This window comes from Enterococcus sp. FZMF, assembly GCF_030263915.1.
In the GTDB taxonomy this organism is placed as follows: Bacteria; Bacillota; Bacilli; order Lactobacillales; family Enterococcaceae; genus Enterococcus_D; species Enterococcus_D casseliflavus.
In genome coordinates this window covers 807,402-865,072 of record NZ_CP127160.1, presented here as the reverse complement: position 1 = coordinate 865,072, position 57,671 = coordinate 807,402, and the positions used below count along the sequence as shown (strand labels likewise).

Annotated in this window: 51 protein-coding genes, 1 tRNA gene and 2 pseudogenes (2 of these 54 cut by a window edge); 12 read left to right on the top strand and 42 right to left on the bottom strand. The window is 41.5% G+C overall.

The window, feature by feature from the left end; translation table 11 throughout:
* Nucleotides 1-336 carry the final stretch of a metallophosphoesterase gene (locus QN079_RS04230; protein ID WP_289230424.1) on the top strand. 1,065 nt of this gene lie to the left of the window's left edge, so the window shows 336 of its 1,401 coding nt (coding positions 1,066-1,401); its start codon lies beyond the left edge, outside the window; its stop codon occupies nt 334-336.
* Between the two features lie 451 nt (nt 337-787).
* Here QN079_RS04230 and QN079_RS04225 read toward each other — a convergent pair whose 3' ends face one another.
* From QN079_RS04225 to QN079_RS04205, 5 genes are all read right to left on the bottom strand, one after another.
* The gene (locus tag QN079_RS04225; RefSeq protein WP_060792883.1) at nt 788-1,141 is read right to left on the bottom strand and encodes a nuclear transport factor 2 family protein; all 354 of its coding nucleotides are present in this window, start codon (nt 1,139-1,141) and stop codon (nt 788-790) included.
* A gap of 496 nt (nt 1,142-1,637) precedes the next feature.
* Complete coding sequence (locus QN079_RS04220) at nt 1,638-1,838, bottom strand: cold-shock protein (RefSeq protein ID WP_005225331.1); 201 nt, start codon at nt 1,836-1,838, stop codon at nt 1,638-1,640.
* Between the two features lie 247 nt (nt 1,839-2,085).
* Nucleotides 2,086-3,546 carry a glycoside hydrolase family 1 protein gene (locus QN079_RS04215; RefSeq protein ID WP_015509156.1) on the bottom strand — a complete coding sequence of 487 codons (1,461 nt, stop codon included), beginning with the start codon at nt 3,544-3,546 and terminating at the stop codon, nt 2,086-2,088.
* 1 nt (nt 3,547) lies between these two features.
* Nucleotides 3,548-4,990 carry a glycoside hydrolase family 1 protein gene (locus QN079_RS04210; RefSeq protein ID WP_060792884.1) on the bottom strand — a complete coding sequence of 481 codons (1,443 nt, stop codon included), beginning with the start codon at nt 4,988-4,990 and terminating at the stop codon, nt 3,548-3,550.
* On the bottom strand, nt 4,987-6,858 hold the full coding sequence (locus tag QN079_RS04205) for a beta-glucoside-specific PTS transporter subunit IIABC (RefSeq protein ID WP_081091758.1): 1,872 nt from the start codon (nt 6,856-6,858) through the stop codon (nt 4,987-4,989). Before QN079_RS04205 ends, QN079_RS04210 begins: the two co-directional genes overlap by 4 nt.
* Nucleotides 6,859-6,965: 107 nt before the next feature.
* Between QN079_RS04205 and QN079_RS04200 the strand changes: the two genes are divergently transcribed.
* On the top strand, nt 6,966-7,775 hold the full coding sequence (locus QN079_RS04200; protein WP_015509153.1) for a MurR/RpiR family transcriptional regulator: 810 nt from the start codon (nt 6,966-6,968) through the stop codon (nt 7,773-7,775).
* Nucleotides 7,776-8,020: 245 nt separating this feature from the next.
* The gene (locus tag QN079_RS04195; RefSeq protein ID WP_010747631.1) at nt 8,021-8,605 is read left to right on the top strand and encodes a polymer-forming cytoskeletal protein; all 585 of its coding nucleotides are present in this window, start codon (nt 8,021-8,023) and stop codon (nt 8,603-8,605) included.
* A gap of 194 nt (nt 8,606-8,799) precedes the next feature.
* Here the strand turns inward: QN079_RS04195 and QN079_RS04190 are convergent, their stop codons facing one another.
* The 4 genes from QN079_RS04190 to QN079_RS04175 all read right to left on the bottom strand — a co-directional run bounded on the left by QN079_RS04190 (nt 8,800) and on the right by QN079_RS04175 (nt 13,367).
* Nucleotides 8,800-10,464 carry a peptide ABC transporter substrate-binding protein gene (locus tag QN079_RS04190; RefSeq protein ID WP_289230423.1) on the bottom strand — a complete coding sequence of 555 codons (1,665 nt, stop codon included), beginning with the start codon at nt 10,462-10,464 and terminating at the stop codon, nt 8,800-8,802.
* A gap of 228 nt (nt 10,465-10,692) precedes the next feature.
* Complete coding sequence (locus QN079_RS04185) at nt 10,693-11,640, bottom strand: hypothetical protein (RefSeq protein ID WP_289230422.1); 948 nt, start codon at nt 11,638-11,640, stop codon at nt 10,693-10,695.
* Nucleotides 11,641-11,735: 95 nt separating this feature from the next.
* Nucleotides 11,736-12,587, bottom strand: a complete 852-nt coding sequence (locus QN079_RS04180; protein ID WP_289230421.1) for a Cof-type HAD-IIB family hydrolase — start codon at nt 12,585-12,587, stop codon at nt 11,736-11,738.
* 156 nt (nt 12,588-12,743) lie between these two features.
* Entirely contained in the window at nt 12,744-13,367 is a 624-nt protein-coding gene (locus QN079_RS04175) for an N-acetyltransferase (protein ID WP_289230420.1), read from the bottom strand.
* A gap of 73 nt (nt 13,368-13,440) precedes the next feature.
* On the opposite strand from QN079_RS04175, the gene QN079_RS04170 reads away from it, so the two are divergent.
* Nucleotides 13,441-14,229 carry a MerR family transcriptional regulator gene (locus QN079_RS04170; RefSeq protein WP_121262067.1) on the top strand — a complete coding sequence of 263 codons (789 nt, stop codon included), beginning with the start codon at nt 13,441-13,443 and terminating at the stop codon, nt 14,227-14,229.
* An 86-nt stretch (nt 14,230-14,315) separates the two neighbouring features.
* Here the strand turns inward: QN079_RS04170 and QN079_RS04165 are convergent, their stop codons facing one another.
* Nucleotides 14,316-16,088, bottom strand: coding sequence for an oleate hydratase (locus QN079_RS04165; RefSeq protein WP_289230419.1), 1,773 nt, complete (start codon nt 16,086-16,088; stop codon nt 14,316-14,318).
* 244 nt (nt 16,089-16,332) lie between these two features.
* A complete protein-coding gene (locus QN079_RS04160; protein WP_289230418.1) occupies nt 16,333-17,973 on the bottom strand; it encodes a C40 family peptidase in 1,641 nt (546 codons plus the stop codon).
* Between the two features lie 612 nt (nt 17,974-18,585).
* Here QN079_RS04160 and QN079_RS04155 point away from each other — a divergent pair.
* Nucleotides 18,586-18,726: a hypothetical protein gene (locus QN079_RS04155; protein ID WP_005237363.1), complete on the top strand. Its 141-nt coding sequence runs from the start codon at nt 18,586-18,588 to the stop codon at nt 18,724-18,726.
* Between the two features lie 74 nt (nt 18,727-18,800).
* Here QN079_RS04155 and QN079_RS04150 read toward each other — a convergent pair whose 3' ends face one another.
* A complete protein-coding gene (locus QN079_RS04150) occupies nt 18,801-19,679 on the bottom strand; it encodes a DMT family transporter (RefSeq protein ID WP_121262071.1) in 879 nt (292 codons plus the stop codon).
* A gap of 114 nt (nt 19,680-19,793) precedes the next feature.
* On the opposite strand from QN079_RS04150, the gene QN079_RS04145 reads away from it, so the two are divergent.
* Nucleotides 19,794-20,633 carry an AraC family transcriptional regulator gene (locus QN079_RS04145; protein ID WP_060792893.1) on the top strand — a complete coding sequence of 280 codons (840 nt, stop codon included), beginning with the start codon at nt 19,794-19,796 and terminating at the stop codon, nt 20,631-20,633.
* 255 nt (nt 20,634-20,888) lie between these two features.
* Here QN079_RS04145 and QN079_RS04140 read toward each other — a convergent pair whose 3' ends face one another.
* The 4 genes from QN079_RS04140 to QN079_RS04125 all read right to left on the bottom strand — a co-directional run bounded on the left by QN079_RS04140 (nt 20,889) and on the right by QN079_RS04125 (nt 24,576).
* Nucleotides 20,889-21,347 carry a GNAT family N-acetyltransferase gene (locus tag QN079_RS04140; protein ID WP_005225310.1) on the bottom strand — a complete coding sequence of 153 codons (459 nt, stop codon included), beginning with the start codon at nt 21,345-21,347 and terminating at the stop codon, nt 20,889-20,891.
* Between the two features lie 72 nt (nt 21,348-21,419).
* Nucleotides 21,420-21,719 carry a MazG-like family protein gene (locus tag QN079_RS04135; RefSeq protein WP_121262073.1) on the bottom strand — a complete coding sequence of 100 codons (300 nt, stop codon included), beginning with the start codon at nt 21,717-21,719 and terminating at the stop codon, nt 21,420-21,422.
* A 152-nt stretch (nt 21,720-21,871) separates the two neighbouring features.
* On the bottom strand, nt 21,872-23,185 hold the full coding sequence (locus QN079_RS04130) for a PTS sugar transporter subunit IIC (RefSeq protein ID WP_016620624.1): 1,314 nt from the start codon (nt 23,183-23,185) through the stop codon (nt 21,872-21,874).
* A gap of 11 nt (nt 23,186-23,196) precedes the next feature.
* On the bottom strand, nt 23,197-24,576 hold the full coding sequence (locus QN079_RS04125) for a glycoside hydrolase family 1 protein (RefSeq protein ID WP_289230417.1): 1,380 nt from the start codon (nt 24,574-24,576) through the stop codon (nt 23,197-23,199).
* A gap of 199 nt (nt 24,577-24,775) precedes the next feature.
* On the opposite strand from QN079_RS04125, the gene QN079_RS04120 reads away from it, so the two are divergent.
* Nucleotides 24,776-25,474 carry a GntR family transcriptional regulator gene (locus QN079_RS04120; protein WP_223080551.1) on the top strand — a complete coding sequence of 233 codons (699 nt, stop codon included), beginning with the start codon at nt 24,776-24,778 and terminating at the stop codon, nt 25,472-25,474.
* A gap of 64 nt (nt 25,475-25,538) precedes the next feature.
* Here QN079_RS04120 and QN079_RS04115 read toward each other — a convergent pair.
* The 5 genes and pseudogenes from QN079_RS04115 to groES form a co-directional block, all read right to left on the bottom strand.
* Nucleotides 25,539-26,858 (bottom strand): annotated as a pseudogene (locus QN079_RS04115) (glycosyltransferase family 2 protein).
* Nucleotides 26,858-27,364 carry a hypothetical protein gene (locus QN079_RS04110; protein WP_060792899.1) on the bottom strand — a complete coding sequence of 169 codons (507 nt, stop codon included), beginning with the start codon at nt 27,362-27,364 and terminating at the stop codon, nt 26,858-26,860. Before QN079_RS04110 ends, QN079_RS04115 begins: the two are co-directional and overlap by 1 nt.
* A 95-nt stretch (nt 27,365-27,459) precedes the next feature.
* Entirely contained in the window at nt 27,460-28,206 is a 747-nt protein-coding gene (locus tag QN079_RS04105; RefSeq protein ID WP_289230416.1) for a YcjF family protein, read from the bottom strand.
* Between the two features lie 803 nt (nt 28,207-29,009).
* The gene (gene groL, locus QN079_RS04100) at nt 29,010-30,638 is read right to left on the bottom strand and encodes a chaperonin GroEL (RefSeq protein ID WP_289230415.1); all 1,629 of its coding nucleotides are present in this window, start codon (nt 30,636-30,638) and stop codon (nt 29,010-29,012) included.
* Nucleotides 30,639-30,670: 32 nt separating this feature from the next.
* Nucleotides 30,671-30,955 (bottom strand): co-chaperone GroES, encoded by a 285-nt coding sequence (gene groES, locus QN079_RS04095; RefSeq protein ID WP_289230414.1) that lies wholly within the window; start codon nt 30,953-30,955, stop codon nt 30,671-30,673.
* Nucleotides 30,956-31,172: 217 nt separating this feature from the next.
* On the opposite strand from groES, the gene QN079_RS04090 reads away from it, so the two are divergent.
* Nucleotides 31,173-31,817 (top strand): CPBP family intramembrane glutamic endopeptidase, encoded by a 645-nt coding sequence (locus tag QN079_RS04090; RefSeq protein WP_005225290.1) that lies wholly within the window; start codon nt 31,173-31,175, stop codon nt 31,815-31,817.
* Between the two features lie 41 nt (nt 31,818-31,858).
* On the opposite strand, the gene QN079_RS04085 is transcribed toward QN079_RS04090, so the two are convergent.
* From QN079_RS04085 to QN079_RS04040, 10 genes are all read right to left on the bottom strand, one after another.
* Entirely contained in the window at nt 31,859-33,289 is a 1,431-nt protein-coding gene (locus QN079_RS04085; RefSeq protein WP_289230413.1) for a 6-phospho-beta-glucosidase, read from the bottom strand.
* 25 nt (nt 33,290-33,314) lie between these two features.
* A complete protein-coding gene (locus QN079_RS04080; RefSeq protein WP_005225288.1) occupies nt 33,315-34,607 on the bottom strand; it encodes a PTS sugar transporter subunit IIC in 1,293 nt (430 codons plus the stop codon).
* Nucleotides 34,608-34,762: 155 nt separating this feature from the next.
* On the bottom strand, nt 34,763-35,500 hold the full coding sequence (locus QN079_RS04075; RefSeq protein WP_289230412.1) for a MurR/RpiR family transcriptional regulator: 738 nt from the start codon (nt 35,498-35,500) through the stop codon (nt 34,763-34,765).
* 42 nt (nt 35,501-35,542) lie between these two features.
* On the bottom strand, nt 35,543-36,349 hold the full coding sequence (locus tag QN079_RS04070; protein WP_005231151.1) for an MBL fold metallo-hydrolase: 807 nt from the start codon (nt 36,347-36,349) through the stop codon (nt 35,543-35,545).
* Between the two features lie 55 nt (nt 36,350-36,404).
* Nucleotides 36,405-37,259, bottom strand: coding sequence for a two-component system regulatory protein YycI (locus QN079_RS04065; protein WP_005225285.1), 855 nt, complete (start codon nt 37,257-37,259; stop codon nt 36,405-36,407).
* Nucleotides 37,260-38,570, bottom strand: coding sequence for a YycH family regulatory protein (locus tag QN079_RS04060; RefSeq protein ID WP_201705810.1), 1,311 nt, complete (start codon nt 38,568-38,570; stop codon nt 37,260-37,262). It lies immediately after the preceding gene.
* The gene (walK, locus tag QN079_RS04055) at nt 38,567-40,408 is read right to left on the bottom strand and encodes a cell wall metabolism sensor histidine kinase WalK (RefSeq protein WP_289230411.1); all 1,842 of its coding nucleotides are present in this window, start codon (nt 40,406-40,408) and stop codon (nt 38,567-38,569) included. The genes QN079_RS04060 and walK overlap by 4 nt, the downstream gene beginning before the upstream one ends.
* 3 nt (nt 40,409-40,411) lie before the next feature.
* The gene (yycF, locus tag QN079_RS04050) at nt 40,412-41,116 is read right to left on the bottom strand and encodes a response regulator YycF (RefSeq protein WP_010747607.1); all 705 of its coding nucleotides are present in this window, start codon (nt 41,114-41,116) and stop codon (nt 40,412-40,414) included.
* A 133-nt stretch (nt 41,117-41,249) separates the two neighbouring features.
* Nucleotides 41,250-42,110, bottom strand: coding sequence for a DegV family protein (locus QN079_RS04045; protein WP_289230410.1), 861 nt, complete (start codon nt 42,108-42,110; stop codon nt 41,250-41,252).
* Nucleotides 42,103-42,669 (bottom strand): DUF1836 domain-containing protein, encoded by a 567-nt coding sequence (locus tag QN079_RS04040; RefSeq protein ID WP_289230409.1) that lies wholly within the window; start codon nt 42,667-42,669, stop codon nt 42,103-42,105. The genes QN079_RS04045 and QN079_RS04040 overlap by 8 nt, the downstream gene beginning before the upstream one ends.
* A 269-nt stretch (nt 42,670-42,938) precedes the next feature.
* On the opposite strand from QN079_RS04040, the gene QN079_RS04035 reads away from it, so the two are divergent.
* Nucleotides 42,939-43,011, top strand: a tRNA-Lys gene (locus tag QN079_RS04035).
* A gap of 421 nt (nt 43,012-43,432) precedes the next feature.
* On the opposite strand, the gene QN079_RS04030 is transcribed toward QN079_RS04035, so the two are convergent.
* The 5 genes from QN079_RS04030 to QN079_RS04010 form a co-directional block, all read right to left on the bottom strand.
* Complete coding sequence (locus QN079_RS04030) at nt 43,433-43,759, bottom strand: type II toxin-antitoxin system PemK/MazF family toxin (protein WP_289230408.1); 327 nt, start codon at nt 43,757-43,759, stop codon at nt 43,433-43,435.
* A complete protein-coding gene (locus QN079_RS04025; RefSeq protein ID WP_005225277.1) occupies nt 43,752-44,027 on the bottom strand; it encodes a type II toxin-antitoxin system RelB/DinJ family antitoxin in 276 nt (91 codons plus the stop codon). Before QN079_RS04025 ends, QN079_RS04030 begins: the two co-directional genes overlap by 8 nt.
* A 929-nt stretch (nt 44,028-44,956) precedes the next feature.
* A complete protein-coding gene (locus QN079_RS04020) occupies nt 44,957-45,445 on the bottom strand; it encodes a P-loop nucleotide/nucleoside kinase family protein (protein ID WP_034868317.1) in 489 nt (162 codons plus the stop codon).
* A 538-nt stretch (nt 45,446-45,983) separates the two neighbouring features.
* Nucleotides 45,984-46,373, bottom strand: coding sequence for a DUF4430 domain-containing protein (locus QN079_RS04015; protein ID WP_016610514.1), 390 nt, complete (start codon nt 46,371-46,373; stop codon nt 45,984-45,986).
* An 87-nt stretch (nt 46,374-46,460) separates the two neighbouring features.
* Complete coding sequence (locus QN079_RS04010; RefSeq protein ID WP_289230407.1) at nt 46,461-48,938, bottom strand: vitamin B12-dependent ribonucleotide reductase; 2,478 nt, start codon at nt 48,936-48,938, stop codon at nt 46,461-46,463.
* Nucleotides 48,939-49,078: 140 nt separating this feature from the next.
* Between QN079_RS04010 and QN079_RS04005 the strand changes: the two genes are divergently transcribed.
* A complete protein-coding gene (locus QN079_RS04005; RefSeq protein ID WP_289230406.1) occupies nt 49,079-49,618 on the top strand; it encodes a hypothetical protein in 540 nt (179 codons plus the stop codon).
* Between the two features lie 558 nt (nt 49,619-50,176).
* On the top strand, nt 50,177-51,604 hold the full coding sequence (locus QN079_RS04000; protein ID WP_289230405.1) for an APC family permease: 1,428 nt from the start codon (nt 50,177-50,179) through the stop codon (nt 51,602-51,604).
* Nucleotides 51,605-51,719: 115 nt separating this feature from the next.
* Here the strand turns inward: QN079_RS04000 and QN079_RS03995 are convergent, their stop codons facing one another.
* The 5 genes from QN079_RS03995 to QN079_RS03975 all read right to left on the bottom strand — a co-directional run bounded on the left by QN079_RS03995 (nt 51,720) and on the right by QN079_RS03975 (nt 56,517).
* Nucleotides 51,720-52,346 (bottom strand): TetR family transcriptional regulator, encoded by a 627-nt coding sequence (locus tag QN079_RS03995; RefSeq protein ID WP_081117236.1) that lies wholly within the window; start codon nt 52,344-52,346, stop codon nt 51,720-51,722.
* Nucleotides 52,347-52,393: 47 nt separating this feature from the next.
* Nucleotides 52,394-53,095, bottom strand: coding sequence for an ABC transporter ATP-binding protein (locus QN079_RS03990; RefSeq protein ID WP_077453594.1), 702 nt, complete (start codon nt 53,093-53,095; stop codon nt 52,394-52,396).
* A gap of 5 nt (nt 53,096-53,100) precedes the next feature.
* Nucleotides 53,101-54,177: an ABC transporter permease gene (locus QN079_RS03985; protein ID WP_289230404.1), complete on the bottom strand. Its 1,077-nt coding sequence runs from the start codon at nt 54,175-54,177 to the stop codon at nt 53,101-53,103.
* Nucleotides 54,178-54,495: 318 nt separating this feature from the next.
* Entirely contained in the window at nt 54,496-55,455 is a 960-nt protein-coding gene (locus QN079_RS03980) for an L-lactate dehydrogenase (protein ID WP_121262190.1), read from the bottom strand.
* A 93-nt stretch (nt 55,456-55,548) separates the two neighbouring features.
* Nucleotides 55,549-56,517, bottom strand: coding sequence for a TDT family transporter (locus QN079_RS03975; RefSeq protein ID WP_121262192.1), 969 nt, complete (start codon nt 56,515-56,517; stop codon nt 55,549-55,551).
* A 150-nt stretch (nt 56,518-56,667) separates the two neighbouring features.
* Here QN079_RS03975 and QN079_RS03970 point away from each other — a divergent pair, with 150 nt between their 5' ends.
* Nucleotides 56,668-57,495 carry a LysR family transcriptional regulator gene (locus QN079_RS03970; RefSeq protein ID WP_081117234.1) on the top strand — a complete coding sequence of 276 codons (828 nt, stop codon included), beginning with the start codon at nt 56,668-56,670 and terminating at the stop codon, nt 57,493-57,495.
* Between the two features lie 84 nt (nt 57,496-57,579).
* Here QN079_RS03970 and QN079_RS03965 read toward each other — a convergent pair.
* Nucleotides 57,580-57,671, bottom strand: a pseudogene (locus tag QN079_RS03965) (GNAT family N-acetyltransferase); its annotated part runs 121 nt beyond the window's last position; the annotation flags it as partial.

Below are 57,671 nucleotides of genomic sequence, written 5' to 3'. Positions count from 1 at the left end.
ACGAAGCAAACTGATGAACAGTTGCTGAACTATCAAAACTATCAGAAAAGTATTTTTGAAAAAGACACCGACCAACTGGTCCGTGACCAATTGTCCGCAGTGTCTGAACTGTCAGATGCCCAGATGACAAAACTTTGTACGTTTGTCACGAAGCTGAACACTGCCCTTTTTACTGGCAATGATACTTACTCAGCCGAAGAAAAAGCTGCTATCAAAGACTCCAAGGAGTATCAGTGGTTAGCGACCTATTCTTACTTTTTGAAGCAATATGTCGATTCAATGCTGGACGATCAAACCGATGATCGCAAGCTGACGATCCCCCTCACAGCAGAATAAAGCCAAAAAGTGTCTTCTTCCTTTCTTTTAGGAAAAAGACACTTTTTCTTTTCTAATGAACGATAGCCCTCTCGTTTGGGTAAACGAGAAGGCTATCTGACGAGTCAATATTTATTCTTTGAAAGTGCAGCATACTATTACTACTATTATTTATTTCTCATTTAAACGATACAATCCCTAACCTCTATTGTATCCTTGTAACTCTGAAGTTACGCCAGGTTTGAATAAATTTCTTCAAAACAAGTAACGTGTGGTACAAAAATATTTGTCGCTTATCAATAACTATACCACGCAACTAGGCGCCGACGGAAGTAAACTAACTTATTCTTAATCATTACTTAAAACAAAAGGTATTGTTTTCAAACAGTGTTGCTCCTTTAAGAATTTTACGTGAAGCGATTAACCTTCCTGTCATGCATATCTGCTAACCATTCCTATAAGGGAATTCCTTTTATTCAATAGGCAAGTCGTGCTGTTTTAAGAAAGATAATTTATCCCAGTAGCCTCTTTGAAATAAAATTTTATCATTTACTATTTGAAAAAAACCGCAACCTCTCAAACCTAAGGGGTCACGCCACTCTAAAATTGCCCATTGTCCATCTTCGAAAATGTTCTCAACGATACAAACCATTTTTGCGTTAGAAAAATCTTGCTCAAACATCTGCTTGATCGCTTGTTTCCCAACAACTGGCTCATTAGCAACCTGGTGGTTTATTGCATTCTCATCATATAATTCTGAAATACATTCTACATCTGCCTGATTAAACGCATCAACCCATTGGCAAAGTATTTCTTTTGGCTTCATATAAATCTCCCTCGAAATGTAATCATCTTTGTTCCCATCTCCAATAAAAAAAGCAGCTAATTTGTACCAATATATTCTACTTTTACAATTCATTCAAGACAATATCGATGAAACGAATAAGAAATATCGATCTTTCACATCGATTACTCTTGTATAAGTACGGGGTACCATATATTGAATCGTAGCATGTTTCGCTTTAATGGTAGCAACGCCACTAAACCTATTCAACCACTTTATTAATTTATTGAATACGGTATACAGCCCCTCTTTCTTTTTATACGCTTATCATCGAATGAGAAATCATAGGTAAGTAAACCGCAACGCTTAGGGCTAGTTGAATAGTGAAATCAAAGATGTACTATTTACCATGTCAGGTCCTCAAAACCTGCAACTATTCTCTTGTAGCAGATCATCAAAACCCTATCCATTTCAATAATTATGTAAATTAAAGCAAAAAAAAGCGAGAACCCAATGGATTCTCGCTTGTTAACGTCAATTAACCTTTAACGATGTTTGTTGCTTGTAAGCCACGTTGGCCTTCTTCAACGTCGAAAGTCACTGCTTGACCTTCTTCTAAAGTTTTGAAGCCGTCGCCTTGGATAGCTGAGAAGTGAGCAAATACATCATTGCCGTCTTCACCTGTAATAAATCCAAAACCTTTATCTGCATTAAACCATTTTACTGTACCGTTATTCATAAACGTATACCTCCATATTACACATCGACTGTGTTTATTTGTTTGTAATAGAAAATGATGTGTAATTGAAGTGTGTATCAATAGAAAAGATAAACAAGTATTAACATATCAGAACTTTACCTATTCATCATAGCATGGTTAAAATAAAATAGCAAATAAAGTTGGCTTTTTTTCTTGATAAAAAGGTAAATTGTTAAGAAACCTTATGATTAAGCCTAGCAATTGCTTTATCTGGAAGAATCAAAAATCAAAGAGTTGCGCCGTTTGAAGCAATTACTTTTTTGTACCAATCAAATGACGCTTTCTTGATGCGTTTCTTTGTGCCATTGCCTTCATCGTCTTGGTCAACATAGATAAAGCCATAACGTTTCGACATTTGTGAGGTTGAGGCACTAATGATATCGATACAGCCCCATGCCGTATAGCCAAAGACCTCGACGCCATCATGCAACGCTTCATTGATTTGTTCAATATGCTGACGCAGATAGTCGATTCGATAAAAATCATCGATGGTGCCATCTTCGTTTACGACATCTTCTGCTCCCAAACCGTTTTCGGCAATAAACAAAGGTTTTTGGTAGCGGTCATAGAGTTGATTCAATGCTGTTCGCAACCCTTTGGGATCGATCTGCCAGCCCCATTTACTGCTTGGCAAATAGGGATTTTTAATCCCACCAGTGATCAGATTCCCGACAGCACTTTCCAATCGTTCTGGATGTGCGCTGACTGCACTGGACATATAGTAACTAAATGAAACAAAATCAACCGGGTTTTCTCGGATGACTTCTAAGTCTCCTGGTTCGATCACCAATTCCACTCCTTTTTCTTCAAACATGCGGTTGGCATATGCTGGATAATAGCCTCTTGCCTGCACATCACTGAAAAAGAGTGAGGTTCGTTGACTTTCAACTGTTTTTTGGACATCGTCTGGATCACAGCTGTACGGCGTTAATAATTGATAGCTGATCATGCAGCCGACCTTGGCATTGGGAATCAATCGATGGCAATAGTCAGTCACGATTGCGCTGGCGACAAATTGATGGTGCGCCCCTTGGTACTTGTCTTGTTCAATATTAGGATGACCTTCTTCAATGATCCCGACACTAACATATGGATGGTGTTTGACACAATTGATTTCATTAAAAGTCACCCAGTATTTGACTTTCTTTTGGTATCGCTCAATCACCGTCTTGGCAAAACGGACATAAAAGTCGATCACTTGCCGGTTTGGCCATCCTCCATACTCAGTCACTAAATACAAAGGCATCTCATAATGGGATAGTGATACCACTGGTTCGATCCCATACTTCAAACACTCATCAAAGACTGCGTCGTAAAATGCCAATCCAGCTTCGTTTGGCTCTACCTCATCCCCCTTTGGAAAGATCCGTGTCCAGGCAATTGACATCCGATAGGCTTTGAAGCCCATCTCAGCAAATAAACGAATATCTTCTTTAAAGTGATGATAAAAATCGATTCCCTGTCTTTTCGGATAGTATTTCGTGCTGTTTGGATCCTGTGCTTCTGCAACTTGCTGATGAGTCATCATATGCCATTGGTCAGTCCATCGTTCTTTCGGCATTGAGGAATCGAATAGATAGACATCAGAAACCGACAAGCCTTTTCCATCGATTCCAGAACCTCCTTCAACTTGGTTGGCAGCCGTTGCTCCTCCCCAGAGGAAATCTTTTGGAAAATAACTTTTCATTTTACTTGCCGCCTTTCAAAAATGATTCGTACGCCAACGCTTCCCCATTCGTGGCGATCACTTGCTGATAATACGCAAAACTAGCTTTTTTCTTGCGGGAAAGATCTCCGCTACCATCATTTTGCTTATCGACATAGATAAAGCCGTATCGTTTTTCCATCTCTCCTGTCCCCGCAGAAACGATATCGATCGGTCCCCACCATGTATAGCCTAGAATCGTTGCGCCATCTTTGATCGATTCCGCCATTGCTTCTACATGGTCTTTTAAATAGGCCATCCGTTCTTCATCGACGATCGATCCATCTTCATTGACAACATCCTTTAAACCAATTCCATTTTCAACGATAAATAATGGTTTTTGATAGCGATCAGTCAATTCGCTGCAAACATAGCGTAATGCCAGCGGATCGATCGGCCATCCCCAAGCAGTTTCTTTTAGGTAGGGATTCTTTTTCCCTAGTAATCCGCCAGTATTGCCTAAAATTTTCATGCCTGCTTCATGCAATGAGCTGCGGTAAAAACTAAAGCCTAAATAATCGCAGGTCCCCGCTTTAATGATCGCTAGATCTTCTTCTGTAATGTCCAGCAACAGATGATTATCCTTCACGATGCGGTCGAAGTATTCCGGATAGGCGCCTCGCAATTGCACATCACTATAGAACAAGGAACGACGGCGCAGTTGATACGATTCAAAAACATCTTGCGGGTTGCACGTTGCAGGGTAAATCGGGCTCAGTGACAGCATACAGCCAATCTGATTGTTTTCATCTACTGCCTTCCCATTCAGAACTGCTTTGGCACTTGCAACAAACATATTATGACTTGCTTGATAAAGTGCCTGTAATTTTTCTTCTTCAGTCTCGAAAGAAAATACATCGATACCTGCTGCGAGTAACGGGATCGTATGGGTATGGTTGATTTCATTGAAAGTCATCCAATATTTCACTTTCCCTTTGTAGCGTGCAAAAACCACTTTTGTATACCGATCAAAAAAATCGATCAGTACACGATTTTGCCAACCACCATATTTCGTCACCAAATGCAGTGGCGTCTCAAAATGAGCTAATGTAACAACTGGTTGGATCCCTTTTTCATTCAAGGCATCAAATAAATCATCATAAAATTGTAAACCTGCTTCATTGGGTTCCGTCTCATCCCCATTCGGAAAAATGCGACTCCAAGCAATTGAGGTACGCAAACACTTCAAGCCCATTTCCGCAAAAAGTTCAATGTCTTCTGGGTACCGATGATAAAAGTCGATGGCTTCATGGCTCGGATAAAAGTTATCCTCTTCAAGCTGCAGTGAAACTTGCTCAATACGTTTTTCACCAACTGGTAAAATATCCGCTACACTTAATCCTTTTCCTCCTTCCAAATAAGCTCCTTCGGCTTGATTTGCGGCGATTGCGCCGCCCCATAGGAAATTTTTTGGAAATACACTCATGAAATCGCTCCTTTTAATAAATCATTTGCTACCAAAGCGGTAACGTCTTTTTTCGCTTGATCCACAACTGTCAATGCATCTTCTTTGATCACACTGGTAAAGACCAACATGGTTGTCGGATCATATCCTTTTTCAATAATTTTTGCTAAGTCAAAGGTGCCAATTTTTTGTCCCTTCACGACTTGATCCCCTTGTTTCACCGAAATCTCAAACACGCCTTTTGCTAAATCAACCGTGTCTAAGCCGATATGCACCAACACTTCCGTCCCAGCAGCTGATTGGATCCCAAAAGCATGTCCAGTTGGAAAAACTGTCACAACCGTACCAGTAAGTGGCGCATAAATATCGCCGGCTGATGGATAAACGGCTAATCCATCCCCCATTGCTCGAGAAGAAAATACTTCATCTTTGACATCATCAAGCGTGATCGTTTCACCAGCAACTGGTGTCATCACTTGCAGCCCTGCACCTTCTTCTAAAACAGGTTCTAGCGTTTCTTCAAATCCTAATACATAGGTCAAAATAGCAGTACCGAAGAACGCAAAGGCAATGCCGATCAAATAGTACACAAAGGTGTCCCCAAAGAAAGCTGGCAATGTCGTCAATGCTGGGAAAACATAGACGATGGCCTTGGTTTGCATCATTCCCATAAACGCACCAGCAAGGGCACCAACGATGGTTTGAGCAATCAACGGCTTTTTAAATTTTACCGAAAGTCCATAGACGATTGGCTCTGTAATTCCGCCAAGCAATGCTGGAAGCAAGGAAGATAGCGCCAGGCCTTTGGTTTCTTTTCTGCGAGAGCGTAAAAATACACCTAAAGCAACCCCAGCACTCGCAAATGTTGCTGCTGCGATCATCGGGCGCAGCGTATCATAGCCATATACCGCTAGGTTATTGACCATGATCGGTACAACTCCCCAATGGATCCCGATCATTACTAAGAATGTCCAACCGCCACCGATCAACAAGCCAGCCAACAGCCCGCTCTTGTCGCTGATAAAGTTCATGGCATTGCCTAAACCGTCTCCAAGCATTACACCGACCGGTCCAATGATCAAAACGGTCAAAGGCACCATGATCAAAAGAGCTACTAGTGATAGAGCAAAAATCTCGATACTCTTAGGAATGATCCGTTTGAGTAGTCGTTCCAAATGCGAGTAGATATAGATCGAAACGATCGCTGGAATCACGGTACCCGAATACCCCATCAACACAGCTGGGATGCCAAAGAAATCGACCGTCACACCGTTTTCCGTCACCATTGCTGTAAAATTCGGCTCCAGCAACGCCCCAACGATTGCTAAAGCAATAAACATATTGACTTTGAAAATCCGCGCTGCACTGATCGCTAAAAATAAAGGCAAGAAATAAAAGACACTATTGCCAGCAGCAGCTAATATTTTATAGGTGCTTCCTTCCGCATCCATCAAATGATAGGTTGTAAAAACAACTAGCAAAGCTTTCAACATCCCTGCCCCTGCAAGAGCAACAATGATTGGATTAAAGATCGCAGACAATACATTGAAGAATCGGATAAATACATTGCCTTGTTTTTCTGTTGATTCTTCGGCATCCCCATCACTTTCCAAAGCATTTTGGATCGAATACTTACTCATGATCGTTTGAAAAACATCCGCTACATGATTACCGATCACGACTTGAAACTGGCCGTTTCCTTCAATGACAGACAATACCCCATCAAGCTGCTGAATCTTATCCTTATTTTTTCGTGCCAACTCGACATCTTTCAACTTAAAACGCAATCTAGTGATGCAATGATACAGGCTAACGATATTTTGTTCCCCACCGACCTGTGCTATAATTTCACTAGCAAGTTTTGAATAATCTTTTGCCAAATGACTCACTCCCGTGTTTGATTTATAAAGCGCTTTATGGCGTTACTATAGCAGATTTTTTTCTCTCACCTGCGAAAGTTCGCAATTTGGAAACTGCTTACAAGAAAGGAAAGAAAATGGGCCTCTTAATCATTCGTTTATTGAATCTTTTAAATAATGCACCCACTGATTCCACCAACTACTATATCGGTTTGACCATGATCAACCATTATGATCAGATCCAAACTCTAAGCATTGGTGAATTCGCTGCTCTTTGCCATGTGTCAAAGTCAACCGTTTCAAAATTCGCTCGCACCTTGGGCTTTGATGATTATGGCGATCTAAAAGACAACGCTGCCTTTATCGAAAACCGCTTCAACAATCCCCTGAATTATCGTTCGAATATTTTGTCTGCCTTAGAGCAAGAGGGCGTAGACTCCTATTTTGACGCAGTTGTACAAGACATCGATTATCTGCGTCATCATCTTGATCTGCCAGCCATCGAACGGGTCGCAAAAGCCATTGTGACGCATAAAAATGTCTTTGCTTTTGGAATTTTATTCTCAGAATCGGCTGCTATTGATTTCCAGATCAAACTAGCATACAACGGCAAGTTCATTCGGACCTTCCAAGACGATCTTGTACAGGAAGAAATCATCAAGACCGCTGATGAAGAATCGCTGTTTATCATTTTTACCAACTCCGGTGACTACCTAACGAAACAGCAAATTCGAAATGGAACACCACGGAAAGATTTCTTCGATCGAACCAAAGCCAAAGTCATCGTGATCACCGCTAATCCACAGATCTCGGAACTGCCCTTTGTCCAAGAAGCAATCATCTTCCCTCACCAAACCCATTTTCAAACCCATGCTTTTATGTATCAGTTCATCATGGATTTGATCGTATCGAAGTTCAAGCAGTTGACGGATCGAAAGCGCATGTAGTAATGACCCTCCATTATAGAAGAAGGGCATTTCTTCCATAATGGAGGGTTCTTTGTGAATAAGATGTCTCATTCATTCGTAAGCGTCACTCATTTATTCCTAGTTTCTTTGAAATTTTTTTAATCCTAGGCTGCTATTTATTAAATTTCTCCTCATTTATGTTTTTTGTTTCACAAACTTCACCTCGGTATGGTATAATCATTTTGTTTTTAAGAAAACTATGGGAATACAAAGGAGAAGGAAACATGAAAAAAACTAAAATCACTTTAATCGCTGCATCATTGCTTATGGGAGGCACTCTTTTAGCTGCATGTAGTTCAGATAACGATACAGCTGCAAGCTCATCATCATCAACAGCAGCTTCAACTGCTGCATCAACTGAATCATCAGATGACGTTGTTTCAACTGCTTCTATCAGTGACCAAACTTCAGTGATCGAAAAAGCATTGAGCGCAGATGGTAACTGGATCGTTGCTGTAACTGGCGACATGACATTTGATAACGATGTAACCGTTGATGGCGAATTCCACGACAAAGGTGACGACTCTGCTGATATCTACCGTAAATTTGCATTGTACTCACAAGATGAAGACCGCAACGTAACAGCTGAATACACAGTAACTGTTCCTAAATTGATCGTTAACTCAGAAAACTTCAACATCGTTCACGGTGTAATCAAAGGTGACGTTGAAGTGAATGCTAACGGCTTTGTATTGAACGGTGCAAAAGTTGAAGGTAACGTAACATTCACTTCAAAAGAATTCCAAGATTCAGCAACACTTGACGAAGATGGCGCTTCTGTAACAGGTGACGTAACAGTTAGCGAATAATCTTTCACTGGATTTCTGTGAAATAGATGAACAAAAAACGATGTTGGCAAGTCGATCGTTGATCCCTTGCCAACTTTTTTTGTTTTTTTATAAACAATTGCATCCGCTCTCATTACTAACATTGTGTAAGTAAGAACAAAGCCCAAGAAAAAAAACTGGCTTGCTTACGCAAAACCAGTTTCTTCTTTAGGCGCTTATTCTTCAATAACTGCCCACTTGTAGTCATATTGCGCACCAGCACCGTGTGATACGACCCCTTTTACTTTTGGTGCACGTAAATGAGCTTCAACGTTTTGGTACACAGGGATGACCCCTTGTTGATCCATAATGATTTTCTCTGCATCTAACAAGTCTTGCCAGCGAGCATCTGGATTGCCAGCGTTTATCGTGGCAGACGATTTCACTGCTGTATCGTACTCCTCACTTGTCCAACGACCGCGGTTGTAGGAATTGTCGGTAACAAACAAATCAGTAAAGCTGCTAGCATCCGCATAGTCAGCTCCCCAACCACCCATGACGACATCAAAGTCACCTGAGTTTGAACGATCTAAACGAACGGAGAAAGGAACAGGACTTAGGCTAACTTTCACCCCATCCAGCGTGTCTTGAATCGCACTTTGAATATACTCAATGGCCTTTTTGGTTGAATCTGTATCAGAAGCCAAAATTTCAAAGCTCAAGGAATCGATTCCTAACGCCTCTTTGGCTTTTTCCCAATGTTCTTTGGCCTTTTCTTGATCGTATTCAATGACACTTTCCGCTTCATCGACAAAATCAGTATTATCAGTTGGGTTAAAGGTCATTCCTTTTGGTATCAATCCTGTGGAAGCCAATGAACCGTCCCCTAAAATCGATGTCACTAATGCATCACGATCGATGGCATAAGAGATTGCTTTACGCAGATCCTCATTGCGGAATGGCGAATCTTCTTCTCGCTGATTCAACTCGATATAGGAAGTACGGGCTAATGGTTCTGAAACAAACGCTTCATCATTGGCCATCTGCTGCGCCAATTCTCCTGTTAAGATGACGTCGTCTGCTTGCCCATCTTGGAATAGATTCAAGGAAGTTGATGATTCTTTTACGACACTAACATTGATGGTATCAAGTTTCACCGTCTCTTTGTCCCAATATTGGTCATTCTTTTCATATGACCATTCTGTATCGGTTCCTGGCCCATCAAAGCCAACTAACACAAAGGGTCCATTGTAAACGGCATTGTCGCTTGTTGAAGCATATTGATCGCCGTTGTCTTCTACAACTGCTTGGCTTTGTGGGAAGAAGGATGGAAACGCCAATAAGTATTGGAAGTATGGCGTAGGCGTCGTCAGCGTGATTTCTAATTCATAGTCACTGACTGCTTTGATCCCTAATTCTGAGGCATCTTTTTCACCTGCTGTTATCGCTTCGGCATTGGTTACGGGCGCAAATAAGTACGCATACTCAGAACCTGTTTCCGCACTTACAGTGCGTTGCCAGCCAAAGACATAATCCGCTGCTGTTACTGGTTCTCCATTTGACCATTTGGCATCTTCTCGTAATTTCAATTTATAGGTCAGACCATCTTCACTGACTTCCGCTAATTCGGCGGCACCTGCTGGTTCGGGCTTACTATCAGCATCTAAGCGGTACAACCCTTCATACACATTATTTAAAGCACTGAAACTGATCGTATCGGTGGCTAAGGATAGATCGGCACTCGGCATTTCTTGTTGAACCACAACATTAAAAATTTGTTCGGCAGCTGCTGTCCCACTACCACTTGAACTTTCACCTGTACTTGATGTCCCTCCTGTTGAGCAACCTGCTAATACGATTCCACAAACAGCGACGACACCATATCCCCATTTTTTCTTCATCTTACCTACCCCTTATGAAAATCCAAAATTTTCAGAATTATTACAAAACTCTGAATGTAAATAAGATTTTAATAAATATTAATTATAAAAGCAAGCTATTTTTCTCATTTTATTATTATTTATTTTTTATGTTAACACTGCACGTTATTATTTATGACACAAAAACAAAAAACACAAAGCGAACAAGATCTCGCTTTGTGTTTTTTTATCTTTGGATAGAAACGTGGATTACTCCATTTTATAGCTTTGACGTGTCACTTTCCCCTCTCGTACCGTAGCGATAATAGTTGGCACAGCCCCAATCGCCGTAAAGAGATAGACCAGACCTAAGTTCCCGTAATACTGACTCGCTTCCAAATATCCGTCACGAATCAAATCAGGTAAAATACGAAAGGCATAGAAGACATCAACGTCCGTGTAATAATTCGCTACACTGATCGACCAGTCGATACGATTCCCGACATAGACCATGATGATCATGACGATAATACTACTAATAATACCTTTTGTGCTGAGTTTTCCACCTAATAATTCATACCCTTTGATGGCACAGATCGCCATCGCGATCCCAGACAATGCAGCAACATACCCCAGTTGTCCTAATAAAATAATTGCGCCGGCACCAATCAATGAGCCAAGAAACGCACCCACGGTTCCAGCTAACCAATTTTCTTTTTTCTGCCCTTTTTCCCGTTCTTGCGCAAGGACTGCTTCTTGTTGTTTCTTAAAGCAAGCTTCACAGGCAATGACGGGAGCGCCGCCAATAGCGTACAGCGAAACCGGCTCAGTGACCGCGCCGCAGAAGGTACAAGCATTTTGGAAGCCTTTGGTCTTCAAAAAATTCGTCAACTGGTCCAACGCAGTACGCAACTTGTCCACAGTTTTCCCTGCAGTCATCGCTCCGCGTAAAGTATAGGCAACTTGATATCCTTGGATCACACAGTCGATGATCTCTTTTGACTCACTTAAAACTTCTTTGACTTCTTCTTGGTTGGGAAGTTCGCCATCTTTGCTAAGTGAAAAGTGAGCCACTAGAGAATAACTATTGTTATTCTCTTGAACTAAAAAAAGTTTATAACTATGATACGTTCCATAAATCACCCCAGTGGAAGTATCAACGGAGAGCCCCAACGGCTCGGCAAATTTGGTCAATGTCTTCTCGATCTTCTTATTCATTTTTCTCCTTCTTTCCAACAAACACTTACCTTTTTAGGTATAGCTAAAAGTTTAAGGAGAGTAGAAATGAAAGTCAATCAATTTGTTCAAAAAACCTAGTTTTTTATCTGTTCTGTGACAAATCGTCGCAACGCATCAGTAACCCCATGATCTGTATTGCTAGCCGTCACAAAATCAGCTTTTGCTTTGACCAATTCGGGCGCATTCTCCATCGCAACACCAATACCAGCTGAAGCAATCATTGGCAGGTCGTTAAAATTATCGCCAATCGCTAAGGTTTGCGCCAGCGGCACTTGAAAATAGGCCGCCAATTCATTTAGCGCCTTATCTTTTCCCACAGCTTGATGAGTGACTTCCAAATAATTCTCTTTGGATAAGTAAAAGGCGCTTTCTAAAAATCCAGCGTTCTGGCAGGCAGCATGGAGCGCTTGGATTTCTGCCGTTGTGCCGATCAAAAGAAACTTATGAACCTCAAAAGCTTCTTGTGCCAACAGTTGTTCTAATGAAGTTTCTACAGGAGTCTCTTTGGTGATCGCCGCTTCTGCTCGTGCCCATTGGTCCACTCTTTCGCAATACCACTGATCACCAGAGTAGACATTGATAGAAACACCAGGAAAATCAGCTTTGATGCGCGCAACCAAAGTTTTTGCTTCTGCTTTTTTGACCTCATGACTGAAAATCGGTACCAGTGTGCCCTTTTGATCGTACCCTCCAATCAGGGCACCGTTGTAACAAGCCAAGGGCCAGTCTTCTATCCCTAATTCTTGAGCTATCGGTAGCATTCCTTTCGGGGAGCGAGCGGAAGCCAAAACAAAAGGAATCGCTTGCTGCTTCAATCGTTTGATTTCTTCAATCAAATCCAGATCGATTTGATGCTTATGATCCAAGATCGTCCCATCAATATCACTTAAAATAAACCCTATCTGCTTTTTTTCCAAATAAACCATCCTTTCCCATTCCCCATCCTTTTTACGAAAGCGGATTGAGCCATCGCTTTCGACCAAAACAAGCGCCGTTTCCATAAAACGAAAACAGCTTCCTTGACCTTCTTTGCTTCCAGTTTACCATACTAGCCAATGAAAAAAGAGTGCATCGCTGCACTCTTAGGAAGTATAGATATAAAACTCGATTTCCTTCTTCATCGGTTTTTTGATCCAGCGTTTCACAGCAGCTGCCCGCTTCAAGCCCATATGCTCATAAAAACCGTAATTACAGGTGGTATCGGTATAAAGGAAAAACGGAGCCGTTTTTTCCTGCTGGACCATCGCTAAAAAGGAAGTAAAGAGCTGCTTGCCTACACCCAATCCTTGTGTTTTGGGACTAACGGCAAACAAACCAACTTCGGTCTGAAAAGGAGTTTGTAAATCTTTCAACATCGCTTGATTTAACTCAGCCACCTCTTTGGCATAATGCAACAGCGTATTTCTCCCTTCTTTCGTAAGCATTAAGCAGCCAGCATGCCAAATCGTTTTCCCCCAATAGCGCATTGGATGAAGCTTCTTTCCTCTTTTACTGTCTGCTAATAAGATGCCGACAGCTTCACCATTTAAAAGAGCCACCCGCGAATAGGTCGCACGGGCAAGTTCATAACACAAAAAGACATGAACAAAGTGCTTGGCGGTCTTCTTGTCAAATTGCTTGTCGTAGTTCCAGCTATCAATAATCACTTGCACAAGCGCAGGCAGATCTTCTCGTTTAAATGGTCGATACGTTACTTTTTTATTCATTCTATCTTCCTCCCAGTAGTTGACTATCCTTAGTATAAAGTTTACAGTAACTGTAAAGTCAAGGAGGATCTTCATGAAAACCAAATTAAAAGTATCGGCAATGGCACGCTTCGCGCGGATCAATCCTCGGACACTCCACTATTATGACGAGATTGGGCTATTTCAACCAAACAGCAAAGACGAGAACGGGTATCGGTATTATTCCCTTGATCAACTTTTGGATCTCGGATTGATCCTGTCATTGAAAGAATTATCGATGCCCTTAAAAGAGATCCAAACAGCGCTGCAGGGGGATGCCGAGACCATGAGAAACTTATTGGAAGCCAAGCGGCAAACCATCGATGAAAAAATTCAGCAGTTGACCAACATCAAAAAAATCATCGAACGAAAAGCTGCGGATTTGCGCCTGGCTGCAGAAAAAACTTCCCCCTTTACCTTGAAGGAACAGCCAGAGGAATATTTCTCCCTCAGTCCTAGATTAAACGGCAGCTCCATCCCAGAGATGATCACCCAAGCCTACGACCTTTTGATGGCACAGCCGTATCTTTTCTCGAATAACGAATATGGTTTTATGATTCGGACGAACAAAGACGATACGCAAGACATCGACTACGTTTACGTGCGGCAAGAAGAGCCGCAAGGGACTTCCTTCGTGAAACCAGCAGGATGCTATTTAACCGCCATTTATCAGGGGGATGACGAAGGATTGAAACAGTTTTATCAAAAACTCAAGCAGCTGATTGCGACGCACCAATGGCAAATCGATGACTACTTCTATGAACGATCGATCCACGAAACGACCCTTAGCAACGAGCAAGCTTATTTGACAGAGATCCAAGTTCGGATTTTATCTGAGAAATAATGATTCGTTCAAACTGCGCTAAAAAGTAAATAAAAAACGCAACGACAACGAGCAGCTTCTTTCGCCTCGTTGTCGTTGCGTTTTATTTAAATCAAATGGTTTTCTTTCAACAGATCGCCAATGTAGGTATGTTCGGTTTTCTTAACGAAGCCTTCCAAGAGTTTCCGTTCGATAAACGGCAGCTCCATTTCCGTAATTTTTTTCTTATCGGTCAGATAATAGACAGCTTTGGCCAAAGTACGTAGATCATAAGCGGAAGCAAACACTTCTGGTACCCCACGTTCCACATCTAATAGCTGATAAACAGCCTCCATTGCAGTCCGAACGGAATATTCTGTTGTAAAAACAGTGTCTCGTTCAGTCTCTGCGAAATTACCGATAAAAGCTAAGTTTTTGGAGCCATTTGGAATAACCAATGGCCGATCCCCTGGTTCACGCAGCATGAAGTAAGAAGTGATAAACGGCATGTAGACTGGAACTGCCACACTTGATTCTTTTGAAATGCGTTGGATTTCTGCTTCTGACACGCCTAAATGGTAAAGCAGTTCTTGCACGATTTCTTGTCCAGAACATTGTTCAATTGGTTTTTTGATGTAGTTCCCTGGTGTATTTGACAACAAGCCATACACCCATGTGATCGTTTGTTGGTCTTTTTGTTCTTTAAAGTGCGGTTGGCGATGGGTCGCAAAGCTCATCATCCAATTGGAATCTTTGATGGTGATGATCCCGCCAGTGACGATTCTGCCTGTTCGTAACTTGCGATGGGTCAATTTTTCTAAATAAGGTTCCACATCAAAATTCTGCCAAGTCACGGTTGCCGAAACAAACCAGCTTTCTTCAGGTAAGTTTTCATAAAAGACTTCTGGATGACCAAACTCAGGCGATTGCGCCGCCAAGTTTTTCCATAAACGCCAACTGCCACCAGGTGCTTTTGAGATAGGCGCTGGAGTATAATGGTCCCCTTGCGTGGAACTTTCAGTGATCGATCCGTTGGTAACAAAGACCAAGTCATCTTCTGATAAAGGAATTTCTTCGATTGCCCCCGCTTTTTCTAGCACAAGTTTTTGAGCAACTTTTTCCTCGCCCACGATCCGAACATCAATATTGCTGACGGTGCATTCATATTGGAAGTCAACTCCTTGTTCTTCCAAATAAGCAAGTAGTGGTCTGACCAATGACTCATACTGGTTGTAACGGGTAAATTTTAACGCAGTAAAATCAGGCAAGCCATCGATATGGTGCACAAAACGCAACACATAGCGGCGCATTTCAATCGCCGAATGCCATTTTTCAAAGGCGAACATCGTACACCAGTATAGCCAAAAATTAGATTCAAAGAATTCTTCGCCAAAAACATCTTCGATTTTTTTCCCGATCAATTGATCTTCTGAAGTCATAAATAATTGGGTTAATTCTTTTTGTGCTGTCGCAGACAAGGTAAATTCTCCATCATCTGCTGCTCGTTGGCCGCGATTGTGGATGATCCGACAGTTAGACGAATTTGGATCATCGTGGTCCAACCAGTAAAACTCATCTAGCACCGAAGCATCTTCCACCTCCAAAGATGGAATCGAGCGAAATAGATCCCACAGACACTCAAAATGATTTTCCATTTCTCGACCGCCGCGGGTCACAAATCCATCATGGGGAATGAATTTTCCGTCTAATGAACCGCCTGATAAAGAAAGTTCTTCAAGGACGTGGATTTTCTCACCCGCCATATGGCCGTCACGGATCAAGAAGACTGCCGCAGCAAGTCCTGCTAATCCCCCACCAACAATATAGGCTTCTTTCTTTTCGACATCTTTCGGTTTTCTGCTTCTTGCAAAAGCTTCGTAATTTCCGTTCGTATATCTCATGTAGATCCCTCCTAATATTGGTACGTTTTTATGGTATCAGTAACTATTTTTTTTGACAAAAATTTGTACTAGTAAAAACAAGTGATTTTGACAAATCGGCCTTTTTGTCAAAAAAACAGGGCAAAGCCCCACCTTTTAAAAAGATCTGCGCCCAACCCCAAAAGCGCCCCTAAGAAAACTGATGGCAGCTTTCTTAGGGGCGTTTCTAACAAAGGACAAACCCTTTGCCTATTCAATGAAACATTTATTTCACTCGTAGAGCGAAGCTAGCAGTCGAAAAGCCTGATTGTGCTTCGGTGACTGTATAACCCGTGCTTGGCGCATGGATATAGCTTGTATTACTGGTAGCGATCGCTACGTGGTAGGTATTCCCTTTTTGACCCCAGAACAGCAAGTCGCCAGCTTGTGCTTGCGAGACAGGAATGATCGTCCCTGCGCTTTCTTGTGGGACTGTCCAATCACCGATGTTTTTGCCCGTCACTTTTAAGAAGACATAACGTGTAAACCCAGAACAGTCGAAGACATCTGGTCCTTTGCCTCCCCATTGATAAGGAGTGCCAATATGTTTTCTAGCTTCTGCAACGATCGCTGTTCCGTTCACGCTCATCGGAACATTGGAATTGCCTGCGTTGTTATTGTTGCCAGGAGTCGTTGCACTGACTTCCTTCACATACGCTGCAGATACCCAGCCACCCGTTGATAACTTATACCAAGTGGCGTTGCCATTGACTGACGTACCTTGTTTTTGAGCGACTGCTTTGAAGGTAGCATTGCTGCCCAAACTGCTGACTACACTTGCAGAAGTCGATGCATTTGAGCGGACATTCATACCAGTGGTTGTTTGGAACGTTTTATTGATGGCTTGCTCACTCGCATTGTTTGAGCCGTTTGATGAACCAGTGTTGCTTGAACCTGTGTTTGAATTATTGTTATTACTTGTATTTCCAGAACTAGACGTGACGTCACGCACATATGCCGCTGTGATCCAGCCACCAGTCGATACTTTGTACCAAACATTGGTGCCGCCAACGGATGTGCCATTTTTCTGGGCAACGACCTTCACCGTCGTGCTGTTGCTTAGGCTGCCAACGACACTCCCGCTTGTTGAGGCACTCGAACGGACATTCAATGCCGCTGTTGTTTTCACGTTCTTGTTGATAGCCGTTTCTGCAGAAACACTTGTGTTGCCGCCAGAAGAACTATTGCCTGTCGAGCTGCTGGAAACATCTTTGACATAGGCCGCCGTGATCCAACCGCCTGTGGACAATTTGTACCAAGTGGTCGTGCCATTCACCGACGTTCCACTCTTTTGTGCAACGACTTTCACCGTCGCATTGCTGCCTAGTCCACGTACGACACTAGAACTAGTCGTTGCATTTGAACGGACGTTCAATGCAGTAGTCGTTTTCACTGATTTCGAAATTGCTTTTTCCGATGAAGACGACGAATTGGACGAGCCAGTATTGGCAGAAGAAGAGCCTGAGGTGCTTTTCACATAAGCACCTGAGATCCAGCCGCCTGTTGATAGCTTATACCATGTTGTATTGCCATTCACTGAGGTACCGTTCTTTTGAGCCACCGCAGTGATTGTTGTATTTGCTCCTACGCCACTTACGATAGAGGCACTTGTTGAAGCATTTGAACGAACATTCAGTGAAGCTGTTGTTTTAAATTGTCGATTGATCGCCGTTTCAGCTGACGATCTGGCAAGAGTAGCAGTTGTGTTGGTTGATGACGAAGCGTTTGTCGTTTCGGTCGCATGAGCAAGAGACGTAAAGACACCTGAAGTCGATGCTAACGCTGCTGTGATACCCAATCCTTTTTGTACGAAAAGGGACCGTTTTTGTTTCACTAAACGCTTACGTTTGATTTTCCGAGATTCCAATAAAACACCCCCTGTACCCCATTTTAACAAAAATTAATATTTTTTGATATTGTTTTCGTTTTGTATTTTTTTAATTTACGTTTAATAAAACGTGTCATTTATTTTCCTGCGTTATTATTTTTGATCACTTTCTCTTTGGTGTTGCTCAATGGCACTCTATTTACAAAGATTTCTATAAACTACAGAAAAACGCTATTTCATTCAACGTTATTTTAATTCGCGAATAAAAACAGGATTTTTTTTGCAAACAAACCCACTTTTTGAAAAACAAGACTGTTATTTGAATAACATTTCTTTCCAGATCCCCTTTTTCAAAAATCGATACTAAAATCACCCATTTATCATTCCTTTTTTACACGAGGGATTCTGTGAAAAAGTTGCTTCAAAAGGAACGCCGCTTCCAGCTGTGTGATCGACGCTAAGATGAGATCCTGTTACATCGACTCCAACCGGATGCGAATTTCTTGATAGAGAAGTCCCTCATCTCTGCCAAAAGAAATATTTTCACAATGTATATTACGAGAAAGATTATAACACCAAGGAGAAAACCAAGGATTTGCATAAGTTTGTGAAATCATGCTATACTTAAAAAAAAGGAAGAGGTGACCGAGTATGAAAACAAAGACGAAAGAAAAAGTTTATGCTGAACGACAACATAACTATAAAACGAAAAAAGAAGAGATTTTCAAAAAAGCCCTAGATTCCGTACCGACCACAGACAAGAAAAAAGAAGAACAGAAAAAGAAAGCGTAGACTCCTGCGTTTTCTTTTTCTGTTGATTTATAAAAAAGACGAGACTTCACCGATTTTGGCGAATCTCGTCTTTTTCACAATTTTTTTTGTAAACACATGATGCTCCCTATGACTGCCATAAATCCTAGTATCTCCACCACTGTGAAGTGATCATGAAAAACAATGATCGATAAGAAAGCAGCCAGCAATGGCTCAACTGCCGTTAAAACTGTTGCAAGTGTTGAGGATAAATAGCGTAAACTTGTTAAAAAAATCAAATACGCTAGTGCTGTTCCAAATAAAATGACCACCAGCAAATAAAGAATCACTTGAACGTTCAGTTGACTATCAATCTGCCACATTGGATGAACCACATTCGCCAAGCCTCCACCAATCAACATCCCCCAGCCGACAATTGGTAAACTCCCATATTTTTGCAAGAGTTTACGCGGCTGTATAGAATAAAAAGCTAGTGATATCGCTGATGCTAACCCCCAGCCTAGCGCAGATTGGGAAGTCGCTAATTGCTCAATCTGTCCTTTTGATGCCACAGCCGTCACACCAAGTAAGGTTACCAGTAACCAGAAACATGTCTTTAAAGAGGGGAGCTGCCTTTTGGCTATCGCAGCATAGAGTAAAACAAAGAAAGGTCCTGTATATTGAATAATCGTTGCAAAAGAAGCATTGCTTTGCTCAATCGTTTTAAAGTAGGTAAATTGAACGAGAAACATGCCTAAGAAAGAAAACAAGAGCAGCTGAATGAAGTCCTTTTTCTCACGAAATGGGGAAATCAAACGGGCGCGATCCTTTAACCCAATACTCAGCAACAAACACCCTGAAAGAACCAATCGTGTTGAAACGAGCCAATTTGCTGTAATACTATATTTCGTAAATAAAATTTGTCCAGCGATGCCAGAAACTGCCCACAAAGCTGCTGCTGAACAAGCATAAACAATCCCAACTGTTTTTTTCATAAAAACACCTTTTGTCTTTCACTTTACTTTGTTAGTATTATACCGAATCAGATAGTGAACTTTTGTCAATATCCTGATTGTTTTTAACACTATTCTGTAAAAAGGTGGTGCGGTATGTACTTTGAACGCACAGAAGAAAACGAAGAAACGACCAAACATACAACTACAAATCGCTCCTTCGCAATTTATCAACGTTGCTTGCAACAAAGGCGTGGCGACCAATTGCCTCTGCATTGGCACGACGAGCTGCAAATTGTATGGGTCGAAGAAGGTAGCTTCGTGTATACGATAGACGACGAGCAAATTTTGCTAAGCAAGAATGAGGCGATCATTATTAATAGCCGTGTACTCCATGGTGCTGTTTTAGCTTCACAAAACGTCCGATATTGCTGCTTTGATTTTTCTTCAGGCTTTATTGCTGACCCTGTTTTTAAAGAAGCGATCGAACAATTAGTCCACGATCGCACCCGCAGCTATCGGCGCTTAACCTTAACCGCCCAACACCAAGCATTTGTTCAAACCGTGCGTCTGCCTCTGCTTATTGAACAACGATTTACTCTCTATGAATTGTTTTTAGCTGCCCTTTCACAGCTAATGGCTGCAAGACCTGCTTCACCAAAGAAAGAAACTATCTACTTAATGCTGGCATTTGTCCATGAGCATTATCAAGAACCATTAACGGTTCCTGCGATCGCTAAAGCTGCTGCCATCAATACACGTACTTGTACCGCCCTTTTTCGGCAATACACGACATTGACCCCAATCAACTATCTGATTGATTATCGATTGTCTCAAGCCAAAAACCTATTGATCGAAACGGATGAGCCGATCTCAACCATCTGCTACCACGTTGGCTTCAATCACTTGAGCTACTTTAGCAAAAGATTTCAGCGTAAATTTGGTTTAACGCCGCTACAGTATCGCAAGACCTATCGCGAAGATGATAGAAATTAGATGATCGGTACCAACAGAGCCTCTCATCTAGATAAATTTTGCTATATTCTATAAGCGGTTCAGTACTTTTTTCACTTTTACGCTCATTGGTCCATAAGAATCTCTTTGAAATCCTTTTCTAAAAACCACACACCCAATATTTAGTAGGCGAAAACATGTTCCTACAACATATTGTGGATAAACCTGTTGAAACTGTGCATAACTAAAAAGCCTGCGATTTTTTCGCAGACTTTTTTATTTATTGACAAGCTATTATTATTCTAGAGATAAATAATAGCTCACATTATCTGGTAGCGGTTTAAAGCCATTCTTTTTGTAAAAATCCGCTGCTGGCATACTTTCTTCGGTATCTAACAGGATCGTTGGAATCTCTTTCTTGAGCAGATCCTCTTTGATCCTTTCTAAAAAAGTGGAACCAAGGCCTTTTCCTTGATGCGTGCCAGTAATTAAAAAGGTATCGATCACATACTCTTTTCCTTGATACCAGGGCTTGATAAAGCCTAATGAAAGACCAATCAATTCATTCGATGCTCGGTCTGTTAGTCGATAACCAATAAAAGTATTCATTGCCATCATTGAAGATACATAGTCGGTGATTTGCGGCACTGTCAATTGGTCATTCCATGGTTCTGCTGAAAATACGGCAATATAGTGGTCCACGACTTCTGCTAAATCCGCCGTGGTTAATTCACGCATGCTTACATTCTTTTCCATCCTATCTCCTGCTTCCATCTCTATTTCGGTAAGGGCCTATACTCGAGGAATCCACTAGTTTTTGTGCGTGTATCAATTATCGATTCGTTTGGCATAGCCATTGCCATAACTCGTATAACGACGCTTTTGGTTGACGGCCATTTTTTTATGAATCTCTGCTTCAAGATCGATGAAAAGGATTTCCGCTAACCCAAGAAGATAAATCGCCACATCCGCCAATTCTTCTCCTACCTCTTGTTGCTTCCGATACGCGTCAAAGGCTTCCCCTACTTCACCATATAAAGCCAAAAACTCTTTTTCAATATTTGTGACATTGAATTGGTGATCGATTTTGTTTTGATAAATCGCTTTTTGCATTTCTGAAAGTTTCATAGTCGCTCCTTTTGGGATAGTATACCATTTAATTAAAGTTCAAAATAGAAACTTAGTAAAAAAATCACCTCAAAAAATAGTGACCCCCAAAACGTTAGAATTTTGTTCTAACTTTTGTAGGTCACTCTAGTATAGGATTCATCCTGTTTTGTTTATTCTGCCCGCTCCAATTCAGCAGATTTGATTGCAACCCGTTGAGCGATTTTTAGAAATGGAAAATAGATTGCTACACAGACGACGATGATGATCACTTGAACCAAAACAACTTTAAAATCCCCTTTTGATGCCAACAATGCACTAAGAATTGGTGGTGTCGTCCAAGGAACCATCACAGAAAGCGGCTCAATGAATCCTACTGCGGTAGCAAAGTAGCCAATCAACGTCGCAACAATTGGACTTGCAACGAAGGGAATGATCATGGGTAAATTGAAGACGATCGGTAAACCAAAGATGATTGGCTCGTTGATATTAAAAATACCCGGAGCTAGGGATAGATTGACGACATCCCGAAAAGGTTGGTAATTGCGGACGAATAAGAGCACTGCAATGATCAAGCTGATCGTAAATCCAGTCCCGCCTAGTTGTGCGAAAACCGTCACGAATGCTGAATTTAAGATATTGGGTGGCGTAGCGCCTTCTTGCACGGCTTGCATGTTTTCATTCATATTGACTAACAGCAATGGATCTAACAAGGTGCCATTGATGACGGTTTGGTGAATGCCTAAAGTAAACAGAAAATTGCCCGTTGAATAGATGATCAAGAACCCAAAAATCGATGTGTTCAATAAACGCAGTGGTTCTTGGATCACTGTTGAAATGATTTGAATCAGGTCGGTATCAAAGGCTGCTAGCACGGTCGCAACTACGGCAAAGAAGGAAATCACCAAAATAGCAGGGATCAACGTGCTGAAGGATTTGCTGACGGCAGGAGGAACTTGATCCCCTAAATTGATTTTTAGGTGCTTGTTTTCTGACAGTCGAATAAATAATTCCGTGGCAACTAACCCACAAATGATTCCAGAAAACATCCCTTTGGTCCCGACATCGTCAAATAGCATCACACCACTGATGGTCACTTCTGCTTGAGCGCCTTCTGGCATCACGGCATGAGCCATCGCCAACATGACCACTAAGCAAGTCGTTGCCACAAAGGTTGCATTGATGGCGCTCGGATTGTTTTTATTGCGGCAAAGAAAATAAGCGATCATCGGGGCGATCAGCAGACCGGCGATATTCAATGTTCCATTGGTGATGGAATTGCCAAACACTTGCATTCGCGCCAAGGCAGCCCCTTCTAAAAACCATGGAAAGAAGACATTATTAAACAACACAGCGATCCCTGCGATAATAAAGGCAGGCATTAAGGTCGCAAACGCATCACGAAGACTTTTGAGATGAACCTGATTGCCGAGACGGACCGAAAACTCTGTAAATTTATCTAAAAACGTGCGCTTTTCTGCTGCCATTTTTGTTCCTCCTATTCTGTATATGGGTTTGTATAGATCGTACTACCATTGGTTTTGATCACTTCTTTGAACCATTCATACGATTTTTTCGGTACACGTTTCATATCTCGCAACTCATGGTTGCCACGATTGACATACACGAGTCCGTATCGTTTCTCCATATCACCTTGCGAGCTCAAAATGTCGATCAGCCCCCAACCAAGATACCCAAGACAGACCACTCCATCTTCCACCATCGCTTCAAACATCGCTCGAATATGCTCTTGATGATAGGCAATACGGTAATCATCTTGAATCGGTTCTTTGCCATCCCAATGCTCTCTGACACCAATCCCGTTTTCAATCGGAAACACTGGCAACCGGTACCGCTGATAGACTTTATTTAAGACATCACGGAAGCCGAGCGGATCAATTTGCCAATTCCATTCCGTCGTTTTAATATACGGATTGTCTTGTTTTCCAAAAGTCATGTACCGATTCGGCGGCGTTCCTTCAGGAATTTTTTCAGCATTCAAGGTAGAAGAAGCATAATAGCTAAAGGCAATGTAATCATTTTTCTGCGCTGCGATCGCTTCTAATTCCCCAGGTAAAATATTCATATTGAGTTGATGATTTTTCACGTATCGGTCTTGTGCTGCCGAATACTTGCCGTGCGCATAGCAATCTAATAAAGTAAAGTTCGCAAATTCATCAAACTCTCTTGCTGCTTTGATGTCTTGTGGACGACAAGTCGCTGGATACGCCTCAGAATACGCCAGCATGCCACCGATCTTCGCATTTGTTGTTTCATGAAGATAATTACAGAGTTCTGCATGGCAAACCATGACATTGTGGAAAATCTGATACAATTCTTCTGTCGCTTCTTCCCCTTCTAAATAACCGCTGATCTTAAAACCATGGTCTTGGTGGAAAAGATTTTGTTCGTTAAAGGTTAACCAATAATGGACTTTATCCGCAAAACGATCTACCATTTCTTTTCCAAAACGAATGAATGCGTCCTTCACTTCTTTGCTGATGAACCCGTTATAGGTTTTCGCCAGATGCAGAGGCATATCAAAATGGTACAAACAAATCATAGGCTCGATCCCTCGAGCTAACAGATCATCAATAAAACGATCGTAATAGGCGATCCCTTCTTCATTAAAGGCACCATCTCCATCGTGAACGACCCTTGACCAAGAAATTTGGAAACGATACATGTTCATCCCCAAATCTTGCATATAATCAAAGTCTTCTGTATACGCATGATAGTTATCATTTGCTACATGCCAATCGCTAGCCTGTTCCGAAGCTTCCCGTATATCATAAACGGATAAGCTTTTACCGCCTTCATTCCAACCGCCTTCTGTCTGCATACTGCTGACACTGTTCCCCCAATAAAATTTTGTCATATTGATTCCTCCATCGTTTGTATTCGCTTACAAAACCTATTATAATTAGGTGAAATAGGCATGTAAATTTTTCAAAAACTCATGTAAAGCTTTTTCTATACATGTGAATTTCAGCGGATTCTTTAGTGATAGACCTTGTTTTTATCCCCTTCAAACAAAACTCAAGTCCATGAATTTCTTTACATAAGGAGTGATGACTATGACAAAATACAAAGAGATCGTTGATCAGTTGCGGACGAATATTTATGAAGGTGTTTTTCCAGCTTTATCAAAACTACCGGAACAAACGGCGTTAGCCAGACGATTTCAAACCTCGCGAATGACGATCCAAAAAGCGCTAAATCAACTGAAGCAAGAAGGCCTGATTTCCACCAAAAGAGGTCATGGCACCTATGTCAATTCAGCGACCTACCAAGGACAGATCAATGAGTATATCGGTTTAGTCAACCGATATGGCGGACGGCATAAAGTGCAAAGTAAAATCATAAGTTTCAATGTACGTTTTCCAGAAGCCAACGAAATGGATTACTTGTCTTTGCGAGAAAACGAACCTGTTTATGATATCGTACGACTGCGCTATGTTGATAACGAACCCTTTGAATTGGAGTACACGATCATGCCCATCAAAACCATTCCCGATATTGATATGGCGATCCTTGAACACTCGATCTATCGATATATCACTGATTCCTTACATCTCAAAATAGGTCCCGCCATACGTAAAATCCGTGCCGACAAAGCGGATTCCTATGATATCAAATATTTAGAAGTCGATCCCAATGATCCGATCTTAGAATTAGAACAAGTTGCTCGTCTCTCCGACGGACGACCCTTCGAATTTTCGCAAACTCGTTATCCTTACCAAAATCGTGAGATTTACTATCTTTCTGAACCTTAATGGCAAAAAAACAAGTCTGAAGAAAACTCAGACTTGTTTTTATTGTCCAGGGAAGGTGAATTCGTTAAGATTCTTCGGTTTTTTTCGCCGTTCGCTCAGGGCTGACCCAAACGCCGCTGCCGTAGCCAAGGATGGTCTTGACGGCTGGAATAAAGGTAGTGACGATCGTTATGGCATTGATCATCCAGTAAAACAGCATGTAAAAAGGTGCAAAACGGAAATACTTCAGCTTGCTGCGGTTATCATCCGCCAAGAGGCTGGTAAATAGCTGCATCACCCCCGCAATCATCTCGAAACAAACGAAGAGAAAGGCCATCGTAAACATATGATAGATCCGTTCGTAATTCCCAGTTGCACCATAATAGATCAGTTAGAAGACAAACAAGGCAGATGAAAGCCAGAAAAAGAATGACCAGATGATACTTAATGTTTGATCGACAAACATAGCGGTTCGACCAATGTTTTCAAAAGGATGCAAAAAGACCTTTTTAAAGTTGGTCAGCCATACTTCTGTACCGCCCTTCGCCCAGCGTTTCCGTTGTCGGTAGAGCATCTTGAGTGTTTCTGGCACCTCCATGAAAAACATCACTCGTGAAGCAAATAAAGACAGCCAACCTCGGAATTGGTGGTCCCAGGCAATACTGATGTCTTCTGTTGCTCGATTTTGTCGAAACAGACCCACGTCCATCAATGCCGCGCGGCGATACATCGTATTGGCACCACTATAGGCATAGATGACCCCGAAAACGGCTTGCTGGGTCCGTTTGATAATTCCTACGATACTTGAAAACTCAACAGTTTGTGATTTTCCTACGATCGTTGTGCGGTTTTGAACGTCCATATTCGCCGTAATGGCAGAGATATTGATGGAGTCTTGGCGGATGAAATAATTGACATATTTCCATAACGCATCAGGTTCAGGAACCGTATCTGCATCGTTGCTCAAGATCAATTCCCCTTTGGCAAACCCTACCCCAATATTAAAGGCATGGGCTTTTCCTTGGTTTTTTTCGATGCGCAACACTCTTAGATTTGGGTACTGTTCCATCAATCGGTCTAATATCACAGGAGTTTGATCCGTTGAACCATCATCAGTCACCAACACCTCATAATTGCTATAGTTCAGATTGTTCATTAAATAATGAATCGTGTCTTCAATAACGATTTCTTCATTGTGAGCTGGTACCATAATCGTGATCATCGGCTCGATCTCTTCGGGGATCGGTATCCACTCTAATTGTCGATAACGGAACAAAAAACGATTGCAGATCACCCCGATGAACCAAGCAAAGCCACCTAAAATTGGATACGTGAAGAGAATCATCAAAACCACTGTTAAAAATGTGTCCAACCACGGGAACCCAGTATCAAAATTGACAACCATCAGCCCACCCCATTTCTACGGAAAAGTTCTTGGATCTCTCTTTCTCCGATGTTTTGCTCCGGTGCAACCGCGTAGTATTTTGCCCCGTGGCGTTCTTCTTTCGTCCCGAAGCGTTCTTCGTAAAATGCTTCTAGCAACTCTTTGCGTTTTTCCAAGGCAGCTTCATCATGCATCGATTGCTTTTGCAGCAATCGTTTGAAGCGGCGGTTGTTCCTCAAGGTCAACAAAGTAAACGTAAGAACTAAAATCAAAAAAGAAATGCCTAAAAATAACGCTAGAAATTCGAAAGTGACTGCTTCTTCTAAATAGGTCCGAAAGGCAATCCGATCCGCCAGATTCGGCAGCGTCAACGGAATGGCCAGCCAGACAAAGGGAACCAAGACCATCAGCCAAGCAAGAATCGTCAAAATCGTTTGGCGGGTCTTTAAAGCGGAACGACCTTTTTGAAAATACGCATCGGTGACCAACCGTTCTTTGACTTCTTCCCGTGTCACTCGTTGTTTCATTTTACTCACTCCTTAATTTTTTTTTATTTGCTGTGAAGAAAAAGAAGCAACAAAAGCAAGTCGTCTGGACCTGCTTCGTTCTTCTTCTGTTTGTCTCACTTAGATTTCTTGCCAACTTTCAACGCATTGAACAGCGTGTGAAATTGGCCTTTAAAGGACATCACTTGCTCAAACACATCTTCCCCATCATTCAGCATCTTGACAGTCACCCAGCCTAATGCTTCGGTAATACCGCTAGCCACACTGGCATTGATTGCAGCTCCAGCAACGGTGCCGACTGCTGGAACAAATTTCAAGATATTGCCAACGGCACTGCGACCAAAACTCACAACGACTAGCTCTTTCGAAATACTTTTCGCTAACCCTTCACGCCATGTTCGCCCAAAAATACGATACAAACGGGCCATCATCGTCATTTGAACTGGCACAAGTAACACTGCATCTGAAAAGGGAATCGGTGAACAGCCGATGATCGCCGCCGTCAAAGAAGCCGCATGGATCGTGCGGTGGGCTTTTTTCCGCGTTTCATCATCTACGCCGACCAAAAACTCCTCAAACACCTGATCAAATTGATCCTTGCTTTTCGCTAACACTTTTTCCGCCTGAGCTTTTGATCCGTCATAGCCTTTCATCACCAGGGCAGCCGATTTTTTCGGCATTCGCTTCATGACATCCGCAAAAAAAGAAGTAAATTCCGCTTCTTCTTGCAGCTCTTCTCTCGTTTGACTTTGCTCGACTTGAACGGACTGTTCCGTTAATAATTCATTTTCGTTTTGCTTCTTTTTGCGTTTTATCCATAGTTTTTTCAAAGAAATGTCTCCTTCTTTCGACTCGTTGTTCATTTAAAAATCAAAGTGAGCCATGATTTTGTTCCTCTTTCTATTTTAGCTCAGGTTTTTCAAGATAGCGAAAATGTAGCTTGAGAGAGCTTACACTTACTAAAAAATGCAAATTTGCATCTTTAGATTATTTATTTATATTATCGTTTTTTTATGCTATGATACACAAAAGGAGTGGATCGAATGAAAAAGAAATTGAATTGGAAAGTCCTTTTTTATCTAGGCTTATTGACTTACTTTCTTTTAAGCGGGATCTTCGCATTCTTTGGAGTCGAAATACCGTTTCTTTATAAACGTTGATCTTCACGTTTTCTCAGAACCATATCATTCAACTCTTTGCTCTATGTTGAGAGAATCCATCATTCTATCGTCCATTCAATCTAATCAGAAAAGGTGATTTTCTTGTCCATTTTATTTGATCTATTGCAGCTGCTTGCCGTTATCTGTATCGCGTATTTATTGTTCACAAAAAACCATTTCCTCAAACAATTAACTGCTGTTCAGAAAATGGTCTTTGTCGTTTTATGTATTTCGGTGATACTGCCGGCTCTCTACGAATTTATTACTGGTTTTGCGCAGGGATTTTGGGAACGGTTGTAATTGACGTCCCTTAGAAAACACGCTGCCTTTACAAGACAAATAGATAGCTTATATCTACCAATCCTTTCTCCTTTTATTCAAGCAATGAACCAATTCTTTGGTGCTTAGAATACTAAGAAGAAAGGTTTTTTGTCTTTTTCTGTGTTGAAGCATTTTTAGATCGCACAAAAAAAGAACCCCTCAAAAGAGGAGTTCTCAAGGCTTGCTTACATCATGCCGCCCATACCCATTGATGGGTCCATTGCAGGAGCTGCTGGCGCTGCTGGTTCTGGTTTGTCGGCAACGACTGCTTCAGTTGTTAACAATAATGCGGCAACAGAAGCTGCGTTTTGTAATGCAGAACGCGTCACTTTTGTTGGGTCAACGATCCCAGCTTCTAGCATGTTTACCCATTCGCCAGTTGCTGCATTGAAACCAACGCCTAAGTCAGCGTTTTTCAATTTGTCGATGATAACTGAACCTTCGTAGCCTGCATTTTCAGCGATTTGACGAACTGGTTCTTCTAAGGCACGTAAAACGATTTTGACACCTGTTGCTGCATCGCCATCTGTTTCGATTTCTGCAACTTTGTTGATGACATTCACTAAGGCAGTTCCCCCACCTGAGACCATGCCTTCTTCAACAGCGGCACGTGTTGCATTCAATGCATCTTCAATACGTAATTTCAATTCTTTCAATTCAGTTTCAGTTGGTGCCCCAACTTTGATCACTGCAACCCCACCAGCAAGTTTTGCTAAGCGTTCTTGTAGTTTTTCACAGTCAAAGTCAGAAGTTGTATCAGCGATTTGGTTTTTGATCAATTGAACGCGTGCGTCAATTGCTTCTTTTTCACCAGCACCTTCAACGATTGTTGTGTTGTCTTTATCCACAACCACTTTGCTTGCTTGACCTAAGTTATCGATGGTTGCATCTTTCAGCTCAAGACCTAAGTCTTCAGTGATCACTGTACCACCAGTTAAGATCGCAATGTCTTCTAGCATTGCTTTACGACGGTCACCAAATCCTGGTGCTTTCACTGCAACAACATTGAATGTTCCACGGATTTTGTTCAATACAAGTGTTGGTAATGCTTCGCCATCAACGTCATCAGCGATGATCAATAATGGTTTTGATTGTTGTAAGATTTGTTCTAACAATGGCAAGATATCTTGGATGTTAGAGATTTTTTTGTCAGTGATCAAGATGTATGGATTTTCTAACGCTGCTTCCATTTTATCGTTGTCAGTTACCATGTATTGTGATAAGTAACCACGATCAAATTGCATTCCTTCCACAACATCTAATTCTGTTTCGATCCCTTTTGATTCTTCAATAGTGATAACACCGTCATTGCCGACTTTTTCCATCGCATCAGCGATGTATTGACCAACTTTTTCACTACCAGAAGAAACAGCACCAACTTGTGCGATTGCTTCTTTTGAATCAACGATTGATGAAATGTTGTGTAGCTCTTCTACAGCCACTTTTGTTGCCATTTCGATCCCACGACGAATACCTAATGGGTTCGCACCAGCGGTGACATTTTTCAATCCTTCACGAACGATTGCTTGTGTCAATAACGTAGCAGTCGTTGTTCCGTCACCAGCGATATCGTTTGTTTTTGAAGCGACTTCAGAAACAAGTTTTGCGCCCATGTTTTCAAAATGATCTTCTAATTCGATTTCTTTAGCGATCGTTACACCGTCATTTGTGATCAATGGTGAACCGTAAGATTTTTCTAAAACCACGTTACGACCTTTAGGGCCTAAGGTTACTTTTACTGTATCTGCTAATTTATCTACCCCACGAAGCATTGCTGCGCGTGCGTCTTCTGCAAATTTGATTTCTTTTGCCATGATTTCATCACCTCAAGTATTTTTTATTTTTCTTATTCTACTACTGCAATGATATCTTTTGCAGCAACGATCAAATATTCTGTTCCTTCATATTTCACTTCTGTGCCAGCGTATTTTTCGAACATTACTTGTTCGCCAACGTTGACAGCAACAGGAGCTTTTTCACCGTTTTCGCGCGTGCGTCCTTCGCCGACTGCAATAACGGTACCCGTTTGTGGTTTTTCTTTTGCTGCTGATGCAAGCACGATTCCGCCTACAGTTTTTTCTTCTTCTTTTGCGACTTCGATAATCACACGATCACCTAATGGTCTTAACACGATAAATCCCTCCAATGAATGTTATAGAATTTAGCATTAGCACTCTCTTGTATCGAGTGCTAACTTACAGTTTCAATATTACTCATTTTCCCAAATTTTTGCAAGCCTTTTGCTAAATTTTTTTTGCATTTCTAATTGATTGATAAATATAGTAGGATTTTTTGTTTCTAGAAGCAACCTAGTCTATAATGAAGCAAAGGAGTGTGAGGAAACAACTATGTCTTTATCAAAATATTCTTTGTCCACGATTCTTACTTACGGCATCGTCTTTTTTCTACCGATCGCCTTCGTCCCTAGCGGACATCAAGTAGCAGCAACAACGATCGGTTACTTAGCTGGTGCAGCGATCATGTTTTTCTTGTATTTCAAACAAACAGAACCGCTATCGTTTGAACACAAAAAAACCAAAGTCTCAGCGATTCTTATTTACGGGCTAACCGGCATTGTCGCAGCGATTTTGTTGCAAAATCTAGCCATCTTTATCGAATCCTTTTTCGGAGAAGTCAGCGCTTCGCAAAATACCGAAAACATCATTGCCATCGTGGTGCAAAACCCACTCTTTGCTCTCGCAGCAATGGTCGGTGGGCCAATTATGGAGGAATTTGTCTTCCGCAGAGCCTTAGTTGGCATCATTGGGAAATACAGCAATGTTTGGGTTGGTGTAGTGGTCAGCGCCGTAGCCTTTGCCTTTGCCCACAATGACAATCATCTCTTAGTCTATATTTTCTTAGGACTGTTCTTTTCTGGGCTTTATGCTTTGACCGGCAGTATTTGGACTTCCATGATCACCCATGTGGGAATGAACACTTTAGTTATTATTATTCAGTTATTGCTTCATTACGGCTATATCCAAATGCCCTAAAGAAAAAACGCTACGCAGAAATTTTGCGTAACGTTTTTTCTTTAGACCTTCGTGCCATTGGACGCAATCACTTGCTGATACCATGCAAATGAATCTTTCTTCTGACGAGCAAGGGTTCCATTTCCTTCATTGTCTTTGTCCACATAGATCACACCATAGCGTTTCTTCATTTCCCCTGTCCCCGCAGAAACCAAATCAATGATGCCCCACGGTGTATAACCTAATAAGTCGACGCCATCATAAGCTACTGCTTCTTTCATCATTTCGATATGGGCTTTCAGGTAGTCAATACGGTAGTCATCATGGATCTGTCCATCCTCTTCCACCGTATCCACCGCACCAAAGCCATTTTCTACAATGAAAAGCGGCAATTCGTAGCGTTCGTTAAACCAGTTCATGGCATAGCGCAAGCCTACGGGATCAATCTGCCAGCCCCATTCAGAAGCATCGACATAAGGATTGTCCACCAGATCTTGGCTCTCATCATAGTCATAGGTTGGATCATTCTCCTTGCCTTTGATCGCAAAAGACATATAGTAGCTAAAACCAATGTAGTCAACACAACCTTTTGCCAAAGCTGCTTCATCTTCAGGGATGATATCTAAATCAAATTGTTTTCTTTCAAAATAGCTGCGCATATAACTCGGATAGTGCCCACGGGCATGAACATCTGAAAACCAATAGCGCCGTTGCATGGCCACCGTAGCTGCCATCATGTCTTTGGGATCGCAAGAATACGGATAGATTGGGCACATCGCGATCATCGATCCGATTTGAAACGCAGGATTGATTGCATGTCCTAGCGCCACCGCTTTTGCACTGGCAACGAGCTCGTAATGAGCTGCTTGGTACATGACTTTTTCTCGGTCTTCTCCTTCCGTAAAGAACAGACCAGAATTGGTAAATGGCGCAAAATCTTCTTTATAGTTTGCTTGATTATTGATTTCATTGAAGGTCATCCAATACTTCACTTTCTTTTGATAGCGCGTAAAACAAACTTCTGCAAAGCGGACAAACAAATCGATCAACTTACGGTTACGCCAACCTCCGTATTCGGTCACTAAACGATAAGGCATTTCAAAGTGAGACAGGGTAATGACTGGCTCAATGCCATAGCGTAAACACTCATCGAATAATTGATCATAAAAGGCCAGGCCTTCCTCATTCGGCTCGCGCTCATCCCCCTTTGGAAAAATACGGGTCCAGGCAATCGATGTTCGGAAGCACTTCAACCCTAATTCGGCAAAAAGCTTGATGTCTTCAGGATACCGATGATAAAAATCGATCGCTTCATGATTGGGATAGCTTTCGCCCGGTTGGATACCTTCCGTGATTCGGCGAGGAATTCCGTTGCCTCCGACAGTCATGACATCAGCGACACTCACGCCTTTTCCACCCGCACGATAGCCGCCTTCCAATTGGTGAGCAGCGATTGCGCCACCCCATAAAAAATCGCTTCTTAGTTTATTCATTTCTATTCAACCTGCTTCCTTGGTATTAAACGATCTCTGTTTCTTGTTTATAGTTCAAACTATCGACCTTACGAATGAAAGGATAGTAAATAAAGAAGCCGATTGCTAAAACAACAAATTGTAAAATAGCGGTCCGAATGCCACCTACTAGAAAACCTGAAATGATCGGCGGAGTCGTCCAGGGAACTTGCACAGCAGTAAATAGCGGTACGATACCGGTATAAAGTGCAAAATACGTGATCACGCCTGAAACCATCGGTGTCAAAATAAATGGTAATACCATGATTGGGTTCATGACGATCGGTGTCGCAAAAATAATTGGTTCATTGATATTAAAGAATGCCGGGATCAAGGAAAGACGTCCTAATTGTTTGAACTGCGCCGAACGGGCAAAAGCCACCATGTATAGCACGATCCCAATCGTCATTCCTGCGCCAGTTACCGTCATAAATTGATCCAAAAACTGCTGGGTCACGATGTGTCCGCCATTTTCTAATGTCAATGCTTTACCAGATTCAAGAATAGCCGTATTGGCTAGTGAATTGGCTTGTAAAATTGGTCCCATGATCCCGCCCACGATCGTCGAACCATGAACCCCAAAGAACCACAAAAATGGCACTAAGAAGCCTAGCATCATTGCGCCACCAAGGGAATCCGTCACCCCTTGCATTGGACTTTGAATCACAGTGTAGATCCATTCGACCACGGTTGTTTGAAAAACTTTATCAAAGAAAATATAAATGCCTAATGCGATGGTCGTCAAAACAGCGGCTGGAATCAATGCTGTAAATGAGTTTGCGACATTGGTGGGTACTTGCTCTGGCAGTTTGATTCGGATGTCGCGTTTCAAGAACCACGTATAGCCCCAACCCACAAAAAGTCCCACTAAGATGGCACTGATCATTCCTTGTCCACCGGTCCACGTCTTATCAATGACATTTGCGATGGTCACATTTGCTTCAGCATCCGTCACACTTGACTCCATAGTTAATAAGAAAATAACTAAACCAATCATTCCTGCAGGGAGTCCTTCGTAACCTTCTGCTTTTACATATGAATAGGCGATGCCCATTACGGCGAAAAAGGCCATAATTGCAAAAGAGGCGCCATAGGCTTGGTTGAAGTATTCACCTAAGCCGCTATTCGTTACCCAATCCGCAATCGACTGGACGGGAAAGTTTGCTAATAATAGGAAAATCGATCCTACGATTGAAAAGGGCATCGTATAGAGCATACCGTTTCTTAATGCAGTGATTGCTTTCGTATTGACAAATTTTAATATTGGGGGTAATAATTTCTCATTGATCCATTCGTTCATCTCACATCACTCCTAAAATAAAATTCTATCCACTGGCCAGTGAATTCGCTTACAAACAAATCTTAATGGATAATATTCCCCTTGCCTATAGCTTTTCTAAGTTATGAAACATGTTCCAACAAAAAAAACAGCCGAAGCTGTTTTTTTACGATCACTTAGATTTGCTTGTAGACTTGATGGGCTAAAAGTTCGATCAGTGTAATCACCGGGACTTGCGTCGTCAGGTTCAAATCGACTTCTTTTCCCCCACTGACGACGGGCATATAGTAGGAAATATTGTAATCTGCCATTTGGGCGATCGTCGATTTTTCATCATTGGTGATACTGAGTACTTTTGCCCCATACCGTTTGAAGTCCTCCGTTTGCTTGATCATTTGAATGGTTTCCCCCGAAACTGATAAAATGATCGCTAACGTATTTTCCATCCCACGAGGCGGTACTGGCAAAAAGGGATCGACGATGCTATAGGCATTGATGCCTAAATTAGCAAAATAGCGGCTGCCATAGGTGCCAAGAATGCCACTTGTGCCGATACCTGAAAACGTCACATGGCGTGCGGAAAGAATAAGTTCTACCGCTGGCTGGATAAACTTACGGTAATCTTCATTATTGACTTTTTTTAAGAATGTATTGACTTGGATCGTTGCATCATAGAAAAGATCAAACGCTCGTGCATCTTGTTCCTTTTTTTGACAGATCGCATACTTTAACTCTGAATACCCGCGATAGCCTAATTTCGTGATACATCGTAAAATCGTCGAGGTCGAGACATGGCATGCAGCTGACAATTCGCGGATCGTCAGTTGATCGATCTCTTCAAAATGCTGGACAATGTACTTATAAACAGCCATTTCAAGCTCGTTCAGACGCTTGATTTTTTCTTCATCAAACATACCTGCTGCCTCCACCCGACAATTTTATCCTTTGTTGATCGATTAGATTGCAAATAACTCCGTCGCTTTGTCAGGATCGGTATCATAGACTTCAAATGTTTCTCCAACACCTAGATCATGTTCTTTCATGGTGTTGACCATCGTTAAGTGCGCCAACTCTTTCAAGTTGTTTTCTTTACTTAAATGACCAAGATAGACCCGTTTGGTATTGTCGGTCAAGATATCCGTCATGACCAGAGCGCCATCTTCATTCGATAAGTGACCACGATCTCCAAGAATTCGCTGTTTGAGGCTCCATGGGTAAGGGCCCATTCGCAGCATTTCTAGGTCATGGTTGCTTTCCACAAGGTACGCATCGGCGCCTTTGATAATGCCTCGCACATGATCGCTGCAATAACCGGTGTCCGTCAACATCACGAATGATTTGCCGTCTTTATGGAAACGATAAAATTGCGGCGCTGCAGCATCGTGAGAGACGCCAAAGCTTTCAATGTCCAAGTCACCCAAGGTCAGCACTTTTCCCATTTCAAAGATATGTTTTTGTTCGACAGCGACGTTACCGATCATTGGATCCATCGCTTGCCATGTTTTTGTATTCGCATAGACATCAAGTTTGTATTTTCGCGCCAGTACTCCGACACCGTGGATATGATCTCGATGTTCGTGGGTCACAAGAATGGCGTCCAAATCTTCTGGTTTACGCCCTACTTCATCCAATAATGAAGTGATCTTCTTGCCGCTCAAACCGGCATCCACTAAGATCCGCTTTTTATTGCTTTCGATATAGAGCGAATTTCCTGAGCTTCCGCTGGCTAGAATACTTACTTGAAAGGCATTTTCCTTCATCATGGTTTACGTGACTTCCTCTCTGGTTGTTTCAACGAGTTCCATTATACCCGCTTTTTTATGGATTTTCTACCTTTTGAACGGCATTATTCGTGATGATCCGATTGCTAAAGGCATTGACCGTTTCGATTTGGATGGTGTCATCGCCATCTAATTGGAACGCAATAAACCATGCAGGAATGTACACATTTTTTTCCCTAACCTTCAAAATCATCGTATAGGCTAATTCCGTCCAGAGAATTTTCGAGTGACTCGGCAGCTTGTTGTTTAGATAAAGCGTATTTACTGCTTCTTTTTCTGAATAGACCGTCATCTTTTCCCTTAGAGGCGTAATATTGGAGATATGTGTTTGTGTGTAACGAGCAATCTGCAATAGATCATCCGTTTGTTCTAAGGTGATATCGATTCGACTTGAGCTGTCATTGAAAGGAATGCCTTCATAGGATTGAACCGCCACCACGGTCGGATGATTGGCGTTCAAGACAGAGAGGTTTTCCAAATAGTCATATTCATCCCCAAACAGGACTTGATCTTTTCGTTGCAAAAAACCATTGACGGTTTCTTCCGTTTGGGAATCATCACTGATGTAAAAGCCATTGGTTGAGACATGGATCAACTGCTGACCTTTGACCGTCGACCCTCTTTTGAACTGCGTATTGAGTTGCGGATTTCGTAGCTCCACATCAAAATCCGTCTGTTCACCGCTCAAATAATAGCCACTCAAGACCTCATCTGATAATTCGCCAGAATACCGAATGTCCTCAGACTCGAGGCGTTGTTCGATAGGAATCGTTTGGTTTGATTGTGAAACCATCTGATGCTCGCTGCGAGCCTCACTGTAAACATTGAATAAAAAGACGTTCAGACCAAGAAAAGCGAGGAAAAAAATCCATTCGATTCGTTTAAAATCCAATTAATTCTCCTCCGTTTCTGCTAATTTTGTCATTAATGCATCATAACTGATCCAAGACGAGTCATAATTGACATACCAAGCAGGCGTCAAATCAACGAGTGGTGCATCTTTGATCTCCCCCCATTGATAGCCAACGATGATCTGTTGCAATAATTCAGGATCAGCCCCTGCCGCAATCAGCTCATTTTTGACCGACAAACTAGAGGGTAATTCAATCTCGGTTTCAGAAGGAATCGGCACTTGAATCGCGTTCAAACTGGCAGAAATCGTCATTTCCCGACTGCCGGTCTGACCACTTTCTGAAAAAGCCACACTGATCACCCCTTGACCACCCGTACTAAAGACTGGATAGCCTTCAACGAAAACCCGATAATCCAAGTGCTTATCTTGTTGATCAAAATAGCGGATCGTCCCAAAATTGTTGCCTAAACGAATAATATAATCCGCACTCAACATCGCCAGGTCCGTTTCATCGGAACCATCTGTGGTGGTTTCAAACTTGACTTGCTGCTGATCTTGCAAGACCGTCATGTTTTGCCCACCTTCATAATAGTAGGTATCGACACTTTCATCATTGATCTTGACGTTTTTAGGATTGCTGAAAAAGGCTTCTCGAAACAAGCTCTGAGATTGGGTCGAAGAATAGTAGCTGTATTTTTTCAGCTTGATCGAATCCTGCGTATAATATTGCTTGCTGGATCGTTCTTCATCTGCCACCATTGTCGTCCATTCCCGAGGGTTGTCTGCTAGTAAGTGTTTTACTTGGGTTTTGTCCCAGTCGATTTTGCCTCGCACCACTCGTTGATGGGTAAAATCAACAAATTGGATCGTGTTTTCTTCAAGGTCAAACTGGATGCGGGAAAACGGAAAATCCTCTGTTTCACTTTCGTCCTCTAAGGACAGCTCTTTTTCAAAGGTTTTCTCATAATCTTTCAAGTAAAACGTCGTATAGTAGTTTAAGGACACCCCTTGATTGACTTCTTGGGCTTTTGAAAAAGCTTGTTCCTCGCCATAGGTCCGCAGCGTCAAATCACTGATCGTTGCCTCATTGATCACCTCTTGGATCTCTCGAATCACCGCTTCAGAGTTGGTTTCTTTGATCGCGTCCTCGTCATTCCAAGTCAAATACAGGGGCAAAAACAAATCGCTTTTTTGTTTGTAGGTTTGAACCGAAGGATTGACGCCGGTATCTGTTTCCGTGCTGGCATTGTTGAACCCAGTCGGATTCAGCCAAATCATATAGGAGAAATAAAAACTCAAGGCGATCATTACGATCAAGCCTACACGAATGATTTTTTCTGAGATTCTCATACCCACCAATCCTCCTCATACGGTTCATACGGCAACATGATGTAAAATGTTGACCCGCGATTTTCTCGACTTTCCGCCCAAATCGCACCGCCATGAGCTTTGATGACTTCTCGTGAAATCGCCAATCCTAAGCCAGTACCTCCTTGCTGACGGGCACGAGCTTTATCGACTCGGTAAAAACGATCAAAGATCTTCGTGAGATCTTTTTTCGGAATCCCTAGTCCTTGGTCATTGATGCTAAGTACGATGTTGTTATGGGTCTCCATCAATTTCACCGTAATGATCCCGCCATCTGGCGAATATTTGATGGCATTATTCATGATGTTATCGATCACTTGGATCATTTTATCGGTGTCGACTTCCACCCACAATTCTCGTTTAGTGAACTCCCGACGAATCAAGTATTTTTTGCTTTCATTCGTCACCATCATGTCAAAACGATCCAACACGAAATTGACCATCTCATTGAAGTTGATGTATTCCAGCTGCAGTTGCGAATTGCCGCTATCCATCCGCGACAGACTCAACAAGTCATTGATCATCCGAATCATTCGATCCGTTTCATCCAACGTCACTTTCAAAAAGTTCGGCGCAATTTCTGGGTCTTTCCAAGCACCCTCACTCAACGCTTCGATGTAGCTGCGCATACTCGTTAATGGTGTCCGTAACTCATGAGAAACGTTGGAAACGAACTCTCGCCGTTCCTGTTCATTTTTTTCTTGCTCTGTAACATCGTGCATCACCGCAACTAACCCAGAAATAAAGCCAGACTCCCGACGAATCATGGAGAAATCGATGCGCAAAATCATATTTGTTCCCGTCAAATCATTGCTAGGACGCTCCAACAGCATGTCTTCAGGATTTTCCAAAAGCTTTCGTAACGTGTATTCTTCATCGATTTCCAATAACGTCAAAATCGACTGCCCGATCGCTTCTTCGTTGCTGACATTTAACAAGGACATCGCCATCTCATTGATGGTAATGACTTTGCCTCGTCGGTCGGTGGCAACAACGCCGTCTGTCATGTGAGTCAAGACGCTGTCCAAGCGGTTTCGCTCAGATTCCATCGCCTCTTGAGTCTCTTCGATTCGTTCTCCTAGTTGATTAAAGGTCTCCGCCAGTTGCCCCAATTCATCTTTTCCATGAATCGCGACCTTGCGGCTATAATCTCCTTTGGCGATGCGAATCGCTTGTTCGCGCATCTCTCCGATCGGTTGGGTGATGGAACGAGAGACCAATAGTGCCACAATGATCGAAATCACTGCCGCAATCAGCGAGGCTGTCACAAAAATGACCGCAGTCGTACTGACTTCATTGTATTTTGACTCAAGATTGCTCCGTAAATAAAGGGTTCCTAAAACGGTATCCCCTGTCGGTGATTGGATCGACTGCACGATATTGAACACCCGCTGGCCGCTGGATTCATCATAGAGGACTTCACTGCGGTTCGTATCGTAATCACGGTAATCATTTTTTTCTCCCACCGAGCCACGATCATTGATATTGGTGGTTGCACGAATGATCCCTTGCTCATCCACCACCCGCATCTCCAAAATTTCCGATGAGTTGGTACTCGTTAAGATTCGATTCAAGGAAGCATTCATGGAATCCCAATCTAAACCGTCATCATTATCCATGCGACTCAATTCAGAGCCTAATGTTACCACTAACGTGCTGGCACGTGCCTCCATGTCGCGTTTGAAGGCATCGACCGTTGTTCTTTCCAATTCGCGAATAAAATACGCCCCGATAATCTGGATCGCAATCAATAAGATCAAGATAAAAGTCAGGGCGATTTTGAAGTTCACCGATTGAAAAAAGCGAACTTTATTTTTCATAGCTTATTCCTGTTCTGGGTTCCGCAAGTAATAGCCCACTCCGCGACGAGTAACCAAATAATTTGGATGGCTCGGGCTGTCTTCGATTTTTTCACGTAAACGACGCACCGTCACGTCAACGGTCCGAACATCACCAAAGTAGTCATAACCCCAAACCGTTTGCAATAAATGCTCCCGGGTCATCACTTGACCAAGATGTTTTGCCAAGTAGTGCATCAATTCAAACTCTCGGTGCGTCAATTCGATGGCTGCACCATTTTTAGTGACCATGTACGCATCAGGATGAATGGTTAAATCACCAATCGTTAATTCGCTGTTGGCGTTATCGTCTGCTTCCTTCGCAGCTGCCGAGCCGCGACGCAGATTGGCTTTGACGCGGGCCACCAATTCCCGGTTTGAAAATGGTTTGGTTACATAATCGTCCGCACCAAGCTCGAGGCCTAGTACTTTATCGATTTCAGAATCTTTGGCTGTGACCATGATGATCGGCATGTCATGGGTTTTGCGCACTTCCCGTGCAACTTCCAACCCATCCATTTTTGGCAGCATCAAATCAAGCAAAATCAGATCAGGATCGACCTCGGCTACTTTTTCTAATGCCTCTTCTCCATCATAGGCGGTATATACTTCATATCCTTCTTTGGTTAAATTAAATTTGACGATATCAGAAATTGGTTTCTCATCGTCCACGACTAGGATCTTTTTCAAAAATGTCACCTCAATTTTTTTTGGTTTCTTACTTATTATACATTATTTAAACGGGCTTTTCATCTTTCCCAAAAACCGCAGCCTCATTCTTAAGGAAAGCACAAAAAAAAGAAAGGCAAGGGGCCTTTCTTTTTTACTCTTCTAAAAGCTGGATACCGATCCCTAACAACCCAGGACCCGTGTGGACGACTAATGCGGGAGAAATTTGTCCAAATAAGATTTCTTTGACCTTAGGAAATTCGGCTTCTAATCGTGCTTTCATTTCTTTGGCTTCTTGCAGTGCATCACCTTGCGCCACAGCTAAACGCACATGGCGATGATCACCGATGAATTGCTTGATCAAGTCAACGGTTTTGTCCAAGCTTTTCTTCCGTCCACGAGATTTTGCGACCGTATAGTAGATCCCTTCTTCATTACAAGAGATAATTGGGTTCAATTTCAAGGCATTGCCTAAGATGGATGCAACCAGACCGATGCGGCCGCCTTTTTGTAAATACTCTAAGGTAGCTACGTTGAAAAAGACTTTGTTTTTCGGCACTTCACTCGTTAATTGTGCCCGCAGTTCTTCCCAAGTCACGCCTTTTTCTAACAGTTCTGCTGCACGAATCGCTTGCAGCCCTGCACCGATTCCGATATTTTTCGTATCAAGCACGAAAACCTCAAGATCCGTCCGTTGTTCACCTAACAGGCGAACGACGTTAAACGTTCCGCTCAATCCGCTGGAGATGGTTACGGCAAAGACTTTCTCATACCCATCGGCTTTGATCCGATCAAAGATTTCCCCAATCGCAGCACCGTCAGGTAACGAGGTACTAGGGATCTCTTGCGGCAAGCGCTCGTAGATTTCTTCCGCAGTAATATCAACTTTATCAGTATAGGTCCGATCCTTGTAGATAATTTGCAATGGCAGCATATACATGCCGTATTGCTCCATGATCTGTGCGGGAACATCGGTACCTGAATCAACTAATAGGGCAATTTTCTCTTTATTCATGGGCTTCTCCTTTATGTGTGTCTAAATAAATGACTTCTAATTCAATCGTTTTTTCTGCCAATAGTTTGTTGGCAAAGGAACGCGTCGCACCTTTCATGGCTACTAATTCAATTGGGATCGGTTCCGACGTCATTTGTTCGGGTTCTCCCATCGCTTCTTTGCCGACAAGGTGGATCGCTTTTTCTTGTTCTTCACAAAATACATTGTAGGCATTTCTGATGCCGACAACTTCCCCTTGAAAAAGGATCCCCGTCTTTATTTCAGGAATCGTCAGCACTTGCTTGAGCATCGTGATCGCAATCAAAAATGCGAGATGCTTTTGATTGTAACGTTTCTTCTCTGGTGCTGGAATCATCCCTTTTTTGACATAATTATTGACCATGGAAGAGGTCAATAGCGGATGCTTTTCCGTTTGGATCACCGGCGATAAATATTGATCGATCAATGTGATTACCTGATCCATATACAGTTCCAGCGTTGGCAATTCTTCCCATCTCGGTAGATGGAATTTCAGCAATGAATTGCCCCAATTTTTCATGTCTGCTTGTAGTTTTTCCATGTCATCCTCCATTTTGACGAACAGAAGGTTAGATTATCACAAACTAATCATCTAGTTTTGATAACTAGATACATTTTATCACGGTTTTCTGAGTTTTTAAAGCAATCTGATCAATCTTTTAAGAATTTCCTATCATTTGAATTTGGGAAACAAATGGTGTTTTATTAAGATGACGCCAGTTTCTCAACTGAAAAAAGCGCATATTTTTTTCAAAAGAATGATTGATTTTTCAACAATGGAGTGCTAAGATAATGAAGTACTTTTGGTACGGGCCGTTAGCTCAGTTGGTAGAGCAGCTGACTCTTAATCAGCGGGTCGCGGGTTCGAGCCCCTCACGGCCCATTGGGTGCCAAACCCACGGAACAGGTAAATGTTGGTGCGAAAGCATTTCGAAAACATTTATGCTGTTCCATTTTTTTGTTTATAATTAATTTATTGCCAAGTGAATAAGAAGAAATGCCTTGCTGTAAAAAAGTTTCTTATTAAATGATGTATGTAAGAGCTATGCTTTTCGAAAAGTTTTTTTCTACGAGATGACTGAACTCTTTGCACGTGAAATGCTTCGTTTTTCCATAAATTAACTGAGTCAGATAATTTGTGGAAGTAATAGCTTCTGTATAAATTCAGTGAGTGCTTCGCTAGTTCAAAAACCTTTACAGTAATTTTTTTCTCACTATTACCACTACAAATTAGATATGAAATCAAAAAAATCACTACCTAGTCCAAATGAAAAGGTAGTGTATTTTTAATGCTGTTCATTCTTCTAAGAGCGATCCTTAAGAAACTCTTCTAAACGATTCAAATCTTTCTGAGATAGTTCCCCTATATCTTTATATTTAAAATCTATTTTTTCTTTGGAAAGAACGAATAACGTTCCTGTGTCAATCCAAGACTCTTTTTTTAAATTTGAATCTTGCCAATCATTGATATGAAAATAAAGCTTTTTTATGTGCTCTGATTTGTGTTCAAACTTGCTTGTAATCGCATAAAAAAGAACTTCATTTTCACTATTCTCAATAATCAAAACTGGTCGTCTTTTTCCTTCTGGTTTACCCACATAAGCCACATACATTGAAACTATTTTATTCATCTTCATCCAACCAAGCCTCGAAAGCCTTATTATCATCTATCCTCGTCACATTAGTAGATTTTTTCGCTAACTTAGCAATTCGCCTAGCTTGCTTTGTTTGTTCAGAAAGTTTTACCTCAAAGGGTAATCCCCCTTTTTCTATGACTTGTTTATAAAAAATAGTAATTGCCGTAGTGGGATTCATTCCTAAATCATGTAAAATATCTTCTGCTTCCATTTTTAGATCTTTTTCAACCGCAATCTGAATTCTTTCTTTTTCCTTCTTCATAACGCACCCCCAAAAAGAGTTTTTTATACTCATATTATACTCTATTTGAACGCTATTTTCACTTACTATACTCATAAATAAATTTATTTTTCGCATAAGAAATCTTACTTCTTCAAATTACCTAACTTTTAGTCAGTGGGTTTGACACCCAATGAACAGGTAAATCGTGGCGCGAACCCCTACTTATATTATCTCCATATATTCTTCAAAAAATCCATGGATATTACACTAACACTAATTATCGTAATACCATAAAACAAGGAGCATAACTAGTTAACCTATGTCATGTCCCTTGTTTTTTTAATTCAGGTATTGATAAACTAAATACATAAACCATACTAATCCTATTATAAAAAATAGATTTAAAATGTTTTTATTTATTTTTCTTCTTTGCTCTCCAAAGTATGGGACCTTTTTTGCCAAAACAATTTCCTGTTTTTCACATCAGAAAAAAACAATCTAAAAACTATAAATAACACAGGAAGAGAAAAATTTAACACTAAATAAAAAATATCTGTAGGATCTCCAATTATAACTAACCCTATCAAAATAAATAATATAAAAAGATAAATTAGTTTATACTGAACTTTCATAACTCACCTATACAATCAATTGATTTTATTCTATTTGCATTCTGAAGGTTCTGAGGGGACGATCGTCTTTTTAAAATAGTTCTCCTATTTCTTACCCTCTTTTACAATTTTGGCTGATCTAATTCCTCTCATCAGCAATTGGATACAAATTTCGTAATAGCTGCTCTTATTCTTCATTTGGGGTGGTCACCGCTAAATTATTTCTTCTATTGAAAAATGCAACAAGAAAAGAAATTGCCAATCACTATTTTGCTTCTAGCATGACTGTCCTTCGTGTCCTGCACAGTAATAAGACTAATTGTATTGAAAAAGAGTAAAAAACGTTTTGATGCTACTTCATATATTCTTTTGCTCGATCACTACCTCATCTTCATTTACCGGTTCTTCGAATCCTGAAAAAAACCGTTGAAGGATTTCTTCTGTAATAGGAAAAGCGGAATTTGCAGTTTGGACTTTATTTCTGATCGCTAATCGTTTTCGTAAAGTATCATAATCAGCTTTTAGATAGATTACTTTAATCGTCACATCATATGCTGCCAGTAGTTCTCTATAAGCGTCTCGGTGACTTTTAGCCCAAAAACTAGAATCGACAACTACGTTTTTTCCTTCTTGAACAGCCTTTACTGTAAGCTCTTTCAATTTAACTGAAGATAATGAAGAAACTTTTGCATATTTCTCCGAAGGGTAATCAACACCATAAACGCCATAGTCTTCCCAAATCAATTCATCTATTGCTAATCTTACATAGCCTTCTTGCTCTTTTTGTTTTGAGTAAGTGGTTTTGCCTGCACCACTAACGCCACACATCAAAAGTACCTCAACCATTATTCTCCTCCTACCTTTTCTGATCAATAAACAACGAGAACGAAAAAATCTTATTTGTAATCAACGCTCATGTTTTAGACCACTGTTCGCCACCCACATCTGATGATACAATGATAACATTGTTTTTATGAACAACAAGCAGATTGGGAAACAATCGCAAGAAAAATAGTAAGTAAAACCATATATTAGAGAATAGAAGCGTTAGCCACTTAAGCTAACGGATAAATCAAATTTTTGTCCATTTCCACTCTACTATAAAAAAATTATTTTCTACAAAAAATAGGAACGAAAGCCAAAATACGAAAGAAACATCATGGCTAAAACTTATGTATGTAATGGTATCTTTATTTCTATTATTCCAATTTTAAAATAAAATAAGCCACCACTCCAAACTATGATAGAAAAACAGGAATAGACTCTTGAATAGAACTTGAATGCAAAACTGCCTCCAAAATCAACGCAAGGGTCTATCTTTATAGATAAAGATCTTTATGTGCAAGTTCTTTTGCACCAATAAAGATCCTTAGAATCAAGCAAATCAGAATGCTTTCAAATCAAATGTGATGGTGTCATTGTTCTTTAAAAACAACGCTTGTGCCCCTTTATCGGTCATTTCGTCATTGACGGTATAGACCCAAAATAGATTGGCTTTTTGATCTTGACTGATGCCGTCGATAGAGGTGATAAAGCCATCTTTTTCTTTGATCGCAAAGTTTTCTTTCATTACTTCCAGCAGCGACTCATTTTCTCGGAATGTTACTTCTTTTGAGGTCACAGCTTCTTGATTTTGGATGACGATCGTAGCTGTTCCTTGTTCTTGCTTCAAGGAACTTTGCTGCGTGCTTTCTGGCGTTACACTTGCCTGTTGGCATCCTGTAGCGACGAGTAATGTGCTCACTAGCATGAATACGACAAATACTTTTTTCATCTATTTCTTCCTCTCCAATAGTCAAAATACTAATCGTTTTTCTATCCAATATGCGGATAAGAATTATTTTATCAATCTCGTTTTTTCTTAGAGCCCGCATTTTAATTGGATTTTACAGTTTGTGCAGGTACTACAGCCACCGATTTCCTCAATGGTTCCTTCATGGCAGATGGGACAGATTTCACCAGAGGCGACGGGTTCATTTACTTGAACGACAGACAGCGGTTCAACTTGTGCGGTCAGCTCATTTTCAACCGCTTCTAAGGTAAGTACTTGTGAATCTCGGCTGCCGTCTACATAGACAGTCCCTCCTTTGGCTCCTCCTTCATAAAGATCTCGATAAACCTTGGCTACTTGGCTTACTGTATATCCTTTTGGTGCATTGACCGTTTTTGAAATGGAGCTATCCACCCAGCGTTGTATGGTGCATTGCACACCGACATGCTCTTCGGGCGTCAACTCCATAGCGGAAATGAACCATGCCGGCAACTCCGCTTTGGTTCGTTCAGGATGATCCATCAGGTATTCGTCAACGATTTCCGCATTGATTTCAATAAACTTACCTAGTCGACCGCTTCTAAAATAAGAAAAGGAGTAGTAAGGTTCTAAACCAGTTGAAACTCCCGTCATCGTGCCTGTCGATCCTGTTGGCGCAACAGTCAAAAGATGAGAGTTGCGAATACCGAATCGCAGCACGCCTTCGCGGATGTGCGCTGGCATTTTTTTCATGTATCCTGTATCGATAAATTTCTTCCGCAACGCTTGCGTCTCTTGGTCATTTTTTCCAATCAGGAAGGGAAAGCTGCCTTTTTCTTTCGCCAATTCAATGGATGCCTCATAGGCAGTGACTGCCATTGCCTCGAAAATTTGATCAACGAATTGATTTCCTTCTGCCGATCCGTATTTTTTCCCGCAGTAGATCAATAAATCTGCCAAGCCCATGATCCCTAATCCAACACGTCTTTCCCCTTTCGCCTGCTGCTCATTTTTGTCAAAAAAGTAAGGCGTTACGTCAATAACATTGTCTTGGAAACGAACCGCTGTTTTCACGGTTTCTTTTAGTTTGGCAAAATCAACGGTGCCCTTTTGGCGATCCGCCATGTTTGCGAGATTGATGGCTGCCAAGTTACAGACCGCATAAGGGGTTAGGGGCTGTTCACCGCACGGATTGGTTGCCACGACTTTTTGTCCGTATGCTGTAGCATTCGTCATCTTGTTGGCATTATCGATAAAGAAAATACCAGGCTCAGCAGAATATGTTGCACAAAAAGTAATCAACTCCCATAACTCACGAGCTTTGATCCTTTGATAGGTTTTGACTTTATGGCCAGAAGCTGCCCATTCTCGCACATCCCCGACTTCAGCCCATTTTGCATCATATTGCGCCATTTCTGCTTCTAAATAATTGTCGATATCTGGAAAGCGTAGCTCATACCACCCATCTGTCTTCACTGCTTCCATGAATTCTTCTGTCAAGCAGACTGAGATATTCGCGCCAGTTAAGAAATCACTTTCTTTCACCGTATAGCTGCCACCTATGCGCAATTTTTCTTTTGCCTTTTGGATCATTTCATTATGTTCCTTATCTGACGATTCAGGCAGTTGTGCTAGATAAGTGAACATTCTTTCTTCCATTTTTGTCAGAGGGTCAAATTGCAGTTTTTCATTGATCAGTTGTTTGATCGTCGCATTTGTGATTGTTTTTTTTAGGTGAAGCAATACAGCAGGATTTTGAATTTTAGAAAGAATAAACGCAAAAATATCTGGATGCCAATCTGCCATCATAATCATCTGCGCTCCACGGCGGCTACCTCCTTGTTCGACAAGGTTCGTCAAGTTTGCCAAATCATTCAACCAAGAAACTGCCCCAGAAGACCGACCACTGACACCGTGGACCACACTTGATTTTGGTCGCAAGGTCGACCCATTGGTTCCAACCCCGCCACCTCGACTCATGATCTCCATAACTTCTTGTCGATGAACAGCAATCCCTTTTCGGGAATCATGGATGAAAGGCATCACAAAGCAATTGAAGTAGGTAACTTGAGAATTTGTTCCTGCTCCATAAAGTACTCTGCCTGCGGGAATTAGGTTTTGCGCCACGATTTGTTGGTAAAACGCCTCAAAGAAGCGCTCCTGGTCATGGGCCTCGTTGGCAGAAATCCCTTTGGCTACACGATGCGCCACTTGCTCAAAAAAGAGTTCTAACGGTTTTTCAATGTCACTTTTTCTTCTTTTAACAAGTCCACTCGCTTGTTCATCAATATCTTCTAACGCTGAGCGATAGGCCTCTTCCACTTCGATAGAGACTAGTTCCCCATCGATTGCTTTCACCACACCGATTCCTCGCGCAGGATATTTAGGATCAGCTTTCGTTGTCAAAATCACCAAATCATCCTTACACAATGTTTGATGGGTTTGATCCTTGTATGAATAACGATCCAGCATAATCAAACGAGCGATTCCCTCAAATGTTTGGGTCATTTCTGGTGTGATCGCCGAAACTTCTTGGAACAACTTGATATCCTCGTTCAATTTCTCAATCGTTTGTTTTTTGTATTCCATTTCTTTTCCTCACCTTCTAAAACACAACATATTGTGCTCGTTTTTTATTATCGTACTATATAATGTGTATTTCAATCTTGAATTTTATTATTTTCCATGTATAATGAGAATGATTATCAATTAGAAAGACGGCGATTTTCATGCTTCCTCCCCAAACCAAGATATTTTCCATCCAAAGAATTTCTCATTTAGCACTGATCACTGCGGCTTGTATCGTTGGACGGTTAGTTTTTGTCTTTATCCCTAACATTCAGCCTATGAGTGCCCTTTTATTTTTAGTGGCTTTTTCTTACCGTTTATCTGATGCGTTGATGATTGCCTTATTAAGTTTGCTCGGAACAAATATCTATCTAGGCATGGGTCCCTGGACGATCAGTCAATTGGCTGCACTTACTGTCACCATCGTTCTTTTTCATCAGATTGGAAAAATACCGATCATCAAGAAAAACCGCTTCTTGCAAGCTTTCTTTGCCTTTCTTTGCGGACTTCTTTATGGCTTGATCGTTTCGTTGATGGAGGTTTGGCTTTATCAGTTTCCTTCGTTTCTTGCCTATTACCTTCAAGGACTACTGTTCGATTTCTTCCATGCCAGCGGAAACTTCGTCTTTTATCTGCTTTTATGGCCAGTATTTGAGCGAATAACACCCACCTCCTATAAATTGGCGAAAAAAAACGACTGATTTCGATGGAACGAAGCATTCGGCTAACTTTGTTTTCGTGTTTCTTTGAAAGAATGTTCGCGTAAAATTTTTCTTAAAAAACAAAAAAACTACGACTACTCTCCTGTTTCCTTTGCTTAAAAATCTATCCTAAAAGCACCAGTGAAAAGCCTTTCGAAAGGGTTTCTTCCATCTTTATACGTCCATTCATTTGAATGAAACACTCCCTCTTTCATCCATGCTCTTGACCGAATGTAGTTGGATTTCTTTCAGATTATTAATGAATTATGATGTTTGCTTTTGCTATCATCAGAAATTTATTATTTTTTTTAAATAACAATTTAATTTTTCTTGACCAAAAGAATTCAGAGGTTTATCCTAACTATGGAAAATCAACGACTGGATAAAAAGAAGCAAATGAAATTTTTTTATTCAATTTGACCTTTGACATTTGTGAAAAAATGCATAAGAAACTTGATCGTGATCAAGCGCTTATGGAAAGAAATTTTTTTCTCACTAAATTTCAAAAAACGCTCTATTTTAACCAGTCAGAAAAATCATTTTAAGAAGGAGAAAGCGATGAATGAGAAACAATTACGCTGGTATAATATTGCGCTGATGGCGTTCGTCTCTGTTTGGGGACTGGGAAATGTTGTAAACAACTACGCTCAACAAGGATTAACTGTTGTTGTTTCGTGGCTATTAATTATGGCCCTTTATTTTGTACCCTATGCATTAAGTGTTGGTCAGTTAGGATCGACCTTCAAAGAGTCAAGTGGTGGGGTCTCCTCATGGATCAAAGAAACCTCAACAAAACGGTTGGCTTTTTTTGCTGCTTGGACTTATTGGGTCGTTCACGTGCCTTATTTGGCACAAAAACCCCAAGGAATCTTAGTATCATTAAGTTGGTTATTTAAAGGAAATGGTACATTTGTATCAACGATGGGCTCCATGGAAGTCTCGTTGATTTGTTTAGCTATTTTTCTATTCTTTTTATGGATTGCCTCTAAAGGATTGACGACCTTAAAAATGATTGGGAACATCGCGGGAACAGCCATGTTCGTGATGTCGATTCTTTTTATTCTTTTAGCAGTCACTGCTCCAGCAATGACTGGTGCTGAAATTGCTACACCAAACATGTCATCTGTTTCAACCTATATCCCTAAATTTGACTTTACCTATTTAACCACGATCTCGATGCTGGTATTTGCAGTAGGTGGCTGTGAAAAAATCTCGCCTTACGTAAACAACACAAAAAATACTGCCAAAGAATTTCCAAAAGGCATGATCTTTTTAGCCGGTATGGTGGCGTTATGTGCCTTGCTCGGCTCGATTGCTATGGGGATGCTTTTTGATGCCAATCATATTCCAGAAGATTTGATGGTCAACGGCGCTTATGAAGCCTTTCAACGACTAGGAAACTTCTACGGAATCGGCAATTTCTTTGTCATTCTTTATTCCATCGCCAATGCGTTAGCGCAAATCTCTGCTTTGGCATTTTCAATTGATGCCCCATTGAAAATATTATTGTCTGATGCTGATTCAGAATTTGTACCAAATGGCTTAGCAAAACTAAACAAAAAAGGAACACCAGTAAACGGGTATATTATGACTGGTATCCTAGTCAGCATTTTGATCATCATTCCAGCACTAGGAATCGGCAATATGACCGAACTGTATCGTTGGTTGCTGAACTTGAATTCAGTTGTCATGCCATTGCGTTACTTATGGGTCTTCTTAGCCTTTATGCTAGTCAACAAACATGCCAATCGCTTTACTTCCGATTATAAATTCGTGAAAAACACCAAGGTTGGCTTTGGGATCGGCTTATGGTGCTTCTTGTTCACGGCCTTTGCCTGCATTTTAGGGATGGTTCCTAAGCTTGATTATGCGGCAGATCCGCAAGCTTGGTTCTTCCAATTGGCCTTAAATATCATTACGCCAATCGCTTTTCTTTTGATTGGCTTGATCTTGCCGATCATTGCGAAACGTGTAAATAAAAAATAATCATTCCCTCAAAAAAGAGGTGTCCGACAACTATTTCAGTTGTCGGGCACCTCTTTCTTTGTAAATGAACTTCTCCGCCGTGCGAGGCATTTGCTCCATCCTCTTGCCGAAGTGTTCATTCTTCGTCATTTTCCTCTTTGATTCCATACTTGATCCATTGCACCTTATAGCGAAAATCTTTGATCAGCTCTTTTGCGGTCCATTCATTCGAAATAAAATCTGTCAGACTATCCATCACAACCGCCATAATAAAATAAAGGAAACTGACAGCTTCTTGCGTATCATGGATCGTGAAGCGATTTTCTTCCAACAGCTCCAACCACTGGCGAATCATGGGCGAATCGTCAGGGATCGCATCGCGCTTCGTCCAGGCATTGCTTTGGGTACATAAGTGGATCATTTTCCAATGATCATCTTCAGGCGACCATTGACTGCACCAAGCCAAGTATTCTTCGATCCCTTTGAAAAAATCATTTTTGTTGCGATTGATAAACGTAAAAATCGCGGAATGGATTTGGTTTGAATAGTCGGCGATCGCATAGTCATAGGCATCTTCTAAGTTTTGAAAGTACTTGTAAAAGGCCCCTCTAGAAATGTGCGACTTTTCGACGATGGCAGAGACCTTGACTTGACTGATGTGCTTGCTGAAGAATTCTTCTAAAAGCACGGCATCGATTTTTTCTTTTTTCTCTTGTTTTAAATGAAAAAATGTTGTACTTGGCAAGGGATTCTCCTCCATCATTCGCAATCTACTCCCTCTATTATAAACAAATCCCTCTACTTTTCCACTCAGACTTGTGCAGTTTCTCTTGACGGGGCGTTTTGTTCGATCAGATTGCCATCTTCCATTCGGAAAATGCGATCACTCCATTGGATCATTCGCTCGTCGTGAGTGACCATGACTGTCGCTTTCTTTTTCTCATGCGCTTCTTTCACCAATAACTTCACCACTTCATACGCATGATCGGTGTCTAAGCTGGCAGTTGGTTCATCCGCCAAAATCAAGCTTGGGTCATTAAACAACGCCCGGCCGATCGCTACTCGTTGACGTTCCCCACCAGATAAATCGCGGGGAAACTTGTCTTGAAGATCGAGAATATCTAATGAAGCAAGCAATTCATCAATCCGTTCCTTTTCCTTGGCTTTTCCTGAAACTTTGTCGACCAAATAAAATTGTTCCTTTACCGTTAGAAAAGGGATCAAATTCGAGCTTTGCAAGATAAACCCAATCTCTTTAAAACGCAACTTCCCTCGTTGCTTTTCATTTAATTGGGAAAAGTTCACCTGGTTGATGATGATCTCTCCCGATGTTGGACTTTGTAAGCCGCCAGCGATGGTCAAAAAGGTACTTTTTCCTGAACCAGAAGGGCCGATGATACTGACAAACTCCCCTTCTTGAACGTGAAAATTCAGTCCTTTTAATGCCGTTACTTCCGTATGCTGCTTGCCAAATTTTTTTATAATATCCTTCATTACTAAAATGTCTTTCATCTTTGTTACCCTCCTATTGCCGTAATTGGATCTACTTTTGTGACCGTCCGAATGGAGAATAAGCCGCCTAGAACTGCCACGAGAATCAAGATGCCGCTATAAAGCAGCCATTGCTTTAATTCAAAGAAAAATGGCATGGCATCTGGTAAAAACAAACTGGTGCCGTATGCCGCCGCAAAGGCTATGGCTACCCCGATCACACCGACCATAAATGCTTGCGCAATAATTGATTTAGCAATAAAGCTGGTCCGAATCCCTTGGGCTTTCATCACACCAAAAATCGCCGTTTTTTGTAGGGTGATCACATACATGAAAATCCCCACGATTGCCGTTGCAACGACAAATAAGAAGTAGATCATGGCATTTAAGGTCAAGTTTTGGGCAGAAAATCCAGGAAGCTTTTCAATAAAGTCTTCCGTTGCCAAGACTTTGAGCTGGGTTCTTTCTTGGTTATCGACTTTCGGATCACTTGATTTGGTCACAATGATATTGATGGGCTGCTCCTTGTCAGATGCAAATGGTTGATTAGCAAACTTCATTTTCGTCCAAGTATCGAGAGAAGTATAAATCACTGGTGACACCGTATAAGACGTTTCTGGGGTGATCCCAACGACTTTGAAGGTTTCATCTGAACGCCCGATTTTCACTTGATCCCCGACCTTGATACCTTCTTCTGCTAAGTTTTCTGAAATCGTAATCTCATTTTCTTTTGAAAACAGCTTGCCCTCTAAGACTTCTGGTAACAAGAACGCATCGTCTTGTGTACCAAAAACAGTCACATTGACTTGTTCATCGTTGACCGTGATGACACTGCTGTATAAACCAATCGGGGCTTTTTGAGTCCCTGCTACACGGTCTAGATCCCCTCTCGTCAATTGCGAAGCCGCAAATGTGTCATTCGCATCTTCTGATAAAACGATCGCGGATGAATCCCAGTCGACGATGGCCTTTTTAAAATCCCAGTTAAGTCCGGTAGCTAAGCCAGACAATATAAAAACAACATAGGCGATCAAAAACATGATTCCTACGATCAGCCCATATCTTAATTTTGAATAACGCATTTCTTTTATAGCCAGAAACATTGCTCTTTCCTCCTGTTTTCCAAATGTTGACAAAGTGTCACTTTTTGAAGAATACCACACAAGGTGACACTTTGTCACTTTTTACAACTCGGAAAGTTTGCAAGGTTGATCGATCATTCTTTTTCTGTCATTCACTGAGGATGTTATTTCTAAAGGAGTGAGAAAAAAAGAGCGTTGAATAGTGGGCGTTTCGCGTAAAATACGCCATTTCCTTTTAACATTCTTGGCTAGATGTAAAAAAGCATGGCCGACCGTAAATAGTCGAACCATGCTTTGGCAAAAACGAACACGAGGTTTTCATTACTGGTACTCTTGAGATCAGCTGACTTTGCTTTGTCCAATTGTGGAAATTACTGCTCGTAACTGATGACACGAAGTATCAAACTGCCGTTTTTCCTCAGGGGTAAGCGTCAATTCAATAATTTCGCGGACGCCGTTTTGGTCCACGACTGCAGGAACACCTGTGAATAAATCGTTGATGCCATATTCCCCATCAAGGTAGGAAGACACCGGCAGAATCGCTTGCTCATCATTTAAGATCGCTCGAACGATTCTTGCGACACTCATCCCTATCCCGTAAAATGTTGCTTGTTTTCGATCAATGATTTCATAGGCGGCATTTTTTACTCGTTCAGAAAGAACCGCTAGATCGGCAACGGTCAAATGATCCTTTTGCTTGATCAATTCTACGATCGGTTGTCCACCAATCGTTGTATGGGACCAGACAGCGACTTCCGAATCACCGTGTTCCCCAATGATATACCCATGAATATTCCGTGGATCGATGGCTAATTTTGCCGCCACTTCTTTTCGAAGTCTTGTGGTATCGAGGGTCGTTCCCGTACCAACGACACGATTGGCTGGCAACCCTGACACACGCCATGCTTGATAAGTTAAGACATCGACTGGGTTTGAAGCGATGACAAGCACGCCATCAAAGCCTGAAGCCATCACTTGTTTTGTGACGCTTGCCATAATTTCGGCGTTGACATCGATCAATTCAAGCCGTGTTTGTCCTGGCTTTTGGTTGACCCCTGCAGTAATAACGACGATATCAGCATCTTTACATTCCGAGTACTCTCCCGCCCAAACTTTGATGTTTTCTTGCCCCCATGACATACCGTCTAACAAATCGAGGGCTTCTCCTTCTGCTTTGTCTCGATTGACATCGATCAAGACCAATTCATTGATCAGTCCTTGATTGATCATGGAATACGCAATGCTCGTTCCAACGAAACCTGTTCCGACAACGACAACTTTTCTGCTTGTACTTTTCATGTGCGATCCCTTCCCTTTCTTTTCAAATACTTGTGCTATTTTTTTGCGTAGAGTACGCATTTTCTTAAAAAATGGATGATTTTTTGTACTTTCTTAGTAACTATGATCGGCAATCAGCGCTTTGGTTTGCTGATACAAATGAACAGCATATTTTCCTAACACATAGCTGACGACGATCACGGCAAAGCTTGTTTCAATAATCGTTAAGGCTTGTAGAAACCCAAATATCAGTGGGTGATTTGCAAAAAACAGTGCTGATTTGAACATTGCCGTCGCCGAGATCACAAGAGGAAACGTAAATGCCGCATAGCTTGGGTAAAACCCGACTGCCAGCATGTTTTTCATATAAGCGACAACACAGAAATAAATCGTTTGTGACAATAACAGCATAAAGGCGACAAACCAAGCAGAGCCTTGTTCAAATACGGAAAGGTAACCTGCTAAGCAAAGAGAACCTGGTGCTGTTAAAATCGTGATCAAAGGAACTGCCGCACGTTCCGTCAGCTTTTGATGGACGACTCGCTTTAAAATAATCGGCAAAAGCGCAAAATACAATACCAATGCGATCCAGACGATCACTTCCCCTAGCTCTTTAAAAAAGACAGCAGAAGTATTGGGAATTACGCCAATCCCGACGAAGGTAATAAACCAGCTTGGATAAATGTATTCCAGCGAAAGGTCGACAGGCAAAATATGCACGACAACAAAATAGATCATTAGAGCAAAATGTAAGCCGATAGCCCCCCACCAGAGCAGATCATTCACCACTGCATTGGGAATGACCCGTTCAAAAACAGTGGAGATCACCATCAGCGCCATCGTAAAGGTCGGCGCCACCGAAGCAACGATTGGGTTTTGCAACTCTGACATCGTGTGCTTAAATGTAAAGCATACTTTCAGAAGGAAGAGCCCCATGATGAAAATACCAAGGGTGCAAAACGCATTTCCAACCGTCTCCATTCCTTCTGAATACAATAAATTCCCCAAAGACACAGTGCCTAAAATCAAGCCGCAAATCGGGATTGGCAATGAATGTAAAAAATGCTGGATCGATGTTTTCATCAACTCATCCTTTCTTAACGTATGAAAATTTCAATTAAATTTGCTTTCTTTTTTCTCTACACTTATACTATAATCACCTGATAACTATTTGTAAAATTGTACTTTTAAATACTAATTATAAATATTATTAATAATAAAGGAGTCCGCAAAATGATTGAATTGCTCAAAACCTTCATTGTTGTTTATGAAACGAGAAACTTTAGTCTTGCCGCAAAACAGCTCTATAAAACTCAGCCAACGATCTCCTTGCAAATCCAACGATTAGAGGCGGAACTTGGCTTCAAACTTTTTGAACGTAAAGGAAAACAATTGATTTTACCCACTAGCCAAGCGGAGTTTTTGTATCCTCGTGTGGTCGAGTCCCTCCGCTCATTGTCCACTATTTTTTCGCAAGCCAAAGACACCAAAAATTTTAAAACAGCGTGTGTGCTCGCTTGTTCGAATACCACCGCCGTTTACTTACTGCCTAGCATCATGGCACAGCTGATTGCAGAATTTCCAACATTTGCCTTTGAAATCAAAATCATGAATTCGCAAGAAGTGATCGATGCCGTCGAATCAAACAAAGCCCATATCGGCCTGATCGAAAAATCAATCGTTTCGCCATTGATCCAAAAAGAATTCGTTTATCGCGATGAATTGGTGTTAGCAGGCAACCTCGCTTCTGATTTTTGGGTCTTGCGAGAAAACGACTCGGGGATGTATTACATTAACGAAACCTATCTTTACGCACAGCACCTAAATCCGCAAATCATCAAAGCCAATAATAGCGAAGTGATTTTGTCCCTACTAAAACAAAACATCGGCAAATCGATCATTTCGAAACTTTCATTACCAGAAGAGTTGCCTTGGCAGGAACTTGATCCAGAGTACCGCTATCGTGATCTTTTTATCATTCAGAATCGTCAACGTGTGACGCCGGAAACCGGAGAGGTTTATGAGGAGATTAAACGGCTGTTGTTAGCATTGATTCCATAAATATTAGTCTTTTGAACCAATTAAAGTGAATACAAAAAAAGACGCTGGAGTGTCGTTTGTCACTCCTCCAGCGTCTTTGTATTTTTATAATTCCTTGATAAACCGTTTCTGTTCATGACTGCTGTGGTAGCCATGATTTTCATAAAACCTGTGAGCAGCATGGCGTTTAACATTCG

Coding starts and splice junctions, on each gene's coding strand:
- QN079_RS04105 (WP_289230416.1), bottom strand. CDS start 28,206: ATGAACAACGAGTCGAAAGAAGGAGACATTTCTTTGAAAAAACTATGG.
- groL (WP_289230415.1), bottom strand. CDS start 30,638: ATGGCAAAAGAAATCAAATTTGCAGAAGACGCACGCGCAGCAATGCTT.
- QN079_RS03970 (WP_081117234.1), top strand. CDS start 56,668: ATGATTGAATTGCTCAAAACCTTCATTGTTGTTTATGAAACGAGAAAC.
- QN079_RS04070 (WP_005231151.1), bottom strand. CDS start 36,349: ATGATGAAGGAAAATGCCTTTCAAGTAAGTATTCTAGCCAGCGGAAGC.
- QN079_RS04040 (WP_289230409.1), bottom strand. CDS start 42,669: ATGGAAAAACTACAAGCAGACATGAAAAATTGGGGCAATTCATTGCTG.
- QN079_RS03985 (WP_289230404.1), bottom strand. CDS start 54,177: ATGTTTCTGGCTATAAAAGAAATGCGTTATTCAAAATTAAGATATGGG.
- QN079_RS04080 (WP_005225288.1), bottom strand. CDS start 34,607: ATGAACGAATGGATCAATGAGAAATTATTACCCCCAATATTAAAATTT.
- QN079_RS04000 (WP_289230405.1), top strand. CDS start 50,177: ATGAATGAGAAACAATTACGCTGGTATAATATTGCGCTGATGGCGTTC.
- QN079_RS04195 (WP_010747631.1), top strand. CDS start 8,021: ATGAAAAAAACTAAAATCACTTTAATCGCTGCATCATTGCTTATGGGA.
- walK (WP_289230411.1), bottom strand. CDS start 40,408: ATGAAAAATAAAGTTCGCTTTTTTCAATCGGTGAACTTCAAAATCGCC.
- QN079_RS04020 (WP_034868317.1), bottom strand. CDS start 45,445: ATGGTTGAGGTACTTTTGATGTGTGGCGTTAGTGGTGCAGGCAAAACC.
- QN079_RS04045 (WP_289230410.1), bottom strand. CDS start 42,110: ATGAATAAAGAGAAAATTGCCCTATTAGTTGATTCAGGTACCGATGTT.
- QN079_RS04200 (WP_015509153.1), top strand. CDS start 6,966: ATGGGCCTCTTAATCATTCGTTTATTGAATCTTTTAAATAATGCACCC.
- QN079_RS04210 (WP_060792884.1), bottom strand. CDS start 4,990: ATGAGTGTATTTCCAAAAAATTTCCTATGGGGCGGCGCAATCGCCGCA.
- QN079_RS04130 (WP_016620624.1), bottom strand. CDS start 23,185: ATGGCAGCAGAAAAGCGCACGTTTTTAGATAAATTTACAGAGTTTTCG.
- QN079_RS04140 (WP_005225310.1), bottom strand. CDS start 21,347: ATGGAAAAGAATGTAAGCATGCGTGAATTAACCACGGCGGATTTAGCA.
- QN079_RS03990 (WP_077453594.1), bottom strand. CDS start 53,095: ATGAAAGACATTTTAGTAATGAAGGATATTATAAAAAAATTTGGCAAG.
- QN079_RS04150 (WP_121262071.1), bottom strand. CDS start 19,679: ATGAAAAAAACAGTTGGGATTGTTTATGCTTGTTCAGCAGCAGCTTTG.
- QN079_RS04085 (WP_289230413.1), bottom strand. CDS start 33,289: ATGAATAAACTAAGAAGCGATTTTTTATGGGGTGGCGCAATCGCTGCT.
- QN079_RS04015 (WP_016610514.1), bottom strand. CDS start 46,373: ATGAAAAAAGTATTTGTCGTATTCATGCTAGTGAGCACATTACTCGTC.
- QN079_RS04145 (WP_060792893.1), top strand. CDS start 19,794: ATGTACTTTGAACGCACAGAAGAAAACGAAGAAACGACCAAACATACA.
- QN079_RS03975 (WP_121262192.1), bottom strand. CDS start 56,517: ATGAAAACATCGATCCAGCATTTTTTACATTCATTGCCAATCCCGATT.
- QN079_RS04175 (WP_289230420.1), bottom strand. CDS start 13,367: ATGAATAAAAAAGTAACGTATCGACCATTTAAACGAGAAGATCTGCCT.
- QN079_RS04155 (WP_005237363.1), top strand. CDS start 18,586: ATGAAAACAAAGACGAAAGAAAAAGTTTATGCTGAACGACAACATAAC.
- QN079_RS04180 (WP_289230421.1), bottom strand. CDS start 12,587: ATGGTTTATTTGGAAAAAAAGCAGATAGGGTTTATTTTAAGTGATATT.
- QN079_RS04215 (WP_015509156.1), bottom strand. CDS start 3,546: ATGAAAAGTTATTTTCCAAAAGATTTCCTCTGGGGAGGAGCAACGGCT.
- QN079_RS03980 (WP_121262190.1), bottom strand. CDS start 55,455: ATGAAAAGTACAAGCAGAAAAGTTGTCGTTGTCGGAACAGGTTTCGTT.
- QN079_RS04030 (WP_289230408.1), bottom strand. CDS start 43,759: ATGAATAAAATAGTTTCAATGTATGTGGCTTATGTGGGTAAACCAGAA.
- QN079_RS04060 (WP_201705810.1), bottom strand. CDS start 38,570: ATGAGAATCTCAGAAAAAATCATTCGTGTAGGCTTGATCGTAATGATC.
- QN079_RS04185 (WP_289230422.1), bottom strand. CDS start 11,640: ATGAATAAGAAGATCGAGAAGACATTGACCAAATTTGCCGAGCCGTTG.
- QN079_RS04170 (WP_121262067.1), top strand. CDS start 13,441: ATGAAAACCAAATTAAAAGTATCGGCAATGGCACGCTTCGCGCGGATC.
- QN079_RS04125 (WP_289230417.1), bottom strand. CDS start 24,576: ATGACAAAATTTTATTGGGGGAACAGTGTCAGCAGTATGCAGACAGAA.
- QN079_RS04225 (WP_060792883.1), bottom strand. CDS start 1,141: ATGAAGCCAAAAGAAATACTTTGCCAATGGGTTGATGCGTTTAATCAG.
- QN079_RS04075 (WP_289230412.1), bottom strand. CDS start 35,500: ATGTTTGATGAAGAAAAAATCAAGCGTCTGAACGAGCTTGAAATGGCT.
- QN079_RS04010 (WP_289230407.1), bottom strand. CDS start 48,938: ATGGAATACAAAAAACAAACGATTGAGAAATTGAACGAGGATATCAAG.
- QN079_RS04190 (WP_289230423.1), bottom strand. CDS start 10,464: ATGAAGAAAAAATGGGGATATGGTGTCGTCGCTGTTTGTGGAATCGTA.
- QN079_RS04135 (WP_121262073.1), bottom strand. CDS start 21,719: ATGAAACTTTCAGAAATGCAAAAAGCGATTTATCAAAACAAAATCGAT.
- QN079_RS04025 (WP_005225277.1), bottom strand. CDS start 44,027: ATGAAGAAGGAAAAAGAAAGAATTCAGATTGCGGTTGAAAAAGATCTA.
- QN079_RS04120 (WP_223080551.1), top strand. CDS start 24,776: ATGACAAAATACAAAGAGATCGTTGATCAGTTGCGGACGAATATTTAT.
- QN079_RS04110 (WP_060792899.1), bottom strand. CDS start 27,364: ATGAAACAACGAGTGACACGGGAAGAAGTCAAAGAACGGTTGGTCACC.
- QN079_RS03995 (WP_081117236.1), bottom strand. CDS start 52,346: ATGATGGAGGAGAATCCCTTGCCAAGTACAACATTTTTTCATTTAAAA.
- QN079_RS04165 (WP_289230419.1), bottom strand. CDS start 16,088: ATGAGATATACGAACGGAAATTACGAAGCTTTTGCAAGAAGCAGAAAA.
- QN079_RS04220 (WP_005225331.1), bottom strand. CDS start 1,838: ATGAATAACGGTACAGTAAAATGGTTTAATGCAGATAAAGGTTTTGGA.
- QN079_RS04005 (WP_289230406.1), top strand. CDS start 49,079: ATGCTTCCTCCCCAAACCAAGATATTTTCCATCCAAAGAATTTCTCAT.
- QN079_RS04090 (WP_005225290.1), top strand. CDS start 31,173: ATGTCTTTATCAAAATATTCTTTGTCCACGATTCTTACTTACGGCATC.